The following is a 57671-nucleotide window of genomic DNA, read 5'->3' as shown; positions in this document are numbered from 1 at the left end:
ACCATCTCCGTCTCTGAAGGTTTTTATTCCGCTTTCGGCACTGATTCCTGCACCGGTTAATATGGTTAGTTTTTTCATTTGTTTTTTATTTTTTTTAACGCTAAGTCCGCAAAGTTTTTGTTTCAAAATGATCTCGCATATTTTCGTTCGCAAAGGCGTTTGACTCAGCAAATGAGCATTAATTTTATTCTTCTGATAATTTTCTGTAAATCTTTTCATTTTCATCATCAAAGCAGACGAAAATAACTTTTTCTATGATCTTCGATGTAAAGTTTTCCACCTCATCTATGGCAATTTTTGCAGCCAATTCTTTTGGGAACCGATAAATTCCTGTGCTGATGTTAGGAAAAGTAATGGTTTTAACATTCAGACTTTCTGCCAATTTCAATGAATTATAATAACAGTTTGCCAATAATTTAGATCCTTTTTCTTCATCTCCGTTCCAAACCGAACCAACCGTATGAATGACGTATTTTGCAGGGAGATTTCCGCCGGTTGTAACGACTGCTTCTCCTGTTTTGCATTTACCCTGTCGGTTTCTGATTTCTATACACTAATCAAGAATTTGTTTTCCTCCTGCTCTATGAATGGCACCGTCTACTCCGCCACCGCCTAATAAGGAAAAGTTGGCTGCGTTGACGATGGCATCTGCTTTAATTTGGGTGATATCGCCTTTTGTTAATTCAATTTCCATAAAATTTGCTTTTTTTCCAATCCTCAACATTGTTTGTCCAATCAGGAATTGACTCTTCATTGCAGCTTAAAATACTTATTCCTCCAACCATTGCACAAGTTGTATCTCTGTCACCTAACGCGGAAACCGTATTCCAAAGACACTCTTCAATATTGTTCCGGTATCTCGAAAGCATCCAGAGTACAATCGGAACGGTGTCCTGAGCGGTCATTTTTATTCCGTTTCCTAATGTTTTGACCAATAACTCGATGCTTGGATTTCCGTCTAAATATAAGACTTTGTTCAGTTTACTTTTCATATCAGAATCCTTCAATTCAGACTGAATTTTTTGAATAAATTCCTGCTGATTCAACTGTATCAATCCTAATTTTTCCTGAATGACAAAAGCTGCGGCTAATGCAATGGCTTTTGTACCTTCTATCGCTTCTTTGTTGGCATGGGTAACTTCACAGGACAGTTCTGCATTTGTTTTAAGCTGATCCAGATCATCATAAAGATAAGCTCCGATTACTGAGGCTCTCATTGCTCCTCCGTTTCCTATAGAACCTTGTCCTCCAAATTTTGAATAGGAAACTTCTTTCCATTTTTCACCATCCTTTACTGCTCTGAAATATTGATGCAATGAAGGTCCGTAACCTCGATTAATATCAAGATAATAATTTTGAGTAAACTCTTCCGCCAGAAAGTCCTGACTGATTTGTCCGAATTCTTCCAATGATCTGAAAACAGCAATTGCCATAATGGTATCATCCGTAAAATCCAGAGTGCTTTCAGGAATTATTCTTTGATGGATGTGCATTCTGATCATACTTTCTTCACCAAAGAAACTTTCACCAAAAGCATCACCAATGGAAATCCCCGTAAGTGATTTTGAAGCGAGTAAGAGTTTATCTTTCATTATTTTAATCTTAATTTCTTATTTAAATCTTCATCATCAAACAGCAACGGTTTTTCTTCAGGAAGAACTAAATGATCTAAATCGTCATTCAAAACAAACTGATGCTGTTCTTTAACAAAATCTGAAATATCTTCAATGAAAAGGAGGTCTTCTTTTGCAAAGGTTTTGATGAAATCATTTCTCAAACCAATCTGAATGGCTCTTCTTTCCAATTTGTTTCCGAAAGGATCGTGATCCGGATCCCACTGCAGTCTCACAGAAGATTCTTTCACCTGATTCTGCCATTCTTCTCTTGAAATTTCTAATTTTTCATTGTATGAAGAATAGACTGCATTTTTCAGATAATTTTTAAAAGCATCCATCTTCAAATGAATGGCGAGAACAGACTCCTGTCCTTCTTTTGTTCCCCAACCGTTTCGGAACATCATCCAAAGGAAGTTCGGTTTTATCCAGGTCATTCTTTCTAAACTGAATCCGCCTCCGAAATATTGATTTTTAACGGCAAAATTGCCTATTTCTTTCCGATACGACTGGTAGACAATAATTTTATCTTCATCATACTGAGCCATGATATGATAGCCTTTTTCCGGCCAATCCTGTAGCTGTTCTTTATATTTTTTTAAATTGATTTTCATGATATTTCTTCAAACGGCTTTATCATTTCCTCTTTTTTCGAGAGAATGGCAAAGACCACTCTTTTAAATTTATTTTTATACTTCCCAAGAAGATGCTTTTTGAATAATTCGGCAATTTCTTTCGGATCATTTTTGAAAACTCCGCATCCCCAAGCTCCTAAGATTAAGGTTTCATTTCCTTTATTTAAAGCTAAAGCGAGCATTTTATCGGTTCTTACATCCATCGCTCCGAAGATTTCGTGGGCTCTTTCCGGTTCCTGACGTTTTACAACGCCTGCGTTTACTGCGGGAGAGGTGATAAAATTGCAGAAAACGGGCTGATCCAGCAATTCTCCTTTATCCTTTCTGAAAACGGGAACTTTCGGGCTGTAAATCATCATATCTGTATAAAAGCATGATTCCATCGCACGGTGGGTTTCGTAATATTCCCAACCCTGAAGCAGACTGTCGTGAAGTCCGGAAGTTCTTGCCAGACTTTCTTCCTGCGCTTCGGCTCCGTTGATGAAACCACCACCCGGATTTTTTGCTGATGCAAAATTTAGGCACATGAGTTTCTCCTGATCTTCTTCCGCAGCTAACTGCAAAATGGCTTTCAGGGAACTGCATCTCCAGACTTCAAACTGAGTCTCAAATTGGGTTTCCGGAAGTTCGTTTTTTGTCATTTCCGACAGTTCTTCCGAGGAATACAAAACGGTTTCTTCAATACAGTTCTGCATTTCATTTTCTATGCTGATTTTTTCGTTGTTTTCGTTGATATAATATTTTTTAGCTAAGATTTCCAGTGTATCTTTCGCCATTCCTTTATTTGTCATTGTTAGTTTTTTAATGTTTGCCAATAGATTTTCCAGTTGTTCATTTGCTGCTTTTTTGAAGTCTTTTCCCATGAAAACTTTAGTCACTTCAATATTGCCGACAATTGCCTGATTAAATTCTTCGAGTTCTTCGGAAGGAATCCAGAGTTCGTTGTGATTTCTGGCTCCTACGTTTTGTGAGGGATATTTGCTGACTACTTCCTCAGAAACTTCAAACTTTGTAACAAAACCGAGATAATTTCCGGCTTCGTCTCGTGTGTTCCATTTTTCTGCGATTTCAGAAGCGTATTCTTCATTCAGAACGGGGTAGAAAATGGGTTGCCAGTTTAATCTTGGAGGGAATTTTTTATAATTGCTTTCGATGATTAAGAGCATTTCTTTTTCTCCGACGGGTCTGTATAAAGTTGTTGTTTTCATGCTTTTTAATTATTATTTTAAACGCAAAGTCCGTAGAGTTTTTTATTATTACTAACTGTTTCTAAGTTCGCAAAGGCGTTCTACTCAGCTAAGCTCTCAAAGATTTTTTCTACATAAGATTTCAAATTTCTGATAATACCTGATTTGTTGCGTTATCTTTATCTTTCAAATATATTATTGTTTTCATGGTTATTATTTATTTAAAACTAAAACTGCTTCATCATCAGAAAGCCGGATTTCTGCTGTTGCTCCACTGTTGAACTGTAGAAAATCCTGCTCAATTCCGTCGCTAAATATAAAACCATTATTCGGCATTAGAGATTCGATGATTAATTTGTTTCCTTTTTTCAGTTTTCCGCTGCAGATATCGGTTTGCGTCCGGATGCTTTTGAAAGGTTCTCTTACTGCAAAATACAAATCTTCTTCATTCAGCTGTGGATATTTTAATGCGGTTTCGCCTAAAATTCCGAATGCCATATTAAAAATGGAACTCAGCCAGCCTGTACTTCCTGTTTTTGTGGAAACTATGATTCCGCTGGAAGAGTGTGTTTCTTGTTTTCCGTTCAGCATGATTTTATATCGTGCGGAAGAATGTGAGGAAATTCCTACAAATAAATCATTCACTGCCCGTAATTTTTGTCCGTCATTCAGCACGGCTTCAGCAAACTTCATTTTTTTTGAACTAAAATTTCCGTTCATCACAGCTTGCACTCCTTTTAAAAAGTTTTTTGCTGTGAAGGGAAGCAAAACGCCGTCATATCTTTCGGGATCGGGATTCACCGCAATGATCGGAATATGTTTGGAATATTTGGCAACATTGGCTACCAAACCGTCCTGTCCTACCACCACAATCAGGTTATTTTCGGAGAAAATGTAGGAGGGAACAAACTCTCTTTCAATCACTTTATTTTTAATGATTTTGGAAAGCTGGGTCTGAACTTCCAGAAATGACTGACCGAATTTTTCGTGTTCATCCACATATTCCTGAAAATTTCCTCCGGAACTTTCAATATAAAACTTCGCCTGAGCCCGCGTGTTGAATCTTTCGACCAGAGACTCAAGACGGGTTTTATTTTTGATGATGATGGCGTATTCTACTTTCATTTTCTTTTTATTTAAATATTTTTTAAACCATTAAGGTTAGTTTAGAAATGAAGTTTAATTAAGAAAATCATTCTGATTTTAAGCTTAAAGCGAAGCTCAACTTAATAATTCTTAACAACTTAAATCCTCTTAATGTTTCAAAATAGTATCCAACAAATCCGGACTGATATTCAGGTTTCCAATTTTTCCGGCGTTTTCTGCCAATTCTCTAAACGCTAAAGCGATGTTATTTCTCGCATCCTGTCTTCCGCTCAAAGCAGTGAGGACTTTCCAGTCGATTTCTTTGTATGGTTTTAAGGAAGTTTCCAGAATATAACCTTGAGTTTCTGCTTCTTTCCTGTCGTTTTCCGTTTTTTGCTCGATCAGTTTTTTTCTCTGATTTTCTACAGAAATATCGGCGGCAATTTTCATTTCACGAAGGATTCTGTTGTTTTCTTCCTGCTGAACTTCGGTTTCCATCCTTTTTTCTTCAATCTGCTTTTGCTTTTCTTCAACCGCAATTTCCGTATTCAGTTCAGATTCCTTGATTTTTCTTTCCTGTTCCACCGCAAAATTTCTTCTTTCATAAATCGCTTCATCGGCTTGCTGCTGGAGTTTTTCTCTGGTTTCCGTTTCCAGGGCTCTTGCCATTTCAGGAGTGGTCTGAACGGCTAAAATATTGGCTCCCAGAATTTCAATTCCCATGCTTTTTATAGATTCGGAATCGATTAATCCTTTCAGAATATGATCTTCAATCTGTTTGGCAGAACGGATAGCATCTTTTAAATTAAGCTGATGAATGAATGATGAAGTCGCTGTCTGTGCGAGATTGATGATTCTCTGGTTCAGCTTTTCAATATCATTCTTTTTATAAACTCCTTCTCCGTCCACGGTAAAATCCAGTGTGTTGGAAAGTGCTTTCGGATCGGTCACTTTATAGCTGATCTGTCCCTGAATTTTCACGGTCTGATAATCGTTTGTGTTCTCATTAAAGATAAACGGCAGATCATTACTTCCCAAAGGAATCGCCACAATAGACGAATTGGGAGCGAAATAAAAGAACGATAAACCTCTTCCTTCTTTGGCAATCTTTCCATTTTTAAAATGAAGAACGTACGTCATAGAATCAAATTTGATGTGTGTAAATCCAAACATAGCTTTATGATTTTTAGTGAAACAATTTATTAATTTTCGTGTATTTTTTACGCAAATTATAGGTAAAATTTTTTACACTTTTATTTTATTCAGAGCAAAACACTTTTCGATATTTTTTAATGTTCCGCTTTTTCTTTTTTCATCGGTATTGAAATCAACCGCCAGAAAATGAGTGCATAGATCAATTCCAAACGTATCTCTTTCATAATTTGAAGTAAAACCTCCTATCACTTTCCATTTTTCAGCCTTTGTTTTAAAAGAATTGGCAAAATATCTCGGTCTTCTTCCAACATGAAGAATGGTTACGTTCTCTGTTTTATCTTTTAAAAATTCCATCATTAATGTATCGGTTCCCGAAAAATCTCCAATGATAAATTCACAATCATCAAGATTGAATTTCTTTAACGGTTCGATATAAAACTGCTGAAACTTTTCCCAGGATACATTTCCGTTTCCTGAAACATATATCTTTTTCATTTTAAGTCTTTAAATACATTACATCTGTTCTTAAAACATACTTTTGTCCGCAGATCAGTGTTTTCCCTTCGTGTCTCAAAGGATGATAGAAAACCAACGCAGAGCCTTTCTTCGGAGCTACAGTAAACAAGTGTTCAAATTCTGTTTCTCCGCCTTCAAAATCATCATTCAGATAGATTAAAAAGGTATAAAAGCTTTTCTCATTTTCATTTCTGATGTAGCTCCCATCATGATGCATTTTGAACTGCTGTCCCGGAGAATATTTATAAATCCTGAACATTTCATTAAATCCCGAAACTTCATCATTTTCATGAATCTGAGGAAGAAATTCAACTGCTCTTTGAAAAAGATTTTTAGCCAAATCTTCATCAAAAATCATCAATCTATCGTTGTTTCGGATTCCTTTGCTCATAACCTGTCGACCTCTCATATTAATTTTCGCTTCCTCAAAGACTTTATCCTTCGTCATTTCAATATAATGATCGCATTCTTGATCCGAAAGGAAATTTTCTATTAAAAATATCTGAGGATGGAGTTCTGTTTTTTTCATGTTCCTAATTGGTTTACGGTTATTGTGTTTTTACCCTCTTAATTCGTCTCTTACTTCCATTAAAGCAAATCCTAACAAATTTTCACCATTCCATTTTGAAGGATCTTTTGCTTTTGCATTGGTTTCCAGCATTCCGATTCCCCAGATTTTATCGTACGGACTTGCTTCTACTAAAATTGTATCGTCTGTTGAAAGCAGAAATTTTTTAAACTCTTCATTTTGAGAAAACTTTAATAGATTTCCCTGTTTCACGATTTCATATTTATGTTCGTTCCAGATTTCCGGATCAAAGTTTCTGACTTTTCTGCCTAAACTTTTTGCCTGATTCGGAGTTTCTGTTTTTAAAATCTGCTCTAAAATTTCATGATCATTAAATAATCTCGCTTTTCCGGCCATCATATAATGTTCTGCAGTTTTGTAAATGTTTCCGTTTTCTTCAAACTCAAAAGGAAACCACTGACTGAAGCATGCTTTTGTAATTTCATCTTTCACGGTATGTCCCCAAAAGAAAAGAAATTCCGGGTTTTCTTTTTGATGAAATTTTTCGATGGTATTATTTATTGTATATTTCATTATTGCGTTATTTTTACACAAATTTAAAGGAATATGATTTTATCTTCCAAATTTATTTGTGTTATTTTTACGCTAAATATTTTAATTGATTGATTTTCAGTGCTAAAAATTTATTTTATTGAAACACAAATGGCGCAAATTTTATTTATGCTTTAGATTTTGGCTAAAGCTGGTTTGGAATTTTTTTATTTAAACACAAGGGGCACAATGTTTTTCACAAAAGACACAAGTATTTATTGGTTTTTATTTTTAGGCTAAAGCCGGTTTGAAATTTTTTAATTGAAAGAACGGACTGAAGTCCGTTTCTATTAATGTTGAAATTGGGATCGTAATTGACTTGGTATGCTGATTTTATTTAAACACGGATGGCACAAATGTATTTCACAAATGGCGCAAATTTTTAATCAATTAATATAGAGGGTAAAATTTACACACATTGTATCATTCTGACACAGCTTTAAGGGATGCGAACGAAGTTCAAAGAATCTATTATTATGTTTAAAGTTTGAAGATTCTTCATTCTGCTTCGCTTCATTCTGAATGACAGCGAACGCAAAAAGAATCATTCGTTAAAATTCGTGTAAATATTTGTGCTATTGGTGTTTAAAAAAACTATTTGATTTCGAAATAAAATCCCTGCTCTTCCAGTTCCTTGTATTTTTCCTGATTAAAAGTAAAGAGTTTTCCGGGTCTTCCGCTGCCTTCTTTTTTAAGATTATTGGTTTCGTTAAGCAATCCGTAGCTCATGATTTTTTTGCGGAAATTACGGCGGTCTATTTCTTTTCCGATGATTGTTTTGTATAGGTTTTCAAGATCAGAAAAAGCAAATTCCTCATTTAAGAGATTAAAACCGATCGGCTGATACTGGATTTTCGTGCGAAGTCTTTTCAATGCAATATCAATAATTGATTGGTGATCAAAAGCTAGTTTTGGAAGCTGATTGACGCTGAACCATTGTGCATCTTCGGCATCAGAATCGGCAAACAACTCATGATACGATGGATTGACAAGTCCTAAATAAGCGATGGAAACAACGCGGTTTCGGGGATCGCGACCGACGTTTCCAAAAGTGTAAAGCTGCTCCAAAAAATCAGGCTTTATTCCTGCTTCTTCGTGGAGTTCGCGTTTTACGGCATCATCCAAGTTTTCATCATCCAAAACCAGACCTCCGGGAAGCGCCCAACCTCCTTTGAAAGGCTCGATGTTTCTTTTAATGAGAAGGATCTGAAGATCTTTTTTATCAAAATATCCGAAAATGACGGCATCTACAGCCACTTTTATATCCTGTAATTTTTTTGGAGACTTCATTGTTTTAATTTGCGTTATGAATACACAAAATTACAATTTTGAATCATCAATATCAACATAAAAATAATTATTCTTTGTAGACAATTTTTATTTAAATTTATAATCAACTTAAAACTAAACAATTATGAGAAATTTATTTTTTACAGCTTGTACCTTTTTTCTACTTTTCTCTTGTGATAAAGGCAAAACTGTGGCAAAAGCAGACTCAGATAAAACAGATTCTTTAACCAATGAAGAATGGAAACCAGTAGATTCTGCAACTGCAACAAAAGCCTGGATAGAATATGCAACTCCGGGAGAAATGCACAAAATGTTAGCAAAATCTGACGGAAATTGGTCTGGAGAAAATACCATGTGGATGGAAAACGGCGGAAAACCAATGATAAGCCAATCTGAAGTTACCAACAAAATGGTTTTGGATGGTCGTTATCAGGTAAGCAATCACAAAGGAAACTTCATGGGAATGCCATTTGAAGGAATGAGCATTCTGGCTTATGACAATTCTAAAAAGAAATTTGTAAGTACGTGGATCGACAATATGGGAACAGGAATTATGAATATGGAAGGCGATTGGAATCCGTCAACAAAATCTATTGAATTTAAAGGAAAAATGACAGATCCATCAAGACCCGGAAAAGACTGTGAGGTAAGAGAAGTTTTCACTTTCGTAGATGATAATACCCAAAAAATGGAAATGTACGGACCGGATTCTAAAACAGGAAAAGAATTTAAAACAATGGAAATCAAGTTCACGAAAAAATAAAAATATTAATCTCATAAAAAATCCGCAGAAAAATTTCTACGGATTTACTTTTATCTTTTGTCTTTTTACTTGGCTCTTTCACTAGTCATTCAGCTTCAAAACAGCCATAAATGCCGATTGCGGTACTTCTACCCTACCAATCTGCTTCATTTTCTTTTTACCTTCTTTCTGCTTTTCCAAAAGTTTACGTTTTCTGGAAATATCACCTCCATAACATTTTGCGGTTACGTCTTTTCTTAACGCTTTAATGGTTTCTCTTGCAATAACTTTCGTTCCTAATGCTGCCTGAACGGCAATATCAAACTGCTGTCTCGGGATCAGCTCACGAAGTTTTTCACACATTTTCTTACCAATGTGATAAGCGTTCGAATCGTGAATCAATGAAGATAAAGCATCTACCATATCTCCGTTGATCAGGATATCCATTTTTACAAGCTTGGAAGCTCTGAAACCAATCGGATGATAATCGAATGAAGCATACCCTTTAGAAATAGATTTCAGCCTGTCGTAGAAGTCGAAAACCACCTCAGCCAAAGGCATATTGAAGATTAATTCTACCCTGTCTGAAGTCAGGTAACTCTGGTTAACAATTTCTCCTCTTTTTTCGATACAAAGCGTCATTACAGACCCTACAAAATCTGATTTTGTAATGATAGAAGCTTTAATATAAGGTTCTTCTACTCTGTCCATCGTGGTAGGATCCATCATTTCCGATGGGTTATTAATCATAATCGGAACTTCAGGTTCTTTTTTGGTATATCCGAAGTAAGATACGTTGGGAACCGTTGTAATTACGTTCATGTTGAACTCTCTGTCCAGTCTTTCCTGAACGATTTCCATGTGAAGCATTCCTAAGAACCCGCAACGGAAACCGAAACCAAGCGCCGCAGAACTTTCAGGTTCGAAAACCAGAGAAGCATCATTCAGTCTTAATTTTTCAAGAGAGAATCTTAATTCTTCAAAATCCTCAGAGTCAATCGGATAAATTCCGGCAAAAACCATTGGTTTTACTTCCTCAAAACCTTCAATCGGCCCTGCTGCAGGTTTTTCAAAAGAAGTGATTGTATCTCCTACTTTTACTTCACGCGCGTCTTTAATTCCGGAAACCAGATATCCTACATCTCCACATTCTACCGATTTCTTCGGAACCTGCTTTAATTTCAGTGTTCCTACCTCATCGGCTCCGTATTCTTTTCCGGTTGCGAAGAATTTAATTTTTTCGTTTTTAGAAATACTTCCGTTTACCACTTTAAAGTAAGCCTCAATTCCTCTGAACGGGTTGTAAACCGAATCAAAGATCAAAGCCTGAAGCGGCGCATCCGGATCTCCTACCGGAGCCGGAATTCTTTCTACAATCTGCTCAAGCAAATGGTGAACTCCTTCTCCTGTCTTCCCGGAAACCCTTAAAACATCTTCATAGTCGCAACCGATCAGGTTCATGATTTCGTCGGTTACTTCTTCAGGATTTGCGGAAGGAAGGTCGATTTTATTCAGAATAGGAATGATGGTTAAATCGTTTTCCAGTGCTAAATATAAATTACTGATGGTCTGTGCCTGAATACTCTGTGCCGCATCTACAATTAGAAGCGCTCCTTCGCAGGCAGCAATGGAACGGGAAACTTCGTAAGAAAAATCTACGTGTCCCGGTGTATCAATAAGGTTTAAAATATATTTTTCTCCTTTGTATTCATAATCCATCTGGATGGCGTGGGATTTTATGGTAATTCCACGTTCTTTCTCCAAATCCATATCATCCAGTGTCTGAGACTGCAGTTCTCTCTGAGTCACCGTATTGGTATATTCCAAAAGACGATCCGCCAAAGTACTTTTACCGTGGTCGATGTGGGCGATTATGCAAAAATTTCGTATGTTTTTCATTTAAGAATCTTGTAATTTGCAAAGATAACAAAATGCAGGATAATTCCTTAGTGTTAATTTTGAAGAACAAAAATTTAATTTCAAGCCTTTATTAATTTCCAAAATTCACGAAATGCGGAATGTCTGTGGTAAAGCCGTTCATGGGCAAAAGGTTGTTCCGGTTGCTGTTGAAATCGAACAATGAATTATTGTCAAAAGGAACTTTTGGATAATAGGTGAAGGAAATCTGAATCCGGTTGAATACCAGAAAAGGATTATTAATGAGAACACCGATTCCTATTTTTGTATTGACGTTTGTTTTTAATAATTTTTCATCGGGCATTGCCAACCAGCCTGCTGCTGCTGTTAAGTAAGGACTGAAATGAAAGTTTTTCCAGGTTTTATTAACGAAAAGCTGAAGCTGATATCGCAGAACGAGTTTTTTTGTCCCGATATAATCTGCACTGTACACCGGAAACTCATCGCCCGCGGAGAGATTGATGCGGTCTCTGTAAGAATAGTTGTGCTGCGGATTTCCTAAGGCTAATGTGGGAGAAAAAAAGTGTCTTGCACTGGCAAACTTCCAGTCCATAAGATTCGTGAAATACGTCCCATCTAACCGGAAAGATTCGCGGTTTTGTCTGTCTTCGTTGAAGAATCTTCCGAATTGTGCTTTCACACTGAAATATCCGATGTCGGTAAAATCTCCGTATGCCACGGAAATTCCGGCATACGGAATGATTCTGTTGCTTCTTGATAAACCTCCCGCTGTAAGACTCGCCGAAGTTCCGTACGCAATATCTTCCGGAAGATCGTACTGAAAGATATTTTTCTGAACAGAGAATTTTCGCTGTATAAATCCTACAGATGCCAGAAAACTGCTGTAAGAGGTAAAGTAATCGTACTTGTCTATTGCCGGATTGTCTTTGTACTGATAATTCTGAAATCTTCCGATTAAAGCAATATTGCTGGAAACTTTTTCTGAAGTTTTTGAGGCAATGGGAATCTGGTAACCTCCCCATAAATCCTGACTGTACACTTTAATCTGAGCTTCGGGAAAAACAGTTTCGGATTCGATCGGCAGCAAAACCCGGCGCATAAAGTACTCAAAATTAAATCCTCCTGCCCATTTCGTTAAAGGAGAGAAAAAATCGCGCGTTGCACTGAGGCTGATTCTTTCATTTCTGGCAAAATCTCTTTCTCCCAAAATCTGTGCATTAATGTAGGAACCCCATAAATTGTATGCGGTGTAACTTCCGAGTAAATAATTCTGCTTTTCTTTGGAATCGTTACGGTACAGAAAACTTAAATCATGCCCCAGTCCGAGAAAATTTTCTTCGGTAACGCCTAACCCGATTTTACTTCCGGAATAGCTTGCTCTGGGTTTCAGACTCCATGAATCCAGCACTTTTACGATTACATCGATAGAATCTTTGGTGGAAGTACTGTCGGAAATACTGATGTTCACTCTGTTGATAAAAGGCATTGTTCTCAGCAAACGTTCAGACTCATAGATTTTCTGGGCATTGTATTCCTCTCCTTTTTGGAAAAGTAAATAATTATTAACGGTTGAAATTCTCGTATTGGAGTGAAGATGATTGGTAAACCAATCGTACCATCTGGATTTTTCTTTTTTGTCCTGAGAACCATAGCCAAAAGGATCTATGGTTTCGATTTTAATATTTCTGATGTATTTTCCGTCGTGCGTTTCCTGCACTACTTTTTCGGTGGTTGTTTTTACAGAAACGGAATCTGCTTCTCTACGAAATATAAAACGGTGAAGGAATTTGGTAAATTTTCTCTTATCTGAAAATTTTTCAATTTTATAATAGATCGAATCCTTTTTTTCCTGTGCGTGAAAAAAGAAGAAACAATTAAAAATAAGAGCTAAAATTACGATCGACTTGTTCATTTACCTTCTGAAATTCGGTAATTTTTTAGTATCAATTTACAAGCCATTAAAGTGCTGAATATTTTTTTTGCTGAGTAAAGAATCTTTTTAATTGGCAGAAAGTTTAAAAGAGAGACGCGCTGTCTCTCTTTTTTATGATAATTCATCAAAAATATCATTAAAATCGTACTCGCCTGTCATCGGATCGATGTAAATTTCCTGAGGATTATGACTCAGCTTATTCGGATTAAAAAGTAGTGCATCTGCAATTCCGCCGACTAATCCAAACATGATTCCTAATTTAACATCATATTGAGGCGGAAATAAACTTGAAGGTTTTGCGACGATGTAAAATCCTTTTTCGTTTTTTAACAGTTCCTGAAATCCTGAATAGGTATTTTTAAACGCTTTTCCGTTTTCTACATAGATAAACATTTTACGGGAAGGAATTTTCATTTTCTTTCCGTTTTCGGTTTTTACAGCCCTGTCTAATGTTCCATTTTCCCATCGCTCCAAAGTGTAGCCTTCTTCTGGAGTCTGCCTGAAAAACGAATTGTAATCCAGATAGATTCCTTCTTTCAGGCTTTCATTTTTAAAAGCAGGATAATTATTTACATAGCTTTGATAGTTGGAAATATCATCCAAGGTAAGATCATATTTTGAAGGTTTGGATTTGTATGTTTTTTCAAGATACAAAGAAAAAAAATGATGCATATTTCTCACCATCACATCGGCAACATCTCTGTGGCTGAACTTGAAAGTGGTGTCTTTTTTATACAGAAAATGATATTTACCCTCTTCTTTCACAAAGCTTTGAAGGGAAAATTTCATGGTTCCGATGTTTTTCCTTTCGTACGTTTCTTTTACAGATAATTTAAGATCATTGAGAACCAACACAAGATCCTGCTTCCCTCCTTTCAGATTGCTTTTACGGTACCATTCGGAAAAATCGTCTTCCGGACTGTTTTGAAACGAAACTTCTCTCATTTCTTTGCTGTCACCGAAAGGCAGAACTCCGATGGTTTTATCTTTTCTGTTATCAATAACAATTAATGTGTTGTAATCTCCTTTTCCATTATTGGGAATACTTCCTTTCAGTTTTATGATTTCTTTATTCTGTGCAAAAGAAACAATCAACAGACAAGTCATGGTAACTTGCAAAAACTTCTTCATCATTAAAATTTTAAATTAAAATTACTTCGTAAAAATATATTCTCCCGTAAGCGGATCGATGTAAATATTAGACAAATTTTCAGGTTTATCTCTTGCGGCTTTTCCGGAATCGAGTGCCGCACCTATCATTCCGCCGACAATTCCGCCCATCATTACACCAATCATGGCGCCGTTATTAACATTCTGAGGCGGAAACAGCTCAAGTCTTGAAGAAACTACATAATATCCTTTATCGTCTTTCTGCATTTCTAAGAAGCCAACAGGTGTAAGTCGGTATGCTTTTCCGTCTTCCACATATCCAAAAACATACTCGGCGGATAAAAGAAGATCTTCCCTGTTTTTAATCCCGATAACTTTTCCTTTTTTATTTTTATCTACATAATATCCTTCTTCCGGCTTTTGAAGAGAAAAAGATCTGAAATCTTTATACACTCCGTTTGTAAGTTCAGGAACTGTAAGATATTTGATATTTTTGCCTACGATTTCCTCATAATTATGAAGATCAGACTCAGCAATTGGAGTACTCAAAGCGATGTGCGAGTAAGAATCTTTAATTAAAGTGGAAAAAATAGTTTCTATGGCTACAGATATTACTCTTGGGATGTTGGGCGTTAATTTTGAATTGAAATCTACCGTACTGTTGTACCGGTTAATGAAATAATATTTGCCGTTCCTGTTGATAAAACTGCTGATTTTAACCTTTGCTTTTGCCAAGCCTGTGTTTTTAAAATCATCAATCCTGATTTCTTCCAACAACAAAACAATATCGTTATTATTTCCTTTGGTCTTATTATCGTTTGCAAACCAGTCTTCTACATATTTTTTGAGATCCTCATTTTCAAACTTCAACTGAACATTTTCTTTTTTGTAGGTTACAGTTCCTAAATCTTTTTCAGTTCTGTTATCAATCAGGGTTAAAGACTTTACCCGTGAGAATTTATCTTTAATACTTTGGTTGAGCTTTATATATTCAGTTTTCTGCGCTGTTAAAATACACGAAAACATTAAAAACAGAATTATCTTCTTCATCGTTAAAAATTTTCGCAAAAATATCGTTTTAATTTAAAATTAAACGACCCTCACAAATAAATTGCAAGGGTCGTCCAACATTAAAAAAATAAACTATTATGGGTTTTGTCTTGAAGCGTTATTACTGCCATTATTTCCGTGAGGTTTTCTTTCGTTCATTTTATCTCTCATCATTCCCTCAGACTGGAAAAGCTTCAAAACTTTTTGGCATGGTATTACTTTCTGCATTTTGTCTGCATATTTCTTCCTGTTATCGAGCAGCTTCTGCCCTACTTCAAAACTCTGCTGAAGCTTGGCTTTTGCCTCCTCATCCGATAAGTTTTCAGGATTAAAATCAGAATTAAACTGACTTTTTATCTGCTTCTGGCTTTCCAGATATTCATTATAAATATCGGTAAACTCTTCCTTATCACTGGGATCAATATCCAGATTATCCATCACCATATTATTCCTGAACTTCATCAGAAGATTTTTTCTTTCCTCAGGAGAAAGATTATTGATGATTTCCTTTCTCTGTTTAGGATCCATCTTCTTCCAGTCATAATCTGTCCTTTGGGCATTCAGACCAAAACTATAGATAATAAAAAGCGTAAATAATATCTTTTTCATTTTTCTTTTAATTATACAAGTCCAAATAAACGTCCTGTGTAGAATTGCTTGCCAGTTCCGAAATTTCGGAATTTGAGAAGGAATCCAGGTACTCGTTCATCTGAGCCTCATTTTGTTTCGAAACAGATGGTGAAGATTTTGGTCTTGCTTCATCTGTCGTCTTAGCCGGTTTTTCTTCTTTCGCTAAAGACTTATTGTTGTCCTGACTGCTACCTGTTTGATTGTTATTCTCAACAGAAGTTAAATCAGATTTTAAGGTTTCATAAGCAATCTGGCTTTCCGTTTTAGGCTCCTGATTGTTTGCTGCAACCTGTTGCTGTACCTGATCTGCAGAATCTCCGTTGTTGAAAACAAAAGTCGCTCCAAAAATCAAGGCAAGTGATGCCGCAGCTGCATAAGCCCAGTTAAGTCTGAAAACCGGTGCTTTTTTTACAGGCAGAACACGCTTTACAACATTATCCTGAACGGTTTCAAATAATTTTTCAGGAACGGTGTAAATATTCTTACGTTCCAATTGCTCCAGATCAAAATCATTCATTCCGCTCAATACCTTTCCCTGAATATTTTCAAACAAATTTTCGGGGACTTTGTATATGTTTTTGCGTTCTAATTTTTCCAGATCAAAATCTTTCATGCTGTTGTTTCTCAAAAATTATCTTTCGTAATTCTCTTTGATGTATTCTTCAATCTTCTGTTTGGCATAATGATAATTTGTTTTTAATGTTCCTACGGACATATCTACAATTTTAGATATCTCTTCGTAAGGCAAATCATCATAATACCGCATCATAAATACCAGTTTCTGCTTTTCCGGCAGACTTTGTATGGCGTTCTGCAGCAAAATCTGTATCTCTTCTGCATCTCCGTCTGTATTGTCTGCAATAAGATTCTGCATATGATATTCGGGATCTTCATCGGTTTTCTGCATTTTCTTCAGTTTGTTGATCTGCTGCAGCGCCTCATTGGTGGCGATTCTGTACAGCCATGTGTACAACTGGCTGTCATTTTTAAACTGATGAAAATTCTGATAAGCTTTAATAAAAGTCTCCTGCAAAGTGTCCTGAGCAAGATCTCCGTCCACAATAATTCTTCTTATGTGCCAATACAATCTACTCTGATAAGCATCCATCAGTGCACGAACTCCTTTTTCCTGAGTTCGCGGATCTTGCATCAACGAAATAATTTCCGTGTCTTTAATCTTCATAGGATGCTTTCATTGTTTTGGATTACAAAAATAACTGAAAGTTAAATTACTCCTTCAATTTTTAGTCCAAATATCAAAACTAAAAATAAGAATTATTTTAAACCTGTCGATCATCTTCTTTTTAAAGGATAACCTTATATTCTTCGAATTGCTTTATCACAGGACATTTATTATTGAAATATTGATGTGTATATTAAAAAGCAACTGTAAAATATTTATTTTTAAATCCTGTTTCAGAAAATTTAAAATTAATTAATTCTGATTATAACAACTAAGTTTCCTCTTCCAAATCATTGCAAAAACTTATATTTGTTTTATGCAAATTGTAATTATCGGTTCAGGAAATGTAGCCTATCATATGGCAAAAGCATTCGTTCAGAATAAGATTCCTTTGGCTCAGATTTTTGGAAGGAATGAGGAGGAATTAAAAAAAATCTCCGAAGAATTAGAAATCACTTATTCAACTAAAAATTTAGTCGATTCAGATTTATACATCATTGCCGTAAGTGATAACTCCGTTGAAGAGGTTTCAGAAATGATTCCCATAAAAGACTGTCTTGTTGTTCATACTTCCGGATCGTTACCCAAAGAAAGCTTAAAAGGAGATTATCGGAAGGCAAGTTTTTATCCTTTGCAGACCTTTTCAAAATCTAAGGAGCTTGATTATTCTAAAATTCCCTTTTTTATCGAAACAGAAAATGAGCAGGATAAAAAAACACTTTTTGAAATTGCTTCGAAGATTTCAGAAAACGTGATGGAAAGTACCCATGAAAAAAGAAAATATATCCATCTTACCGCAGTTTTTGCCTGCAATTTTGTCAATCATCTGTTTGCAAGGGCCAAAGAAATTTCAGATTCTCAGGAAATTCCTTTTGATTATTTTTTACCATTGATTGATGAGACTGTACAAAAAATTTACGAAATTGAGCCCCGATCTGCCCAGACCGGTCCCGCAGTAAGGAACGACAAAAGAATACTGGAGCTGCACGAACAATTACTGCATGGAGAAAGTCTGGAAATTTATAAGACAATGAATCACTCAATTCAGAAAATGTATGAGTTATAAAGAGAAATTAAAAAATATTAAAGCGTTTGTATTCGACGTAGATGGCGTTTTTACAGACGGAAGCGTGTATCTTATGCCCGGAGGAAATATGTGCAGGGTAATGAATGTTCTGGACGGATACGCCGTAGTTAAAGCATTAAAAAACAATTATTTAATCGGAGTGATCACCGGAGGAAATGATGAAATGGTAAAACACAGAATCAATTATCTGGGTATTGAAGATTATTATGCAAAATCCCACAATAAGATGGCAGATTTTGAGGATTTCAGAAGAAAAAATCATCTGAAGTACGATGAAATTTTAACAATGGGTGATGACCTTCCGGATCTTCAGATCATGAAAAGTTCTGCCATTTCTGCGTGTCCGGAAAATGCAGTTCCCGAAATAAAAGCCATTTCCGATTATATTTCGCCCATCAAAGGGGGAAGCGGAGCTGTAAGAGACGTCATCGAACAGGTGATGAAAGTTCAGGGAAACTGGTTCGACGACGATGACACACAATCTACTTAATTTACTGTAAATGAAATTATTACTAGCCTCACAATCTCCGAGAAGAAAAGAACTTTTAACCAGTTTAGGGTTTGAATTTGAAGTCGTAAAGATTGATTGTGAAGAAATTGTTCCAGAACACATCAAAGTAGGGGAGTCTGCTGCTTATTTATCTGAATTAAAAGCAGATGCATTCCGAAGTCTTGAAAAAGATGAAGTATTGTTAACCGCAGATACCGTTGTAGCCATTGATGATCAGTTTCTGGGAAAACCATCAGATGAAAAGGAAGCTAAACAGATGCTTCAGCTTCTTTCCGGAAAGACTCATCAGGTTTACACCGGAATTACCATAAAAACCTCAGATAAAACCATCACACAGACCGATGTTGCCGATGTGGAATTGGATGAAATTACAGACGATGAAACAGAATATTATATTAAAAATTACAGACCTTTCGACAAAGCCGGAAGCTACGGTATTCAGGAATGGCTCGGAATGGCAAAAATCAAAAAAATAACAGGAAGCTATTATACGATCATGGGACTTCCTACTCATTTGGTTTACAAAATTTTGAAAGAAATATAACGAGTTTCCCCATAAAATTTTATTATTTTTACAAAATCATCAATCCTACTGATAATAAAAAGTAGATTAGCGAGTTATATTTAATAATGAAAAAGAATATTTTATTCCTTTTGATACTCTGTATCGTTGCTTCATGCGCCACAAAGGTAAAAAAGCCTGAACAGCGGTCTAAGTTTATGAAAGGATTTACCACATATTACAACACGTTATTTAATGCAAAAGATGCTTTAAATAATGAGTTTGAGACCCGCGACAAAGGGCATAAAGACAATTTTTATGCGCCTTATATCCCGATTCTTACGTATGAAGATCAGCCTTTGGGAAGTGATCTGGGACAGTCTGCTGCATTTGCAGAAAACTCCATGAAAATGGGAGAGATCAACCGTCCTCAGCAAAACACGGATTCTCGTGGCGGCCGTCCTCCCGAAATGCCTTCAGGAATGCCCGGAAATCCGATGTCGGGTGCAACGGGAATGGCTACTGGAGAATCCGGTCAGCCGGAACAGAAAGGGGCTACCACACTGGAAATTGCAGAAGCAAAGGCTTTAAAAGCTATCAACAAATATTCTGTGATCCGACATGGTGAAGAGCAGAACAAGCAGATTTTCGATGCGTACATGATTCTTGCACAGGCGAGAATTTACAGAGGGAAATCTTTGGAAGCACTTGATGCGCTAAATTATGTTTTCACGCACATGAAGGATGATAAAAGACTTCCTCTGGCAAGAATTTATCAGGGTTTAGCGTATGATCAGATCAAAAACTATCATAAAGCTCATGAAACTTTTGCCAAACTGAAAGGTGACAAAATTTCCAAGCAATATGAGAAATTACTGAGTATTTACTATGCAGAATCTCTTTTGGATGCAGGAAAAAAAGAAGAAGCCATAAAAGAACTGGATAATGCTTTTGAACTGAACAGCAACAGAAAGCTGAAAAGCCGAATTGCTTATCTGAGAGGGCAGGTTCTAGAAGGTCTTAACCAGAATGAAAAGGCTCGCGAAAGCTTTATGGCTGCTTACAAATACGCCAATGATTTTGAATTTGAGGTAAAATCCCAGATCGAAATTGCCAAAACTTTCAACGGAAACGGAGATTACAGCGGAGCAAGAAAATACCTTGAAGACATCAGTAAAAAAGGAACTTACGGATCCAGAAAAAACGAATTTTACTATGCTTTGGGACTGATGGCAAACAAAGCCGGAAAAAAGGATGAAGCTCAGGAATTTTTCAGAAAATCTCTGAAGGAAAAAGTGTCTGACGGGCAAATTCGGGGTCTTGCTTACTATGAAATCGGGAAGGGCTATCTGGATAAAAATGATTACATCGGAGCCGGAGCGTATTATGATTCTGCTTTGGCGGTAATGACTTACGAACCTTCAAAAGTCCTTTTGGCAGATCAGTCTACGTACATCAAAAAGATTTCAAGAAACTATTATCTGATCAAAAAGAACGACAGTATCCTGAATCTTGCAAAAATGTCTATCGACCAGAAAACAGATTTTTTCAATAAATACATTGCTAAAATCAAGGCAAAAGAAGAAAGGGAAGAACTGGAAAGAAAACGTGCAGAAAGAAGCAAAGGTTTTGATACGGGAGATTATAATGCAACTTCCATATTTGCCAACAGCTCAAATTCTTTTGAAGATTTCGGAGTGGCAACCAAAGGTTTCTATTTCAGCAATACAGGGACGGTTTCCAAAGGAACCCAGACCTTTAAGCAAACCTGGGGAGACAGAGCTTTGGTAGACAACTGGCGTTTTTCCAAGAAAATGGCAACAATCGAAGATCTTAAAAATGATGCTTTAGGAACCACTGCCGCACCAAATCCGAGACGTTTTGAACCGGCTTTCTACATAGAGCAGATTCCGACAGATGTTGCAAAACTGGATCAGCTTAAAAAAGACAGAGATACCGCTTCTTTAGGTTTGGGAGTTATGTATCAGAACTATTTTACCAATACGCCTTTAGCTACAAAAACCCTGTATGATCTGGTGGATGTAAAACCTGAAGAAAAAGTAATGTTACAGGCTTTGTATGAGATTTTCGCCATGAATTATGAAAAAAATCCACAGGCAGCCGAAAGAGCAAAACAAATCCTCTTAAAAGACTATCCTTACACATCGTATGCAGAATTTGCAAGAAATCCTAAAAGCAGTTCTTTCGTAAAATCTTCCGCAGATGTGGAAAACCAGTACAAACAGGCTTTTGCGCTTTATGAATCTGAGAAGTTCGGGGAAAGTAAAGATCTCATTGAAAAAGCGATCCAGCAAAATCCGAAGGATGCCCTGGTTCCGAAATTATATTTGCTGAATGCATTTAACTCAGGAAAAGCAAGTGGGAAAGAGGTAATGATTCTTCAACTGGAACAGATTGCCCTGAATTACGGTAAAACACCTGAAGGCGAAAAAGCCAAAGAAATGCTTAATTATCTGAAAAGTGACCTGAGCTTCCAGGCTACCGATAATAAAGGAAATGCGGTGCCTCAAAATCCGGGAGATATGGTAAACAATGTTCCGCAACAACCGACACAGCAGAATAACGGAATCGGCAGTTCTCTACAAATGCAGGGAAATAATATGATGAATAATCCTCAGCAGAGCCAGCCGATGAACAACAGCGGAAACAAGCCGCCCAAAAAACAAAATAACAATCAGCAGCCTCCTGTGAATACAGTTCCGGCAAAACCACAATAAAAATAAAAGCGAAGAACTACTCTTCGCTTTTATTTTTTTTCTTTACTCCATGAAAATCTTTGAGATAGAAAGGCTCAAAATAAGCAATGTCCTCAAATTCTTTCTGCTCTATTTTTTCAAGTGCTTTTTTTACTAAATATTTTGCAGAAGGATAGGAATTTTCATCAAATACGGCATTAGGAAGCTGTAAAATCTCTTTTGCTTTCTTGGTTCCATCTCCTGCAAACAGTATTTTTTTGTCTTTGAATTCTTCAAAAGAAGTTTCGTCTAGAATTTTAGCCTCAGTTGCAGAAATTTCTTTGCCTGTTTTTCCGTCATAAACCGCCGTATAAACCTCCATTCGTCTCGCATCGATCATTGGTACTATCAAATCGTAGTTTTGGTCTAAAAAAGGCTCTATGATGCTTTCCATAGAATTTACCGCAATCAATGGAATTTTTAGTCCGTAGCAGAAACCTTTTGCAGAAGCTGCACCAATTCTCAATCCGGTATACGAACCGGGACCTTTCCCCAGACAAACTGCTTCAATTTCCTTCATGGAAATTCCGGCTCCTTCCAAAGCCCATTCTACGAATGTATGCAGACTTTCAGACTGTTTGTAGTTTTCAGAAACTTCTTCCGTTACACACAACAGTTTTTCATTATCGGAAATGGCTACGGAACAGTTTTTTGACGAGGTTTCGAGATATAGAATTTTCATTTTTTAAATTTAAAATCAACAACAAAATCCAAATTGATTGTTTCAGTGCAAATTTATGGCTTTATTTCCACACTTTGCCTGCTCCAGAGTTTCCAGACCGATTTCTCTTTTTTCCAGATTTCCAGCAATGCAAGAATCATTTCGAATTTCTGGCTTATGTAGGTTCCTGAAACTTTTATTTTTCTTCTCAGTGAGCAGATATTTTTATCTTTTTTAAGCTCTGAAATTTCAATCTGTTCGATCTTATCATAAATTACTTTTTTCGAGCCGAAATCTCTCTTAAAATCCGAATAGTTCTGAATCCATCCATTGGAGTGTCCGAAAGAAACATCGTCTTCGAACAAATCTAAAACTCCGGAATCGTTATTCTGTATGAGAGAATCCAGTTTTACCGTCTGAGAAAGCAGTTGTTTTTCGTCTTTAGAATACTTCTGGGCATATCCTAAAATACAACAGAAACACAGTAAGAAGAGTAAAAGTTTCATAGTTCAAAACTCAGATTATAGCTTTCTGTGGATGGTTCTTGGTTCCGCCTGAGCAGAAGGGTAGATCGTCATATCCGAAATACAGACGTGTTTCGGAGCATTGATGCAGTAAGCAATGGAATCTGCAATATCTTCGGCTTTCAGAGGTTCGTAACCGGCGTAAACCGTTGCAGCTCTTTCGCTGTCTCCTTTAAATCTTACCATCGAAAAATCTGTTTCTACCGCTCCCGGCTGAATATTTGTTACTTTGATTCCGAATTCCGTCAGTTCGATACGCATTCCTTCGGAAATAACATCTACTGCTTTTTTTGTGGCACAATAGACCACACCATTTGCGTATGTCTGTCTCGCTGCAACGGAACTGATGTTGACGATATGTCCTGAATTTCGTTCCTTCATTTCCGGAATAATCATTTTAGAAACATACAGAAGTCCTTTCACATTTCCATCGATCATAGAATCCCAATCATCCGTTTTTCCGGCAGACAAAGGATCTAATCCATGAGCATTTCCGGCGTTGTTAATTAAAACATCAATATTTTTCCATTCCGAAGGAAGAGAACCGATTGCAGTTTCCACTTCTTCAAGATTTCTGACATCGAATTTTAAACTAAATATTTCGGTAAATTCTGAAAGTTCATTTTTTACATTTTCCAGAACTTCAGACCTTCTTCCGCAGATAATTATTCTGTTTCCCTGTTTTGCCAGAAGTTCGGCGGTAGATTTTCCGATTCCGGAAGTTGCTCCGGTGATTAATATTGTTTTCATTTTTACTTTTTATTTTTGAATTGTATTATGTTTTTTTGATTATCCGTTATTAATCGTACAGCTTTTTAACGCAAAGGATCGCCAAGATTCTTTTTATATACCAACTGTTTTTAATTTCGCAAAGCTACTTCTACAAGCTCAGCATAAACTATTCACTCAGCAAAGAACTCAAAGGTTTTTCAATTATGTCAGATTACGGACAATCATTTATTAGTATAACAATTTATCATTAATACATTTAATTCAATCTTAAATTAATTTAGTTCGCGTCAAATGCTTCAAAAGCATCGATGATATGTTCTATCACCAGATTTTTATTTTCGTCGGGAAGAACGGAAATGATATCAAATCGTACTTCCTGATTTTTATTGTATTCTTCCATGAAATAATTGGCAGCCAAAACAATCAACTTAATCTTTCGTTTGTTTACGGCTTCCTGTGGAAGATTAAACACATCAGTAGAACGTGCCTTTACTTCAACGACTACAATTAAACTATCTTTTTCGGCAACCAAATCCAGTTATGCTTTTTGGTATCGAAAGTTTCTTACCAGAATTTTGTAGCCGTTTTTCTGTAAATATTCAGCGGCCAATTCTTCTGCTTTTTTACCAAAATCGTTGTGATCTTCCATTATATCGATAGATTATTTTTTATACAAAAAATCACTGTTGAAAAACTTACAATCAGTATAATTATCCAAAAAATTATTCCATACAAAGTCAGATGATATTCTTCCTTCTTATTCCAGATTTCTCTTAAACTTAATTTTTCCCCTTTCATCAAACATTTAAAGAAGACAATATACATTCCTAAAGTTCGGAGAAATAACAGATTCATATTAAAACTCAATCTTAACCTTATTCTTAACCTCCATTCTCACATTTCCACCAATAATCAACGGTCTGTTGTCTTTGATGTGTCCATTCGGGAAACCGAAAACTGTTGGGAAATCATACTTTGAAATTCTGTCGGCAATTAACTTGTAGGCAAATTCATCAAAGCTTTCTTCATATTGTTTATTTTCTTTTTCATCGCCCATATTGGTCATTCCGCCGATAATCAAACCTGAAATTTTATTAAAAACTCCGGCTAATTCAAGACTCATGATCATTCTGTCGAGAGCATAAAAGTTTTCGCCGATATCTTCAATGAAAAGAATTTTATCTTTAAAATCAAAGGAATATTTCGTTCCTAAAAGCGCATAAATCAAGGCTAAATTTCCACCGACCAACTGTCCTTCAACGTTTCCTTTTTTATTGAACTGATGAGAGGAAAGGGTATATTTAAGGTGTTTTCCTTTTAAAACATCAAAAATAAGATCGTAGCTTTCTTCGGTAACACCAAAGCTCGATGTTTTTACAGTCTGTCCGTGAATGGATGCAAAACCTTTTTTCAAGAGATAACTCTGGATTACGGTATTGTCTGAATATCCAATGTACCATTTTGGATTTTTGGCAAAGTTTTTAAGATTAAGCTGCTGAATGAGATGCTGAGAACCGTAACCGCCTCTTGAAGCCCAGACTGCGGAAATTTCGCTGTCATTGAGCGCCCAGTTCATGTCTTTTAATCTTTCCTGCTCCGTTCCTGCGTAATTGTATCCGTTTGCATATTTCGTGTAAAGATGTTCTCCCAAAATGGGTTCGAAACCTTTACTTTTAATCAGTTCGATTCCCTTTTCAAGCTGGGAAGATTCTACGGCCCCCGCAGGAGAAATGATGGCTATTTTATCACCTTTTTTCAGAGATTTTGGAAAGATTATTTTATTCATTTGTCTTTTTGTATTTTACTTCAGTTTTCTCTGCTTCTTCCAGTCTTTTATCGAACTGATTGAATTTTTTAAAGCTCTGTAAGAAGATAAAGAAACTGAATATGATGAGAATTCCGCCAACAATTCTTCTGATTCTGTTGGCTAATTTTTGGGTAAGTCTGTCATGAAACTGCTTTGCAAGGAATATTTTTACCAGATCGATAAAGAGATACGTTCCGATGACGATTCCGATGTATAAAATGAAATTACTGGTATCCGGATACTGATTTCTCACCGAAATAACGGTGACAAGCCAGAAAAGGATGACTCCGACATTCAGAAGATTAAAGAAAAAACCGTTGACGAATGTTTTAAAATAGTTCTGATTGATGAATTTTTCTTCTCCGGGAATATGCATCTTGGTTTTGGTAACCATCATCACAATTCCGTACACAAAGATCAGAATGGCGGTAATTCTGTAAAATCCGGGATGTTTATCGATGAGCGTTACAATATCTGCACTCGCATAATACGCAGCCAAAATGCACAGAAGATCTGCAGAAATAACGCCTAAATCCAGTGCTAAAGCATGTTTCGGACCTCTCGAAAAGCTGGTTTCAATTAAAAGGAAAAAAATAGGTCCTATAAAAACCAGACTCAGCATGAATCCTAAAACGATGGCAGATAATATAAGTTCAAACATTCAGTGGTGTTTTCAATGAAATAATTTCATCTATTTATACAAAGTTAGTTTTTATGTTGTAAAAAGCAAATATGAAAATGATTTGATGTTATTTACTGTAAAATATTATTATCTGTTCTAAAAATAAAAAAACTGCAATTTCTTGCAGTTAATTTTCCGGACAATTTTCATTGTAACTAAATTTAAAATCTTTTCGAATCTTCAGCCCAAAAATACCTTTTTCGAAGATATAAGTGATTTGATTGTTTCCCCACATTTTTTTATAATCAATAAAGAAACTTCTTGTCATGTAGGAGTATTCATAAGCATTATCACTTAAATAAATATAAGTTGTCTTTCCTTTTTGATGACTATATTTTCCTCCAACTTCAGCAATCATATTTTTAAAGCAATATGTTTCTTTCTGAGGATTCATTCCGGTTATATAATTAATCAGAAAAAAGGCATTTATGATCATTGGAAATGTAATTCCAAAGAAATAATTTTTACCTAAAACTCCTATTCTGATAATGTTTTTATTGATCAAAATATTACTTATAATAACCAGAAGAAGAATAATTCCTACAAACCAATAAAAATTAAATACCGTTTTAAATATTACAGTAAATACCAAAACTGCATTAAGAATACTAAAAACGATATATTTATCAATTTTAGTCATTAATCAACAATCTTGAAATCCAATTGTTTTTGAATAAGATTTGCTTTAACCACTTTGATCTGAACCTGATCTCCCAACTGATATTTTTTACCATGTCTGTTTCCGTACACGGCGTGGGTTTTTGCATCATAAGAGTAAGAATCGTCGGTTAAATCTCTTAATTTAATTAATCCTTCCGCACCGTTTTCCGGAATTTCTACCCAGAAACCGAATTCTGCAACACCTGAAATAACCCCGTTGAAAGTTTCTCCCAAATGTTTCTCCATAAATTTCACCTGCATGAATTTTATAGAATCTCTTTCCGCATCTGCCGCCAATCTTTCCATATAACTGCAGTGTTTTGCTTTTTCCTCAAGATCTGCCTTGTTCGGAGATTTTCCACCATCAAGATAATGCTGCAACAATCTGTGTGCAATTAAATCCGGATAACGACGGATAGGAGAGGTGAAGTGGCTGTAATAATCGAATCCCAATCCGTAGTGACCGATAGGTTCTGTAGAATAAACCGCCTTGCTCATGCTTCGCATCGCCAGAGTTTCGATCATATTTTCTTCGCCTTTACCTTTTACATCGTGCAATAATTTGTTTAAAGATTCCGCAACTTTTTTGGTATTCGCTAAATCCATTTTATATCCGAAAGTCGACACAAAATCTCTCAAAGATTCCAGTTTTGCCGGATCCGGATCGTCGTGAACCCTGTAAATAAAAGTATTTTGTGAAATTTCTCCTCTTTTGTTCAGAGAAACAAATTCCGATACTTTTTTATTCGCCAACAGCATAAATTCTTCAATTAAATGATTGGAATCTTTGCTTATTTTAAAGTAAACTCCAACAGGCTCGTTGTTTTCATCCAAGTTGAACCGTACTTCACTTCTGTCGAAAGTAATCGCCCCGTCTTTGATTCTTTTCTGACGCATGATTTTCGCCAATTGATCTAAAACCAGGATTTCTTCTTTAAAATCGCCGTCTTTTCCTTCAATTCTTTCTTGTGCTTCTTCGTACGTAAATCGTCTGTCTGAATGTATTACTGTTCTTCCGAACCACTGTTTTTTGATTTCAGCTTTGTCATTCAGCTCAAAAACGGCTGAAAAAGTAAATTTATCTTCGTGCGGACGCAGCGAACAGACATCATTACTTAAAACTTCGGGAAGCATCGGTACAACACGGTCTACCAGATATACTGAAGTGGCTCTCTGATAAGCTTCATCATCCAGAATTGTTCCCGGAACCACATAATGCGAAACATCCGCAATATGAACTCCGATTTCCCAGTTTCCGTTGTCTAATTTTCTGATGGATAAAGCATCATCAAAATCTTTTGCATCTTTCGGGTCGATGGTGAAGGTTGTAATTCCACGCATATCCCATCTTTTTGCAACTTCTTCTTCATTGATGCTTCTGTCTATTTTATCTGCATCTCTTTCCACTTCTTCAGGGAATTCGTACGGCAGTCCATATTCGGCAAGAATAGAGTGGATCTCCGTTTCATGTTCTCCGGGAGCTCCTAAAACCTGGATAATTTCTCCTTCCGGATTTTTATCTCCCGGTCTCCATTCCGTCATTTTTACGATCACTTTATTCCCGTCTTCCGCACCTCCAAATTTAGGTTTCGGAACAAAAATATCAGTATTAATGGTCTTTTTATCGCAAACCACAAAACCAAAATCTTTGTGAGGAACTATCTGTAAAGTTCCCACAAATTCTGTTCTCGTTCTTTCTAAGACTTCCAGAACAGAACCTTCCAGTTTTTTTCCTTTGTATGTATAGGTTACAATTAATACTTTATCGCCCTGCAAAGCATCTTTTACGTTTTTGGAGTGGATAAAAATATCATCTTCAAGACCTTCTACCTTTACATAAGCATTACCGGACTGGTTGAAATCGATAATTCCTGTTAACGTTCCTTTGATATTAAGGTTAACAATATATTTTCCTTTTTCTGTTTCTTTAATTCTTTCGGCAGCCTGCAATCTGTGCAGTGCCTGAATCACAAGTTCTCTCTGTCTCGGATTCTTATAATCTATTCCGTCTGCAATCTGCTTATAATTATAGACCTTAGTGGAATTTTCATTCATAAATCTAAGGATCAGTCTTCCGATTTCCTTTAGTTTATGTTCATTTTTCTGACTTATATATTTTCTTTTTTTTGCCATTTTAATTTGTAATTCGTTAAATTTTCAATTCTGATATCTCAATCAGAGAGATTTAAAAATACCGAATAATCATGAGATTTTTAAATCTTAAAGTTTAGTTCACTGGTAAAAACCCATCAATTTTCCTTCCATTTATTCTACAACGGAAGTTTTAGTTTTGTATAAATTTAATACAAATATGGAGAAGAGTGGAGAAAAACCTTTTAATAATGTGTTTTTAAATTTTCTACAGGCTTGTATGGAAATAATAGATTGTAATTTCTATTGGACGCTGCAAATATACAAAATAAAAAATAAATAAGGCTTGCAAATTGATTTACAAGCCTTTATACTTTTAGCAGAATGCAATTTTGTCTACTCTGTTCTGATGTCTACCTCCTTCAAAGTCTGTAGAAAGGAATTTTTCAGCAATTTCAATAGCCAATTCCTTTGATATGAATCTTGCAGGGATCGAAATCATATTGGCATCGTTGTGCTGTCTTGCCAATGAAGCAATCTCCGGCATCCAGCAAAGCGCACAGCGAATCTTCTGATGTTTGTTGGCAGTGATCTGAACGCCATTGCCGCTTCCGCACAGCAAAATTCCCAGTTCATTTTCACCGTTTTCAACAGATGTAGCAGCGGGGTGTACAAAGTCCGGATAATCCACACTGTCTGTGGAAAACGTGCCAAAATCCTGAATTTCAAAACGTTCTGAAAGATAGTTCTTAACAATCTCCTTGTATTCATAGCCTGCGTGGTCTGCAGCAATTGCTATTTTTCTTTTCATAATACTTGTATTAAGCCTTTAATAGATTTATTCCACACAAAGTTAAGTATAATGTGGATAAGTCTTAAATTTTTGCGAGTTAATTGTGAAAACGCTTGTGGGTAACTGTTGAAAAAAGTTCTAAAACTAAAGTTTCGTAACATTGAAAAATTTTGTAATGGAATTTTGCTTTCATAGATCCTGCATTTTTTTACACAAAGTTATTGGGGAGAATTCTTGGTCTTTTCCATAAAATATTTATTAATAATAGTAAATTCTGAAAGTTACCCACAATTGTTAATAACGATGTGAAATACTATAATATCAATGCGTTACAATGTATATAAGTTGTGAATTGGCTTAAAATTAAATGTGGTAAAGTATTTCATTAAAATTTATCCCCTAAACTAACAATACTCAACAACAGTATCATTTTTCTTTTTTTAAGAGAAAAGAAATTATGTTGATTGATGAATGATGAGTCTGCGGGAAACTTTTTGAAAACTTTTCAAAGCTTGAATCGTTCTGAAAATTTTAAAATCTTACATTTGTGAAACAAAATTAGAACGAAATGAATGAACCCGACCTGCCGGAAAAAATGAAGCCAATGGATTCTCAAAGTCGGTTCACTTTACCCGAAAAAATATAAAATGTACATATGAAAACAATCAATGATTTCAATTTCAATGAAAAGAAGGCGCTTGTAAGAGTGGATTTCAATGTTCCGCAGGACGACCAACTTAAAGTAACAGACAATACGAGAATTGTTGCGGTAAAACCAACCGTGGATAAAATCCTTAAAGATGGCGGTTCTGTAATTTTAATGGCTCACTTAGGGAGACCAAAAGGAGAGGTTAAAGACGAGTTTTCGCTGAAACATATCGTAGACGAGGTTTCTGAGGTTTTAGGACAGGAAGTTAAGTTTGTGGACGAATGTGTTGGAGAAAGGGCTGAAAAGGCTGCTTCTGAGCTTAAACCGGGAGAAATTCTTTTGTTGGAGAATCTGCGTTTTCATAACGAAGAGGAAAAAGGCGATGAAGCTTTTGCAGAACAGCTTTCTAAATTAGCAGATGCATATGTGAATGATGCTTTCGGGACAGCTCACAGAGCACATGCCTCAACGGCGGTTATTGCTAAATTTTTCCCATCAACTAAATTTTTCGGTTTATTGATGGCTAAAGAGCTTGAGGCGATTGATAAAGTATTAAAAAGCGGTGAAAGACCTGTTACAGCTATTCTTGGTGGTTCTAAAGTTTCAACTAAAATTACCATTATAGAAAATATTTTACCGGCAGTTGATAATTTAATCATTGGAGGCGGAATGGCGTTTACTTTCATTAAGGCTTTAGGCGGAAAGATCGGAACTTCATTAGTGGAAGAAGATAAGTTACCTTTAGCACTGGAGATTTTAGAAAAAGCGAAGGAACATAAAGTAAAAGTTTATCTTCCGTCTGATACAGTAATTGCTGAAAGTTTCAGTAATGATGCCGACAGAAAAGAAGTAGATATTTACGAAATTCCTGAAGGATGGATGGGACTGGATGCAGGTCCGAAGTCGAGAGATCAGTTCAATGATGTATTGTTAAATTCCAGAACGATTCTTTGGAACGGACCGATCGGAGTTTTCGAAATGTCGAACTTTGCGGCAGGAACAGTTGCTCTTGGAGACAGTATTGCCGAAGCTACAAAATTGGGAGCTTTCTCTTTAGTTGGAGGAGGAGACAGTGTTGCGTTTGTGAAGCAATTCGGTTACGGAGAAAAAGTAAGTTATGTTTCTACCGGAGGAGGAGCGATGTTGGAAAGTCTGGAAGGTTTGGAACTTCCGGGTGTTGCTGCCATTAACAATTAAGAGAATTAATTTATATACTTTAAGTCCGCTTATTTTTCGGCGGACTTTTTATTTTAAGCTTGCTCAAAGTCATTTTAATTTTAACCGCAAAAGATACAAAAGACTTTATTGAATTTATTTAAAGTATTACAAAAGTCTGCAAAGAGAAAAATCTTTGATTTTTTTACTTATGTATTCTTTTTCAGTTTAAGTATTAAATTTAAGAAACTAAAGTGTTTAAATCTTTTGTTATATAAAAGTTTATTATGAAGCTTTAAAATTTTTATAAATTATTTTTAAAGTTTAAATATTGTTCTTAAAAAACGATCAGTATTTTTAATTTTCAAATACGAAGAACAAATTAACAATTTTCATTTTTGATTTACCAAAGAATAATTTGTCAATTTTTGAAAATTACCAGTGAATTGAAATTTCTACAACTAACCAAAATTTTTACTGATTCATTTTTTACTTAGTTGCTCATATTTGAGCCAATTTCAAAAATTGCCCAAAAATCAAAAAATATGATGATGATATAATGATTAAAATTTTCAAAATTCTAAAAGGATAAAAATTGAAGTTTTTAAAAACTATTGTTACTTTTCTAATTTTCAAAAAATAGAGTCAAATTTTGAGTTACTAACTTTTTACTAACAAATTTTAAAATTCTAATCTGATTTTTTCAACCTTGTGTAAAAAATATTCTGAAAATTTGAATCGAGTAGGGGAGTTGATAAAAAATAAAATCCCGGAGAATTTCCCGGGATTTTGATTTTCAAGGCTCAAATTCTGAAAAATTGATCTTCAGAAATGGCTTAAATTTCGATTTTCTACTTTTTTTCGATAATGTATATCAAACTTGAAAATTCGTTCGAAAAAAGGGCTTTTACGTTAGAAATCGTTCCGAAGATCGTTGCTTTTAGCCAAAATAGGGATGATTTTTTATATTTTTCGCTTAGCATAGAGATGTAATAAGAATCCAAAACCAAAGGTTTGATTTTTCTCATTTTCCAGTTGGGTTTTTTAGCAATCAGATTTTCCATACCGTTTTTTGAAAAATGATAGATGTGTCTCGGAACATCATACGCTGCCCAATATTCTTTATAATGTTTCGCATCGTATGAAGTAGGATTGGGAACGGCAATAATCAACAGTCCTTTGTCTTTCAGTTTACGATTGAAAATTTCGAGCATCTCGTCCTGATTTTCGATATGTTCAAAAACATGCCATAAAGTAATTGCGTCCAGACTTTTATCTTCAATGGAATGAATATTATCTAAAATAGTAGCTTTTGAAATTTTATTCTGGGCTGCTTTTCTTGCATCTGCATCCGGTTCAAAACCGAAAGTTTCGAAATCATTTTCTATAAACTTTACAAATTCTCCGGCTCCGCAACCGTAATCCAATACTTTTGATCCTTTGCTGATTCGATATAAAAGTATATTTTTTTTGTACTGCAAATTAAAGGATTGTAAAAATTTATACAATTTTTCTTTAAGACTTCCGGAATCCTGATGGTGGGAAATATAATCTTCACTTTCATAATATTTTGAAATATTGGATGGAATAGGGGAGGTCTTGAAAACTCCTTTTGTATCTGTTTCAATAATTTCAAAAATTTCCTGAGATAGAAAATGATCTTTTATTTTCATTTGATTTTTCTTTAAAATTAAAAATTAAGATATTCAGACCTTTGTATAAGCTCATAAATACCTTAATTTTTGATTGTATTTTTATGAATGTTTCACGTGAAACATTTTCGTTTTAGCGTCCTAAATAAACCAATAAAACGTTAATATCTGCAGGCGAAACTCCGCTGATTCTTCCAGCCTGTGCAATTGTTTTTGGTTTTACATTCGTCATTTTCTGCTTGGCTTCTGCGGAGAGACTCGAGATTTTAGTGTAATCGAAATCTTCCGGAATTTTAATGTTTTCCAGACGGTTCAGTTTAGCAACATTTTCTTTTTCTTTCTCAATATATCCTCTATATTTGATATTCACTTCTGCCTGTTCTCTTACTTCATCATCAAATTTAGAAGAAACTTCGTTGATAAAGTCGATTTGATCCAGTTTTTCCAACGTCATATTCGGTCTTGTAAGAATCTGAGCTGCTCTGTAAGCCTGATCAACAGGACTGCTTTCGATCGTTTCCAGAATAGGATTAATTACTCCCGGCTTTAAAGAAGTTTCCCGAAGAAAGTTCTCAAGTTCCTCACTCTGAGCGACTTTCTCATTTACTCTTTTTAGTCGTTCTTCTTTGGCTAAACCTAAATCAAAAGCTTTTTGCGTTAATCTGATGTCTGCGTTATCCTGTCTTAAAAGAAGTCTGTATTCTGCTCTTGAGGTAAACATTCTGTACGGTTCTTCTGTTCCTTTTGTGATAAGATCATCAATTAAAACTCCGATGTAAGCTTCATCTCTGTTAAGGATAAATTCATCCTGTTCCTTTACTTTGTTGTGAGCGTTAATTCCGGCAATAAGACCTTGTCCGGCTGCTTCTTCGTATCCCGTTGTCCCGTTGATCTGTCCCGCGAAGTACAAATTATCAATTAATTTTGTCTCCAAGGTATGCTTCAATTGGGTAGGAGGGAAGTAGTCATATTCAATAGCATAACCCGGACGGAATACTTTTACGTTTTCGAATCCCGGAATATGTTTCATTGCTTTAATCTGCACATCTTCCGGAAGGGAAGAACTGAATCCGTTTACATAGATCTCTACCGTTTTCCAGCCTTCAGGTTCTACAAATAACTGGTGTCTGTTTCTCTCTGCAAAACGGTTGATTTTGTCTTCAATACTCGGACAATATCTTGGTCCTAAACTTTGAATCGTACCATTGAACATTGGGCTTCTGTCGAAACCTTCACGTAAAATATCATGTACAATTTCGTTGGTATAAACAATGTGACAGCTTAATTGTTTGGTTAATTTAGGGGTATCTAAATAGCTGAATTTTTGAGGATTTTCATCTCCTTTCTGTTCTTCCATTTTAGAATAATCCAGACTTCTTCCGTCTACGCGGGGTGGGGTACCAGTCTTCATTCTTCCTGCTTCAAAGCCTAAAGAAACGAGTTGTTCTGTAATTCCAAAAGCTCTTGGTTCGCCCATTCTTCCGCCTCCTAATTGTTTGTCTCCAACGTGGATCAAACCATTAAGGAAAGTTCCGTTGGTAAGAACTACAGAACGTCCTTTGATCTCTATTCCTAATGAAGTAACCACTCCGGCAACTTTATTATTTTCGATAATAAGCTGCTTTACCATGTCCTGAAAGAAATCAAGATTGGGTGTATTTTCTAAAGCCAAACGCCATTCTTCCGCGAAAAGCATTCTGTCGTTCTGCGTTCTCGGCGACCACATGGCAGGACCTTTGGAAAGATTTAGCATCTTGAACTGGATCGCAGATTTGTCTGCTACAATTCCGGAATATCCTCCCATCGCATCGATCTCTCTTACGATCTGTCCTTTTGCAATTCCTCCCATTGCAGGGTTGCAGCTCATCTGTCCGATGGTCTGCATATTCATTGTAATAAGCAGCGTCTTTGAACCTAAATTGGCTGCTGCAGCTGCTGCTTCACATCCTGCGTGACCGGCACCCACTACGATTACATCATATATTTCTGAAATCATTTTTTTTTGCTTGTTTTAAGCCTTAATTTTTACTCTTTTTTACAAATGTTTCACGTGAAACATTTGTAAATTTTATTGTCTTAAATCTGTTCTGTTGCGCTTTATTTAGCCCCGATCACAGCATTTGTCTGAGCTCATTTTCTTTTGAAAAAAGAAAATAGCGAGTGCGGAGAGCGGGATTAAGCTCTAAAAAAAACTTAATGGTATTTTGCTAAATAATGATCTTCTTTTCCTCGCATCTGCAGTTCTTCTTCTTCTGTTTTATCTTTATATCCGCAAAGGTGCAGAATGCCGTGAGCCAAAACTCTACGTAATTCTTCTTCGTAATTTCTGGATAGGGTAGAAGCGTTGTCTGAAATGCGCTGCAAAGATACAAAAATCTCGCCGCTTATGGTCTTCCCTTTTACATAGTCAAATGTAATGATATCAGTATAGTAGTCGTGCTGTAAATAATCCTGATTTACCTTGAGTAAATATTCGTCGTCACAGAAAATATAATTGATCTCGCCCAACTTTTTTTCTTCTGAAAGAATAAGATCTTCCAGCCATTTTTTGTATTCTGTGTTTACCGATTCGGGTAAGTTTTCGTAAAAAAATTGTATCATTTCGTAATTAAAACCAGTGTCCTAAAATAACACTGAATATGCCTTTTTGATTGTTTTTAAGTGAATGGCTGAAGTTGATTTTGATCTGCCCGAAAGGAGATTTGTATCCAGCCGTTAATCCTACTGAACTGAAGTTTAATTTTACCGCATCCTCAAAAGTTATATCATTGGAAAGATTGGCAAATGAAAAGTTTCCGCTCAGGAAATAGTTTTTATTGAATTTAAACTGAAGGTCGTTTGAAATTAAAACCACATTATTGCTGTTCAGCTGAGCAAAATAAAATCCTGAAAAGCTTCTGTAGTTTACAATATTCTGTTCAAAGATTCCGCCCAGTCTGTATTTGTAGAAGTCGGGAAGGTTTTCGCCGATGGTGATTCCTCCGTAAAGATTGAGTCTGTAGGAAAACTGTTTTGAAAGAGGAAGATTTATTCTGATGTCTGCTTTTACCTGAACGAGTCTTTTTTCTACTTCAGATTTTAAAAGATCAATTACTTTTCCTTCTGCATTAATGTAAATTCCGCGGGTAGGGAAGTCTCTGTCGTTTTGCGTATCGCTTTTCAGAAATACGTACGGATTGAGAAATCTGCTGTATCTTTTATTGTCTCCGTTGAATTCTGCTTCGAAATAATCGTGACTGATTCCGCCGCCAATGGCAAATTTATCTTTCCAGATCGACTGGAGGTAGGCTTCATTTCTCAGCCAGAACCATTTGTCGATTTCGTTGTTATTGTTGCCTCTTAAACTGAAGCTCATTCCCGAAGAATAAATTCCGAAGCCCGGAATATATCCGTTATCAATAAAATAGTTTAAATAATATCGGGGTTTGTCTCCCACAACAACATCAAGGGAAAGATTTGAATTTCGGAATAAAAGTCGTTTTGCTGAATAATTTAAAAGAAGTCCGGTTTTGAAAATTTCGTCGTAATGTAAACCGAATTTTAGAAAGTGTCTTGTATCGTCTTCGGTAACGTAGAGCTTAAGGTAATTTGAATTGTTTCCGGAAATAATATCGTAATTGATGAATTTGTAATTGTTGGTGGCGACTAATTTATCAATCTGTTTATTGATGCTTCCGTAGGTTTGCAGAGAAGGAAGCCGCAGTCCCATTTTCCCTAAAACATAATTTTTACCGTAAATTCTGCTTCCTTCTATTTCGAGACTGTCGATTTTATAGACATTGGAGTAAATAGGGCTCATTTGCTGTCTGATTCTGTCGAAAGGTCTCTTGGGTAGCTGATTGAAAATATCGACGTATTTTAAGCCTTCTACGTAGCCGCTGTCGAGAATTTTTTTCTTATCATCATAACTTGTAGCCGTCATGCCTGTTAAATTAGGCTTGATGTTGATGTCGGTATATTGATATTGTCTTTTGGTATCTTTTTTAATTCCGAAATCAATGACCTGATTTAAGATGGCAATAATGCTGTTCAGATCTTCACGTTTTGAAAGATCCTGATTGAGATCTACTCCGATAACGATATCAATTCCTTTATCTTTTAAAGGTTTGGAAGGGTAGTTCACCGTCATCGCTCCGTCAATATAAATACTGTCGTTAATTTTTACAGGATCCATGAGTGAAGGAAATGCAGAACTTGCCATAATCGACTGTACCAGATCTCCTTTTTCAAAAATCTGCATATTGCCGCTTTCCAGGTTGGTCGCGACGCACATAAAAGGAATAGGAAGTTTGGAGAAATCGTCAATATTGGAAACATTTTTGAAAAGTTCCTTCAGCAGATATACATTTTTCTGTCCGGAACTGATGGAAGAGGGCAGGGTAATTTTTCCGTTTTTAAGAGGAATAGACAAAAGATATTTGTCAACGGATTTATTAAAGAAAGTTGTTTCCTGTCGTTTTGCTTTGGGATCAGTGATTAAAGAATAGAAATCGGTATCCATTACAATCTTTTCTATCTCTTTTCCGGAATATCCTGAAGCGTACAGTCCGCCGACAATGGCTCCCATACTTGTTCCTGCAATATAATCTACTTTTACGCCCAGAGAATCCAACACTTTAAGTACGCCTACATGAGAAAATCCTTTAGCTCCGCCACCTGCAAGAGAAAGTCCTATTTTGGGATTTTTCGGTATAACGAGATCTTTCTTTACCTGAGACTGAATCAGAAGCAATTGAAAGGCAAATAAAATAATCAGGAGCTTTCTCATAGGCTAATCTTTAATATAAATCCGTTTCACGCGTGGCGAAATGGAGGTTAAAACTTCATAGGTTATTGTTTTGCAGTAGTCTGCGAATTCTTTTAAACTTGGTTTTGCATTAAAGACGGTTACAGTATCGCCTTCTTTTACATTGGGGATATGATCTACGTTAATCATCATCATATCCATACAAATGCTTCCTACAATCGGAGCAAGGGTTTTGTGGATTCCTACATTACCGACCTGGTTTCCGATTAATCTTGGGATTCCATCGGCATATCCTACAGGAATAGTGGCTATTTTCGTCTGATGATCTGTTTTAAATCGACGGCTGTAACCTACTGATTCTCCGTTTTCTACCGTAGAAATTTGAGAGATTACCGTTTTAAAACTTACCACAGATCTTAACTGTTTCTGTATTTCACTATTCGGTGATTCTCCTAGCATTCCGATACCGATTCTTACCATGTCGTACTGATGATTGGTGTAATTTGTAATTCCTGAAGAATTTAAAATATGTCGGATAGGAGTGTACCCTAATTTTTCTATCAGATAGCTGGAATTTTTCTCAAAGGTTTCTAGCTGATGTAAGGTAAATTCTTTTTCATCCGGCAAATCTGAAGAAGAAAGATGGCTGAAAATACTCTGAACTTTTACATTCATTGAATTTAAAGTCTCACTTAACTGATCCAGTTCATTACCTTTAAAACCAAGACGATGCATTCCTGTTTCCAGTTTGAGGTGGATCGGATATTTTTTATCGTATCCGGATTTCTGAACGGCTTCATAGAATAATTCCAGAACTCTGAAACTGTAAATTTCCGGTTCCAGATTATAGGCGATCACGGTTTCATAACTATGCTGTTCAGGATTCATGACCACAATAGGAACCGTAATTCCTTTTTTCCTGAGTTCTACACCTTCATCAACGAAAGCGACTCCAAGATAATCTATGTGATGATGCTGTAAAAATTCCGAAATCTCATAACTTCCTAAACCATAAGAGTTTGCTTTTACCATCGCCATCATTTTTGTGGATGGCTTTAGTAAAGATTTATGGTAATTGATGTTATGAAGAATAGCATTCAAATTAATTTCTAAAACCGTATCGTGTTTTCTGAGTTCAAGCAGATCTTTAAGTCTTTCGATCTCAAATTTTCTTGCCCCTTTTAATAGAATGATCTGGTTTTCAATTTCTGTAAGGTGTTTACTTTCAATTAATTCCTGAGTATTGATGAAAGTAAAAGTTTTAGCTTTAAATAATTCACTAAATTTTGATATTTTATCACCGATCAGGAAAACAGAATCGAATTTCTGCTCGTTTACAAGCTCGGAGACTTCTTCATAGAGTTCTTTCGAATTAGAATTTACCCCTACAATATCTGTAAGAACCAGAGATTTTTTCGGTTTGTTGTATTCATTGAGAAATTGAAGAGCGGTTTTCAGAGAATCAAGATCAAGGTTAAAAGAATCATTGATGATAATATTGTTCTTAATCCCTTCAATTGCTTCAAGCCTCATTTCAACGGCTTTTAAAGCGTTGATTTTTTCGACGATCTTTTCGTTTTCAATACCAAGATCCTTTAAAACCGTTACAAGCGCCAAAGCATTCGTTAAAGTCGCTTCATCTCTCTGATGAACCGGAAAAGAAATTTCTTCGTCGAAATAATGTACCGTTACCTCTTCGTTTTTCGAAATATTGTTTTTGAAATAGACCTGATTGTATTCTTTAAAGCCGTAAGAAATTAATTTTTTACCTGAATATAATTCTTTTATCTTTTTGTCAACCAAAGGATTATCTCCGTTATAAATAACCGTTTCAGAATGTTTGAATAATTTGATCTTTTCATCAATCAGCTCCTCCTCCGATTGGAAGTTGGCAAGATGAGCAGTTCCGATATGGGTAAGCAAACCAATCTGCGGATGGAAAATATTTTCGAGCTTTTCCATTTCGTTCGGCTTGGAAATTCCTACTTCAAAAATTCCTAACTGATGAGAATTATTAATCTGAAGCAGAGAAAGCGGAAGTCCGATCTGAGAATTGAAACTCTTTGGGCTTTTTACCGTTGGAAATTCATTCCACAGACATTGATACAGCCACTCTTTTAAAATTGTTTTTCCGTTACTTCCTGTAATTCCGACGGATTTTAAATGAGCATTTTCAAAATGAAATTTAGCTAATTTTTGAAGAAATTCCACAGAATTCTCAACAATGATCCACGTAATATTTTCAAACTGCGGATGATGATGTTCGGAAATGATGACGTTTATTCCACGGTCTACCGCAGATTCAATGAACTTTTCCCCGGAATTTTTTGAAGTATTGATCGCTATAAACGCAGTATTTTTAGTAGAATAAATAATTCTGCTGTCGAAAGCTATATTCCTGATCAATGTATTTTTGTCTCCAATAATCTTCGCATTGGTGATTTCTGCGATATCCTCTGCTGTAAAGTTCATTATAAATCGTCTATGATGAATTTTTTATCTTCGTCCTGAAAATTATTATATAAACGTAATATTTTCAGATAATTTGTTTCTAATCTGTAGATAAGTGTTGTCTGCTCTGTGATTAGAATTTTATTATAATCCGGAAATTTTTCCAGTTTTTGAAATACTACTTTTCTGTCAAGAATTAAACTAATTCTGTGGTTAAGAATATGTATAAAATTCTGATATTCTTTATAGGTAAATCGAGTTCCAATATAATCTTCTATCTGCTCGAGATTCTGAAGAGCGAATTTAGACCACCTTATTTCCATACTTTTTCAGAAAACGTTCTTCAGAAACTTTCATTACTTCGTCATGTGTATGATAAATTCCGTTTTCAAAATCATTTTCAGCTTCTTTTAAAGAATTCAGGAAAGACTGTTCCGGTTCTATAATTTCCGCAATCTTCAGCAATTCCTCAGGAAGAAATTTTTTTTCTTTCATTTTTCTGAAAAACGTAGGCTCGGAAATTCCGCTTTTTTCAATGATGTATTTCATTTTGAAAGGCGAATTTTTCAGAATCTCGTCAATAGAATTGCTGATCTTTATGTAATTTTTAATTTCTAATATCATTTTCTGATAGTTTTCACTATTAAATTTTAAACAAAATTAATAATAAATTTGATATTAAATCTCTTTTTTATTCAAAACTTCATCCACAAAAACTCTTCTGCTTACCGCATCGTAAGATTCTGTTTCTCCGAGTTCTACAAGATCTTTTCCTGCGGAAGTTCTCATAGAATAATTGGCAAGATTTCCTGTTCTTCTGCAGATCGCGTGTACTTTTGTTACATATTCTGCAGTTGCCATCAGATTAGGCATTGGTCCGAAAGGTCTTCCGAGAAAATCCATATCCAGACCTGCAATAACCACTCTTATTCCGCCGTTTGCCAGTTGATTGGCTATATCCACAATGCTTTCATCAAAAAACTGCGCTTCATCAATTCCCACTACATGACAGTTGGAAGCCAGCAAAAGAATTTCGCTGGGATTTTCTACCGCCGTGCTTCGGATTTTATTCTGATTGTGCGAAACCACATCTTCATCCGAATATCGGGTATCCAGTTTTGGTTTAAAAATCTCTACATTTTGCCCTGCCATTTCAGCTCTTCTCAGCCTTCGGATCAACTCTTCGGTTTTTCCGGAAAACATTGAGCCACAAATAACTTCCATCCAACCACTTTGTTTGGAATGATTAATTGTATTTTCTAAAAACATTTGTTAAATTAGCCGTATATTTTTAACTTCAAAAGTAAGCAATTTTAACAAGATTCTTCTATGCAGAACATCCAAGATTTAAAGGAAAAGATTTTTTTTGAATCCAAGAATATCATTGGTATTTTGGATAAAATAAGCAACGTAGACGAACTTTCGTCAAAGCAGGATCTTGTGGAAGAGCTTGCCAACAGAATTTCGTTTCTGCGTCTGCTGGAAAAAAATTTAGAGTATTTCGGAAGTGAAAATTCTTCGCTGATTTCAGAAAATAAAGAAAAATTTTCTTCACCCGCTCCTTTGCAGGAACCCCATGATTTCAGCAGTGAAGTAACGGAAGAAGAAGCTATTTTCAATAATGAGCTTAATGAAATTGACGGAAGCGAATCCGGAAATTATTCAACTGAAGTCACTGAAGAAGAGGCAATTTTTAACAATCAATTAAATGAGATTGTAGAAGGTGAACTTCACGAAACTTTAGTTAATTTTGCAGAGGAAAATTCGCAGGATGAAATTCAGAATGATCTGAAAGAGAATGAAGATGTTTTCAATGCTCAGTTAAATGAACTGGATGAATATGAAACTTCTGAAAACAGTGGATCGGATCTGAATTTTGTGGATGAAGAAAGAATTCTGGCAAATTCTGAACCCGAAAATGATGAAGAAATCTCGGAAGAAATGTTTAATGACAGCAAAACGGAAGAAGAAGTTATTTTTAATCATCAGTTAAATGAAATTGATGAATTTGAAAACGAAATTTCGGACAATCGTGGAGATATTCTGAATTTTGATGAAGAAGAGAAAATTCAGAACAATTATCAGTATAAAAATGAAGAAGAATCTGAAAAAATCCCGAGTATTTTTGATGGAGAAGTTTTAGATGAAAATGAAGAAATTTTAGTGGAAGAAAATGATGATCAGTATTCTTCCCGCACAATGATGGAACAGGGCGAATTGGCGACCGATACTTCAAATGCTGAAAACATTGTTAACGAAATTAAAAATGAAGCAGTTGTTGAAGAAAAGCAAGAGCAGCCTATTTTAGCAGAAATTAATGACAGAAGAAAAATTGTTGAGATTAATAAACCTGTTTCTGAAGAGAAAGAACATTTAAAATCTGATGAAAGCTTTGAAAATCTCGAAGCCTATCATCATGATAAAAAGATAAAACTGGCAAATATCAAAGGTCTGAAAGCGGTACAGTCGCTTTTTGATGATGATCATCTTGAAAGAGATATGCCGGAAAAAGCAATTCCTGTTGAGAAAAAAGAAGAGACAGGAAGTATTTTAAAGACCAATATTCCAACCGAGTTTATGGAAGCGGAAAAGAAAAAGCCTGAGTTTAAACTCGATCTGAACGACAGGATTGCTTTCACAAAAACATTATTCGGAGGAAGCCAGACGGAGCTGAATGAAGTGGTAAATAACCTGAATAGTTTCAGAACACTGGAGGAGGCAAAAGAATACCTGAGTGATCTTTATTATGCCAAAAAATGGAGCAAAGTGGACGAATATGCACAGAGACTGTGGATATTGGTGGAAAATAAATTTTTATAAACTAAATTTTGAGCGGAATCTTATATTTTGTTCCTACACCGATCGGGAACCTCGAAGATATGACCTACAGAGCGGTAAATGTACTGAAAGAGGTTGATTATATTTTATGCGAAGACACAAGAACTTCCGGAATTCTTTTAAAGCATTTCGAGATTTCCAAGCCTTTAAAATCCTATCATTTACACAACGAGCATCAGACAACGGAAAAAGTAATTACAGATCTTAAAAGCGGTCAGAATATTGCGATTATTACCGATGCAGGAACTCCCGGAATCTCAGATCCGGGTTATTTGTTGGCAAAAGCAGGTTCCGATCATCATATTGAAATGATCTGTTTACCGGGAGCAACCGCTTTTGTTCCGGCTTTGGTGGTTTCAGGATTACCGAATAACGAATTTCTTTTTGCCGGATTTCTTCCTCAGAAGAAAGGCAGACAAACGAAGCTGAAACAACTCGCAGAAGAGAAAAAAACAATCGTTTTATACGAAAGTCCCCATAAAATCAATACTACACTGGAGCAGATAAAAGAATTTTTCGGCGAAGAAACCAAGGTTAGCTTAAGCCGTGAGATTTCCAAAAAGTTCGAAGAAACCAAACGCGGAACAATTCTTGAACTCATTGAGTTTTCCAAAAGCAAAACGTTAAAAGGTGAGATTGTTCTCATCGTAAATAATTCCATTTAATTGAAAAATTTAATTTTCGTGCTGCTTTCGTCGGTCTGTTTCGGGCAGACGGATCAGTACAAACAGATACTTTTAACAAAAAAAATTGGCAAAGAAGTCCGTTTCTATTCCAAAGGATACGGAATGATTTCTGATGCCAAAACCGGAAAATCCGGAATTGTAGATTCTCTGGGCAATATCACTTTTGAGTATCCTTCAAAAAGTGAAATTTCGCATTTATGGAAAAACAGGTTTGTTTTGAGGGTAAAGGCGGGAAATTCCAATGGAAAGACGGCGATTATTGATGCGAACGGAAAGGAAGTTATTCCGATGGATCTTTTCAAATTCAGAACCTGGGAAAATAAAGACAGGCTTATTTATTCAAAAAAAGGAAAAGACTGTGTGTACGATTTTAACGGGAAAGAAATTATCCCTTTTTCTGAAAGAATAGTTTTTGGAAGCGAAAACAGATTCTTTGTTAAAAATAACGGAGTATGGCTGATTTATGATTTTGACGGAAAACAGATTTCAGACCGTCCTTTTACCGATGATCTTCGTTTCTACAAAGGCAGGGCTTATCTTTCGAAAGGTGAAAAATCCGGAGAAGTTATTGATAATAATGGTAAAACCTTAAGCACCATTTCGGGACATAACGTAGACAATATTAATGCGTTTCCTTATTTGGTAACTTTAGATACTTCTAAAAATAAATACGGAATTATTGATGAAAAAGAAAACATCATTGCCGATGAAATGTATGAACAGGCTTTCGTGGGAAGAGAATACATTTACCTTACCAGAGAAGATAAAGTAAGTATTTTTTCTAAGAAGGAAGGGAAGGTGTATGATCTTGATTATCATTATGTAAACCCTCTTTTTAATGGGTTGTTTAAAACCTCTCAGGATCAGAAAAATCCAAAAACTGCCGTTGTCCGTTTAAACGGAGCAGTGGTTTTTCCGAAGGAATATGACAGGGTAGAAGGTCTGAACATTGCCGGAGAAAAATATCTCTATCTGAGAAAAGATGACGAAGAAAAAATTCTGGATAAAAATTTAAAAAATATCCTGAATGACGATTACCAAATCGAAAAAATATTCCCCAATACACTGATTGTCAATAAAAACGAAACCTTTTACACATTTTCTCCTAAAACTGGAAATTATAAAGAGCTGAAAGGATTTAAAGAAGTAAAGCCTTTTGAACTTTATCCTACTTTAGTCGGGAAAAACATAGACAATTTTTACGGCATGATGGATGAAAGCGGTAATGAAATTGTACCTTTTGTCTATGATGACATCACAACATTTTTGGGAGTTAACGAATTTGTGGTGAAAAAAGATAATAAATTCGGCGTTACCAACGACAAAAATGAACCTTTAACGGAAATTGTCTACGATAAGTTTTTTTCGGATAAAAAAGGCATCAGACTTACCAAAGGAAAAGAAACAGAATTCATCTACTTTACAGAACAAAAAGACAGAAGTTTTATTGATTAATTGCATAATTGGAAAATATTTGAGGTCTCTGCTGAGTGAATAGTTTATGCTGAGCTTGTCGAAGTAGCTTTGCGAACACAAGAACAGTTGGTATATAAAAGAATCTTAGCGACCCTTTGCGTTAAAAAGCAGTATGATTAATAACGAATATCAAAAAACAGGCATAAATTTTCGCTAAAAAAGTGATTTAAAATGCATTGAATAACATTTTGTAATATCTTTGCGCACTGTTTTATTTCTGTAAAATTAAATACTGTATATTAGCCAACTTTCAAAAGGCGAATACGTTATAAAGAAAAATAATTGTCATATATGAAACTATTAGAAGGAAAAGTAGCGCTAATTACGGGAGCTACACGAGGAATCGGAAAAGGAATTGCCGAAATGTACGCCGAACAGGGTGCAAAAGTAGCATTTACTTACGCCGGATCTGTAGAAAAAGCGAAGGAATTGGAAGCAACTTTAAGTTCTGTAACTCAAATTAAAGGGTATCAGTCTGATGCATCAGATTTTGATGCGGCTCAGACTTTAGTAGATGAAGTAATCGCTGAGTTTGGGAAAATTGATATTTTGGTAAATAACGCAGGAATTACAAAAGATAATCTGCTTTTGAGAATGTCGAAAGATGACTGGGATAAAGTAATGAAAGTAAATCTGGATTCTGTATTCAATCTTACCAAAGCGGTAATTAAGCCCATGATGAAGGCAAAAGCAGGATCGATCATCAACATGACTTCTGTAGTAGGAATCAGCGGAAATGCAGGACAGGCAAACTATGCAGCTTCTAAAGCGGGAGTTATTGGTTTTACAAAATCTGTGGCGCTGGAATTGGGTTCCAGAAACATCCGTTGCAACGCAATTGCTCCGGGATTCATACAAACTGAAATGACGGATGCTTTAGATGATAAAGCAAAAGAAAAATGGAACGAAGCCATCCCGATGAAAAAACTGGGACAGACCAGAGATATCGCAAATGCGTGTGTATTCTTAGGAAGCGAAATGTCTTCTTACGTTACAGGACAGACGTTAAACGTTGACGGAGGTCTGTTGACATAAAATATGAAAACGGTACAGAATATTACCTTATTCTTGTCGGTTTTACTACTAATCGGTCTGGTTTACATTTCCTTTTTTAATGTGTATCAGACCGATGATTATATCTATTCCTACGGAACAATGAAGTTGGGATTTCTGGGGAATGTCTGCGATTTTTATATGCATTGGGGAGGAAGATATTTTGGCTATACCATTAATATGCTAAATCCTGTTTCTAAAGATCCGTTCAATATAATCCCGAAAATCTATCCTGTATTTTTACTCACTTCTTTTCTTGCAGTCATTATTTTAAATTTCAGACTGTATTTTAATTATACCTTTACAGAAGCACTAAAAAAGAGCCTGTTATTTTTCTTTATTTATACGGTTGGATTAATCAGTTTACCGGAACATTATTTTTGGATCACAGGATCTAATGTCTACTTTTTACCGGTTATTTTATCAGGTCTTTTATTCTTTTTTTATGGAAAGTTTCAGCAATCACACAAAAAATGGTGGTTCTTTTTAAGCGCTGTTATCATTTTTATTCTGATGGGGGCAAATGAAATCATCGCGCTGCTTTTGTTAGGAGCACTGAGCTTTATATGTTTTGAGAAACCATCAAAGGAAAATAAAATTCTTTTAGCCATCGGAATTATCGGATTTCTTATCAGCTTTTTAGCTCCCGGAAACTTCAACAGAATGGTAAAATCTAATGATGCTTTTTATTGGATATGGACCAAAAGAGCGGCTTTTTTCACTTTTAATTTTGGCTACATTTTTATAAAAATAGTATTTCTTATTCCTTTATTTACTTCTTTGTTTTTTGAAGAACTTTCTGCCTTAAAAAGCAAAATTAACTTTATCAAAGCCTGTATAATTTGCATGATTTCATTGTTACCTTTAATGTTTTTGGGCTATCTGATCAATATTGTAGGAAGACAAAACGATAATATTGTCATCTTCTTTTTAAGCACGTTTTCTTTCATTTTACTATACAAAAAAGAGAATATAAAAAGATTTTGGTGGATCAGTTTTTTAGTCATCTTTCTGCCGGAAACAGATTTTTTCAGTCAGAGTTATTCAGGGTTTAATATAGATTATAACATGAATAATTTCGTTCAGGAAATCGCTGTAACAGATCTGAAAGCGTATGATGAAGAAATAAAAAGCAGAATTTCTTTAATTCAAAATTCAAAAGAAGACTCTTTAAAGATTGATAAAATAAGAGAAGTGCCGAAAATACTGTATTTTGATGAATTGTCTTCCGCAAAAGAAGAGAAAAAATACGTTAATGATCAGTTGGAAAAATATTTCAACAAGAAAAGCATTGTTGTAAAATAAGTGCTATTTTTCTTGAAAAACTTTGTCATAAATAAGCTTCACCTGCAAATCTCCGAATCCGAAAATTCCCAGCTCATCACGGAACTTTTCAAACACCTCACTAAAATCTGTTATGCCGTTCTGTATTAAATTTTGAATAAATACTTCAGGATTAATGTTTTGATAAGCGGTAATTAATTCAGGTAAAAAACGAAAGCAATCAGATTGAATTTCAGAAAGTTGTTTTAATTTATTTTGACGATTACTTTGATAAGCTTCCCATAAATTCTGCCCCAATTCAAGATCCTTTTGTTTAAATAAAACTCTTGAGGTTAATGTTTTTTCCAAATCAAAACGGTCAGAATCCGAAAATCCCTTCCATTGGTTTTCTTTCGATGCTTTTGGGAAAATCCTGTAGATGTTGATATTTTTATCCTTCGGAATCAGCGTTAAGCAAAACCACATATTAACCTGACAAAAAAGATCATCTTCAAACCAAAGATGTACCTCAGAATCTTCCGGAATCTGCATTATTTTATTGCATTCTGAAACCACTTTACGGTAATAATTTTCTTTTGTATCACCATAATTTTCAGCAATAAATTCTGATCTTACTTTCCAGAAAACATCCAGATTTTCAGCCTGTAAAGAACCTGTAACTAAAGCTTCTCTACAGATAATCATCTCGCCGGAAATAGTTGTTTCCTTCAATTGCTCAGCGAGACAATCACCATTTGTAATATTAAATATTTTGTTCAATTGTTACTCTTTAAATACCTGATTTTCCTGCTCCTGAACTCTGATGAAAGTCGTTCTTTTCGACAGCTCTTTCAGTTTTGAAGCTCCCACATAAGTACAGGTAGAACGAACGCCGCCTAAGATATCTTTTACCGTATCCAGAACCGGACCTTTGTAAGCTACTTTTACGGTTTTTCCCTCCGAAGCACGGTATTCTGCAACACCTCCCGAGTGTTTATCCATGGCCGTTTTTGAACTCATTCCGTAAAAAAGTCTGTATTTTTTACCGTTTTCTTCCACTATTTCACCACCGCTTTCATCGTGTCCTGCAAACATTCCGCCCAACATTACAAAATCTGCACCGCCGCCAAAAGCTTTCGCCACATCTCCCGGAACTTTACAGCCGCCATCCGCAATAATATGACCTCCTAAACCATGTGCCGCATCGGAACATTCTATAATTGCCGAAAGTTGAGGATATCCCACTCCGGTTTTCACTCTCGTTGTACAAACCGAACCGGGACCAATCCCGACTTTAATGATGTCTGCGCCGACTAACAGAAGTTCTTCAACCATTTCTCCGGTTACAACATTTCCGGCAATGATGATCTTATCTGGGAAATTTGCCCTTGCCTTTTTCACAAATTCCACAAAATGCTCAGAATAACCATTGGCTACATCAATGCAGAGAAACTCGATTTTTGGATGTCTTTCGAGGATGGTTTTTATTTTTTCTTCATCGGCTTTTCCGGTTCCTGTGCTTAATGCGATATACTGATAAATGTTTTCAGGCTGAGAATCTAAAAATTCTGACCATTCTTCCACAGAATAATGCTTATGAACTGCTGTGATGATTTTTTCTTTTGCCAGTTCTACCGCCATTTCAAATGTTCCCACCGTATCCATATTCGCAGCAATCACGGGAACGCCCTGCCATTTTTTTCGGGTATGTTTAAAGGTAAATTCTCTTTCAAGATCAACTTCAGAACGGGATTTCAGGGTAGAACGTTTCGGACGGAACATTACATCCTTAAAACCCAGTTTAATATCATATTCTATTCTCATAATTCGGATAATTATTTTAATTAAAATTATGAAAAAGATTGATTCTAATCTTTATTTAAAAGGATTTTATAAATTATTTATGATTGTCTGTTATTTGTTATAATTGGAAAAAGCTTTGAGTTCTTTGCTGAGTGAAACGCCCTTGCGAACTTAAAAACAGTTAGTATATAAAGAATCTTTGCGAGTCCTTTGAGTTAGAAAAAAAGTATGATTAGCGGATAATCAAAAATTATTTAATACAATTTAAATCTTGATTCAGAAGCTTACTAAATCATAAATACGATCACAAAAATCGACATATGAAGCTGAAGCATTAAGAAAATTACAATTTATTCCGTTAAAAAATTCCCACTGTTTGAAGCGCGAGGCAAATTTTTAATCAAAAGACCCCAATTGAATTCGCGCAAGTTTTGGGAATTTTAGGAATGAATTTTAATTTTTAGCATTCAGATTCAAAGTCTTGAACTTTTCGTTCTTTTGTTTCAAGACAAAAGAACCACATATAAATTTAAAGAAAAGCGAATAAGTTTTAATTAAAAACAATACTTTTGAAACCATGGAATTTCCTGTGACACTTCATATTTTAGGCAAAGAAGTTTTACTGCATCCCGTTACGGAATCTTTAGGGATTTTTATAGGAATGCGGTATTATACTTTTGCCAAAAGAAAAGATAAAGAGAAATTCAGCAGTGTCAATTCATTGCTGATTCTTATTGCTGCCACTCTGGGCGCGCTGCTCGGTTCCCATATCATTGGTTCGCTGGAAAGACCTTACGATTTGATGAAAGCTGAAAATGTTTGGATGTACATCTGGCTGAATAATACCATTGTGGGAGGTTTGGCAGGTGGTCTCATTGGAGTGGAGCTTATGAAGAAAATTATAGGCAAAAAAGAAAGTACGGGTGACAAAATGGTTTATCCTTTAATTACCGCTATGTTTATAGGAAGGATCGGATGTTTTTGTACAGGGATTTACGAGGAAACTTACGGATTACCAACACGTTCAATGTTCGGAATGGATTTAGGAGATCATATCAGCAGACATCCCGTCGCTTTATACGAAATGTTCTTTTTATTGATTTTTTTTATCGCACTGAAATATTTTCAAAAGAATTATACATACAGATCCGGAGTTTTATTCCAGCTTTTTATGCTTTCTTATTTCTCATTCAGATTCATACTGGATTTTATTAAGCCTAAATTTAATATCATTTTGAATCTGAGCACAATACAAATCGTATGTTTATTAGTGATCATTTACTATATTTATCTATTGAAAAAAAATAATCATGAAATTATTAGAAGTCGGTAATTTTGGAAATAGCGAGCTTAACGGATTGGGAATCTTATTTCTTTGTCTGGGACTTATCATCTTTGCAATTTCCATTTTAATTGCCATCATCATCGGAATTATGTCTGCGGCAAGTTCTGAAAAAAAGTACAGTTTTAAAGTTCCTTTGATCGGAATTCTTATCGGAATTCTTACGTTTATTGCGGGAGGATGCATCTGTGGTTTTAGCCTGTAAAAACGAAATTATGCCAGTAAGAAATTATACGTATTACGATTATACCATAAGTCTTTGTCCGGAATGTCTGAAAAGAGTCGGAGCAAAAATTATCATCGAAGACGAAGCGGTTTTCATGACGAAAAGATGTCCGGATCACGGATTTTTCAAAACTAAAATTGCTTCTGATGTTCAGTATTATAAAAATATCAGAAACTACAATAAAGCGTCAGAAATTCCGGTACATTTTGGAACCGATGTAGAATATGGCTGTCCTTATGATTGTGGTTTATGTGTTGATCATGAACAACATAGCTGCCTTTCTATTGTGGAAGTAACAGATCGGTGCAATCTTACCTGTCCTACCTGCTATGCGATGTCTTCGCCACATTACGGAAGCCACAGAAGTCTGGAAGAGATCGAAGCCATGTTTGATGTTATTGTTAAAAATGAAGGCGAACCGGATGTTGTTCAGATCAGTGGGGGAGAGCCGACAATTCATCCGGAATTTTTCAAAATCATGGATATTGCGAAGTCGAAACCCATCAAACATTTAATGTTAAATACCAACGGGGTAAGAATTGCCAATGATCCCGGTTTTGCCGAAAAACTGGCAACGTACGCTCCTGAATTTGAAATTTATCTTCAGTTTGATTCCTTTAAACCGGAAGTTCTGGAAGATTTCAGAGGAAAAGATTTAACAGACGTACGAATGAAAGCATTAGAGAAATTGAATTCTTTAAATCTTTCGACTACCCTCGTTATTGTTCTTCAGAAAGATAAAAATATTGATGAAATCGGAAAAATTATTGATTTTGCCCTTAAACAGAAATGTGTCCGCGGAATTACCTTTCAGCCTGTAGAAATTGCAGGAAGAAACCGCGAAGATTCTGCTCATGAAAAAATTACTTTAACAGAAGTAAGACAGGAAATTCTCAATCAGTTTCCTTTGCTGAATTCGGATGATATCATTCCGGTTCCGTGTAATCCCGATGCTTTGGCGATGGGATATATTCTGAAACTGGAAGGCGAAACGATTCCTTTAACACGATACATCAATCCTGCTGATTTACTGAACAATGAAACCCGGAATACCATTGTTTACGAACAGGATACCGGATTACAGATGCAGCTTCTGGATATTTTCAGCACCGGAATTTCTGTAGATAAAGTAAAACCTAAAGTTAATCAGTTATTGTGCTGTCTTCCTGACGTTTCCGCACCCAATCTGGATTATGATAACCTGTTCAGAATTATCATCATGAACTTTATGGATGCGCATGATTTTGATGTCCGCGCTGTGAAAAAATCCTGTGTTCACATTGTAAATAAAGACCTGAAAATGATTCCTTTCGAAACCATGAATTTATTTTACCGTGATGATAAAAGCAAATATCTGGAGGAATTGAGGAAAGAGGATAGAGTTTTGTTTTAATTTCTTTCAACAAATTTCACCGCTATTTATGAATTTTTTGTATTAATAATGATATAGGGAAATGGAGCGTTAAAAAAATTACTTCTGTGAACGTTAAAAAAATTCTACTGTTTGAGCGCGAGAGGACTGTTTGAACCGAAGAACAAATCTTGAATTCGCGCGAGTTTTAGAATTTTTAGAGAACAGAATTAATTTTTAGCGAAAGTTCCCAAGTCTTGAATTTTTCGTTCTTTTGTTTGACGACGTCGAATCTTCGATTTCAAGACAAAAGGATAATAATAAGGCGTAAATTTTTTTACGCCTCAATATTTATGTTTAATCAAAATTCATCACCTCATTCAGCGTATTCATATACTCGTAAGCTGTAAGATCGAATTTCACCGGAACAATAGAAATATATCCATTTGCTAAAGCGGTTTCATCGGCATCTTCAGATTCGTCCATATTGTTGAAATAGCCGGTAAGCCAGTAATATTTTTTTCCGTGAGGATTTACTCTTTCATCAAAGCTTTCTTCCCATTTTGCGTGTGCCTGTTTGCATACTTTTACGCCTTTTATTTCCTCTTTCGGAAGTTTCGGAATATTCACATTTAAAACAATTCCTTTCGGCATTGGGTTTTCCAGAGTTTTTCTTACAATATTCTGAATATATTCTTTCGCCTGTGTAAAATCTGCTTCCCAGCTGAAATCCAGCAAAGAAAATCCGATGGCGGGAAGACTTTCTACCCCCGCTTCAACAGCAGCAGACATCGTTCCCGAATAAATAACATTGATGGAAGAATTTGCTCCGTGATTAATTCCTGAAACCACAATATCCGGTCTTCTCGGAAGAATTTTGTCAAGAGCCATCTTTACACAGTCAACAGGAGTTCCGCTGCACGAAAAATCCTTTTGCGGACCGTCGAGATGTACTTCTTCGTAACTTAAAGTAGAATTTATGGTAATCGCATGACCTTTACCACTTTGTGGAGAGTTGGGCGCTACAACAACTACTTCTCCGATTTCGTTCATAAAACTGATAAGATTTCTGATTCCCGGTGCTGTAATTCCGTCGTCATTCGTAACCAGAATAAGTGGTCTTTCCATATTAAATTTTTAATTGTAACAAATATAGCATAAAGAGTTTCTTCGGAAAAACTTTGCGTTTAATTATTGTATGAAATGTTTATGCCTTTTTATTCATTTTTGCGAAAACTAAATTTAAAAACTAACAATTCTCTTTTTTAAAAAACAATTTTAACAGAGAAAATGTATTGGAAAACGGATTTTGATAAAATTCCTTAAAAGTAACAGATATTTAGAAATAAGGTATTAAATTTGATAGTTTGTAACGGAGAATAAAAAATAACTACTTATTACAATACTTTTTTAAAATTAATAAAAATACATTACAGATTTATGTGGAAAAATTTTAAGCTAAATAAATTTTTACTCCTAATTCCATTAACAAGTCTAATGTTTTGTTTCAACTCGCCAAAGAATGATGACGAAAAGATGCAGACGATAATGGTGAGCGTTAAAAATACACTTTCTTATTTGCATTACAGCCCAAAACCCATTAATGATGCCTATTCTAAGGATGTTTATAAGCATTATTTTGAAATGGTAGATCCGGGAAAAAGATATTTCATTCAGTCCGATATGGATGAGTTCGGCAAACACGAAACGAAACTGGATGATTACATCAACCAGGGAGATCTTACTTTCTACAAACTTACCATCGACAGATTATACCAGAGAGTAGACGAAATCGATAAAATTACGCAGGATATCTTCAGCAAGCCGATTAATCTGGAAGAAGATGAAACGCTTATTTTAGAACCGAAAATGAAAAAAGTTCCGGCAAACAAGCAGGAGCAGTATAACGAGTGGAAGAAATTCATCAAATACAATATCCTTCAGGAAATTGAATCGATGAACAGCAAAGAAGAAGCTCAGAAAGAGAAAAAAGATTCTGTACAGAAATATAATCTGAAAGATACCATAAAATATCAGCCTCTTGCGCCGGATCAGAAGCTTAAAAAAGCAACCGATGAGGTGAAAGATCTTGTAAAAGAAACCTTTACGAGATTCAAAAAGAGAAAGAAAATGGATTGGTTTACAGTGTATATGAATGCCTATACAGAAGTTTTCGATCCGCACACCAACTATTATTCTCCAAAGGATAAAGAAGATTTCGATACCAATTTCACAGGAAAAGTAATCGGAATCGGAGCCATTATTCAGGAGAAAAAAGGAAATCTTTATCTCGGAGCTTTAACGATAGGCGCTCCGGCGTGGAAATCCAAGCAGCTTTCCGAAGGAGATAAAATTTTAAAAGTAAAATCTAAACCGAAAGAAGATGCCGTAAATGTTGTGGGAATGCTTTCTGATGAAGCGGTAAGACTCATCAGAGGAGAAAAAGGAACTCCGGTTACTTTAACCGTTCAGAAAAAAGACGGAACAATAAAAGAGGTTACCATGATTCGTGAAGAAGTGGCAATTGAAGATACTTTCGCAAGAAGTATTATTATCAACTCTCCGAATGGTAAAAAATACGGATTCATCAATTTACCAAGCTTCAACGCAGATTTTGAAAATCCCAACGGAAGAAATGCTTCTGATGATATTAAAAACGAAATCATCAAGCTTAAAGCTCAGGGAATAGAAGGAATTGTTCTGGATCTTAGAAACAACGGAGGAGGTTCTTTAACGGAAGTGGGAGACATCATGGGACTTTTCATGCAGGCAGGACCTTATGTTCAGGTAAAAGACGGAAACGGGAAAATTCAGACCTTAAAAAATAAAAATGAAACTCCGATCTGGACAGGACCACTGGTGATTATGCAGAACGAACTTTCCGCTTCAGCTTCAGAAATTTTAGCAGGTGTGATGCAGGATTACGGAAGAGCGATGATTATCGGTTCGCCTCAATCATTCGGAAAAGGAACCGTGCAGACTTTTGTGGATCTAAACAGATTCTTAAACACAGAAGACGATTTCGGATCTTTAAAACTTACCATCCAGAAATTCTACAAAATTACAGGAGAATCTACCCAGAGAAAAGGAATTGTTTCAGATATTCAGATGAAAGATCTTTTCACATATGCTGAAGTAGGAGAAAGATATGATGATTATGCTCTGGCTTGGGATAAAATTCCTTCTACAAGCTTCCAGAAGCTTAATTATTTCAACATTCAGGCGTTGGAAAAAGCAAGCAACGACAGAATGGCTAAAAATGCAAAATATCAGTTGCTGTTAGAATCCGCTCAGTGGAGAGAACAGCTGGATAAAGAAGAGACCATTACTTTGAATATCAATAAATTCAATGAATTGATGAAGCAGAGAAAAGCACAGATCGAGAAGTTCAAGTCTCTTACGAAATTTGAAAACGGCCTTCAGTTTACTTTGTATCAGAATGAAATTGAAAGAGAGAAAAAAGATGAAGCCTTCAAGAAAAAATCTGAAATCTGGATCAAAAATCTTAAGAAAGATCTTTACCTTCAGGAAGCAATGAACATCATTACAGACATGAGTGTAAAATCTTAATATTCAGATCGAAATATAAAAATACCGCTAACAAAAAGTAGCGGTATTTTTTATTTAATTTGCTGTATATTTTTTCACTCAAAATTTTATTTATATAATTAACTTCTTATATTTGAGAATATGTTAACTATAAATTCGATTCTCTTTGTTGCTTTGCTAAATACTTTTTCGATTCAACAAATAGGTATTAATGCTTAGGAAAAGCTTCTATGAAATGGAAATGTTATCATATTAATAATTAAAAACAAAGGATGAAAAATAATTTAGACAATCTTTCAAACTTTATATTTTATCAGACAGATGATGGTAAAATTAGTGTACAGGTATTTGTTGATAATGAGAGCGAAACTATTTGGGCTTCTCAAAAAGCAATGTCGGAAATTTTTGATATTAACGTAAGTGGAATTACAAAGCATCTTAAAAATATTTTTGAAGAAAATGAGCTGTCTGAAACAGGCAATGTGCAAAAATTGCACATTGCTAACTCTACAAAACCAGTAAATTTTTATAGTTTAGATGTGATAATATCTGTAGGATACAGAATAAACTCATATAAAGCAACTCAATTTAGGAGATGGGCAACATCAATTTTAAAAGAGTATTTAATAAAAGGATTTGTTTTAGATGAGGAAAGACTAAAACAAGGAAATCAATTATTTGGTAAAGATTATTTTGCTGAATTACTTGAAAGAATAAGGGAAATTCGTGCGAGCGAAAGACTTTTTTATCAAAAGATTACAGATATTTATGCAACATCTGTTGATTATGATCTTCAATCTCCCATTACGAAAGAATTTTACGCGACAGTTCAGAATAAACTTCACTGGGCAATTCATAATCATACAGCTGCAGAACTGATTAAATTGAGAGCTAGTGCAAATAAACCGAATATGGGATTAACATCCTGGAAAAATGAGAAAAAGGGAGGTAAAATATTAAAGACGGATGTTTCTGTTGCTAAAAACTATTTGAATGAAGAAGAATTGGGAGAATTAAACAGGGTTGTCACAATGTATTTGGATTTTGCGGAAAATATGGCTAAAAGGCAAAAAGAAATGAAGATGGTAGATTGGATAGCTAGATTGGACAGTTTTCTTTCATTTAATGAATACGATGTTTTAAAAAATTCAGGAAAAGTTTCTGCAACTATAGCCAAAAGGTTAGCAGAAAATGAATACGAAAAGTTTAGAATAATACAGGATAAAGAATATAAGTCTGATTTTGATAAAGTTATAGAAGAAATAAGAGTAACAGGAAATGTTTCTGAAAAAGCAGAGCCTAATAAGCAAAGTTTGGAGAATTTGGAAAAAAATGATGATTCAAATTAAAAAAAAGAACTAGTATTTAATCAGCACAAAGAATAAAACAAGGCTGTCTAAAAGTCAAATTATTTTATTTTGACACTATCCCGTAAAGTGTGTAAGTAGAAAAGTTAGGCTTGGATTTTATAATCTGAGCCTTTTTTCAAAAATAAG

At 35.4% G+C, this 57671-nt stretch carries 52 protein-coding genes and 2 pseudogenes (1 of these 54 running past the window's edge); 16 read left to right on the top strand and 38 right to left on the bottom strand.

All coding sequences use genetic code 11. From position 1 onward, the window contains the following. From H6W52_RS13035 to H6W52_RS12985, 11 genes and pseudogenes are all read right to left on the bottom strand, one after another. On the bottom strand, positions 1–78 hold the beginning of the coding sequence (locus H6W52_RS13035; protein WP_185216742.1) for an SIR2 family NAD-dependent protein deacylase. 609 nt of this gene lie to the left of the window's left edge; only the first 78 of its 687 coding nucleotides appear in the window; its start codon is at positions 76–78; its stop codon lies off the left edge, out of view. Between the two features lie 106 nt (positions 79–184). Further along, positions 185–694 (bottom strand): annotated as a pseudogene (locus H6W52_RS13030) (O-acetyl-ADP-ribose deacetylase). Beyond that, positions 684–1592 carry an ADP-ribosylglycohydrolase family protein gene (locus H6W52_RS13025; RefSeq protein ID WP_116098729.1) on the bottom strand — a complete coding sequence of 303 codons (909 nt, stop codon included), beginning with the start codon at positions 1590–1592 and terminating at the stop codon, positions 684–686. The pseudogene H6W52_RS13030 and the gene H6W52_RS13025 overlap by 11 nt, the downstream one beginning before the upstream one ends. Then, positions 1592–2227: a DUF4291 domain-containing protein gene (locus H6W52_RS13020; protein ID WP_116098728.1), complete on the bottom strand. Its 636-nt coding sequence runs from the start codon at positions 2225–2227 to the stop codon at positions 1592–1594. The genes H6W52_RS13025 and H6W52_RS13020 overlap by 1 nt, the downstream gene beginning before the upstream one ends. Then, on the bottom strand, positions 2224–3456 hold the full coding sequence (locus tag H6W52_RS13015; protein WP_228457575.1) for a TIGR02452 family protein: 1233 nt from the start codon (positions 3454–3456) through the stop codon (positions 2224–2226). Before H6W52_RS13015 ends, H6W52_RS13020 begins: the two co-directional genes overlap by 4 nt. 192 nt (positions 3457–3648) lie before the next feature. Further along, positions 3649–4560: an NAD(+)/NADH kinase gene (locus H6W52_RS13010; RefSeq protein ID WP_116098727.1), complete on the bottom strand. Its 912-nt coding sequence runs from the start codon at positions 4558–4560 to the stop codon at positions 3649–3651. Between the two features lie 129 nt (positions 4561–4689). Next, a complete protein-coding gene (locus H6W52_RS13005; protein ID WP_116098726.1) occupies positions 4690–5694 on the bottom strand; it encodes an SPFH domain-containing protein in 1005 nt (334 codons plus the stop codon). Positions 5695–5766: 72 nt separating this feature from the next. Next, positions 5767–6171 carry a hypothetical protein gene (locus tag H6W52_RS13000; RefSeq protein WP_116098725.1) on the bottom strand — a complete coding sequence of 135 codons (405 nt, stop codon included), beginning with the start codon at positions 6169–6171 and terminating at the stop codon, positions 5767–5769. Position 6172: 1 nt separating this feature from the next. Further along, positions 6173–6721 (bottom strand): prolyl hydroxylase family protein, encoded by a 549-nt coding sequence (locus tag H6W52_RS12995; protein WP_116098724.1) that lies wholly within the window; start codon positions 6719–6721, stop codon positions 6173–6175. 30 nt (positions 6722–6751) lie between these two features. Further along, complete coding sequence (locus tag H6W52_RS12990; protein ID WP_116098723.1) at positions 6752–7294, bottom strand: NADAR family protein; 543 nt, start codon at positions 7292–7294, stop codon at positions 6752–6754. A 612-nt stretch (positions 7295–7906) separates the two neighbouring features. Beyond that, on the bottom strand, positions 7907–8602 hold the full coding sequence (locus H6W52_RS12985) for an NUDIX hydrolase (protein WP_116098722.1): 696 nt from the start codon (positions 8600–8602) through the stop codon (positions 7907–7909). Positions 8603–8726: 124 nt separating this feature from the next. Between H6W52_RS12985 and H6W52_RS12980 the strand changes: the two genes are divergently transcribed. Continuing rightward, complete coding sequence (locus tag H6W52_RS12980) at positions 8727–9365, top strand: DUF1579 domain-containing protein (protein ID WP_116098721.1); 639 nt, start codon at positions 8727–8729, stop codon at positions 9363–9365. Positions 9366–9446: 81 nt separating this feature from the next. On the opposite strand, the gene lepA is transcribed toward H6W52_RS12980, so the two are convergent. From lepA to H6W52_RS12945, 7 genes are all read right to left on the bottom strand, one after another. Next, the gene (lepA, locus tag H6W52_RS12975) at positions 9447–11243 is read right to left on the bottom strand and encodes a translation elongation factor 4 (protein WP_087706645.1); all 1797 of its coding nucleotides are present in this window, start codon (positions 11241–11243) and stop codon (positions 9447–9449) included. Between the two features lie 91 nt (positions 11244–11334). After that, positions 11335–13134: a hypothetical protein gene (locus H6W52_RS12970; RefSeq protein WP_116098720.1), complete on the bottom strand. Its 1800-nt coding sequence runs from the start codon at positions 13132–13134 to the stop codon at positions 11335–11337. 132 nt (positions 13135–13266) lie between these two features. Then, on the bottom strand, positions 13267–14286 hold the full coding sequence (locus tag H6W52_RS12965; protein WP_185216740.1) for a hypothetical protein: 1020 nt from the start codon (positions 14284–14286) through the stop codon (positions 13267–13269). Positions 14287–14307: 21 nt separating this feature from the next. Then, positions 14308–15315: a hypothetical protein gene (locus H6W52_RS12960; protein ID WP_116098718.1), complete on the bottom strand. Its 1008-nt coding sequence runs from the start codon at positions 15313–15315 to the stop codon at positions 14308–14310. Between the two features lie 96 nt (positions 15316–15411). Then, positions 15412–15924, bottom strand: a complete 513-nt coding sequence (locus tag H6W52_RS12955; protein WP_076391070.1) for a hypothetical protein — start codon at positions 15922–15924, stop codon at positions 15412–15414. A gap of 7 nt (positions 15925–15931) precedes the next feature. Then, complete coding sequence (locus H6W52_RS12950) at positions 15932–16558, bottom strand: hypothetical protein (protein ID WP_228457576.1); 627 nt, start codon at positions 16556–16558, stop codon at positions 15932–15934. 18 nt (positions 16559–16576) lie between these two features. After that, on the bottom strand, positions 16577–17128 hold the full coding sequence (locus H6W52_RS12945) for an RNA polymerase sigma factor (RefSeq protein WP_076391069.1): 552 nt from the start codon (positions 17126–17128) through the stop codon (positions 16577–16579). Positions 17129–17444: 316 nt separating this feature from the next. On the opposite strand from H6W52_RS12945, the gene H6W52_RS12940 reads away from it, so the two are divergent. The 4 genes from H6W52_RS12940 (at position 17445) to H6W52_RS12925 (ending at position 21966) form a co-directional block, all read left to right on the top strand. After that, positions 17445–18194 carry a Rossmann-like and DUF2520 domain-containing protein gene (locus tag H6W52_RS12940; RefSeq protein WP_116098717.1) on the top strand — a complete coding sequence of 250 codons (750 nt, stop codon included), beginning with the start codon at positions 17445–17447 and terminating at the stop codon, positions 18192–18194. Further along, a complete protein-coding gene (locus H6W52_RS12935; RefSeq protein WP_076391067.1) occupies positions 18184–18705 on the top strand; it encodes a KdsC family phosphatase in 522 nt (173 codons plus the stop codon). Before H6W52_RS12940 ends, H6W52_RS12935 begins: the two co-directional genes overlap by 11 nt. 10 nt (positions 18706–18715) lie before the next feature. Then, a complete protein-coding gene (locus H6W52_RS12930) occupies positions 18716–19270 on the top strand; it encodes a Maf family protein (protein WP_076391066.1) in 555 nt (184 codons plus the stop codon). Positions 19271–19356: 86 nt separating this feature from the next. After that, complete coding sequence (locus tag H6W52_RS12925; protein WP_116098716.1) at positions 19357–21966, top strand: tetratricopeptide repeat protein; 2610 nt, start codon at positions 19357–19359, stop codon at positions 21964–21966. Between the two features lie 16 nt (positions 21967–21982). On the opposite strand, the gene tsaB is transcribed toward H6W52_RS12925, so the two are convergent. From tsaB to rpiB, 9 genes and pseudogenes are all read right to left on the bottom strand, one after another. Continuing rightward, positions 21983–22666, bottom strand: a complete 684-nt coding sequence (gene tsaB, locus H6W52_RS12920; RefSeq protein ID WP_116098715.1) for a tRNA (adenosine(37)-N6)-threonylcarbamoyltransferase complex dimerization subunit type 1 TsaB — start codon at positions 22664–22666, stop codon at positions 21983–21985. Positions 22667–22719: 53 nt separating this feature from the next. Continuing rightward, positions 22720–23151: a nuclear transport factor 2 family protein gene (locus H6W52_RS12915; protein ID WP_116098714.1), complete on the bottom strand. Its 432-nt coding sequence runs from the start codon at positions 23149–23151 to the stop codon at positions 22720–22722. A gap of 15 nt (positions 23152–23166) precedes the next feature. Beyond that, the gene (locus H6W52_RS12910; RefSeq protein ID WP_116098713.1) at positions 23167–23919 is read right to left on the bottom strand and encodes an SDR family NAD(P)-dependent oxidoreductase; all 753 of its coding nucleotides are present in this window, start codon (positions 23917–23919) and stop codon (positions 23167–23169) included. A 259-nt stretch (positions 23920–24178) separates the two neighbouring features. Then, positions 24179–24550: pseudogene (locus H6W52_RS12905) on the bottom strand (YraN family protein). A gap of 207 nt (positions 24551–24757) precedes the next feature. After that, positions 24758–25687 carry an LD-carboxypeptidase gene (locus H6W52_RS12900; RefSeq protein ID WP_185216738.1) on the bottom strand — a complete coding sequence of 310 codons (930 nt, stop codon included), beginning with the start codon at positions 25685–25687 and terminating at the stop codon, positions 24758–24760. Beyond that, positions 25680–26369 carry a LysE family translocator gene (locus H6W52_RS12895; RefSeq protein WP_076391058.1) on the bottom strand — a complete coding sequence of 230 codons (690 nt, stop codon included), beginning with the start codon at positions 26367–26369 and terminating at the stop codon, positions 25680–25682. Before H6W52_RS12895 ends, H6W52_RS12900 begins: the two co-directional genes overlap by 8 nt. A 148-nt stretch (positions 26370–26517) precedes the next feature. Further along, positions 26518–27030: a hypothetical protein gene (locus H6W52_RS12890; RefSeq protein ID WP_116098710.1), complete on the bottom strand. Its 513-nt coding sequence runs from the start codon at positions 27028–27030 to the stop codon at positions 26518–26520. Further along, positions 27030–29183, bottom strand: a complete 2154-nt coding sequence (gene rnr, locus H6W52_RS12885) for a ribonuclease R (RefSeq protein WP_116098709.1) — start codon at positions 29181–29183, stop codon at positions 27030–27032. Before rnr ends, H6W52_RS12890 begins: the two co-directional genes overlap by 1 nt. Before the next feature lie 334 nt (positions 29184–29517). After that, the gene (rpiB, locus tag H6W52_RS12880; protein WP_116098708.1) at positions 29518–29952 is read right to left on the bottom strand and encodes a ribose 5-phosphate isomerase B; all 435 of its coding nucleotides are present in this window, start codon (positions 29950–29952) and stop codon (positions 29518–29520) included. 637 nt (positions 29953–30589) lie between these two features. Here rpiB and H6W52_RS12875 point away from each other — a divergent pair. After that, the gene (locus H6W52_RS12875; protein WP_116098707.1) at positions 30590–31780 is read left to right on the top strand and encodes a phosphoglycerate kinase; all 1191 of its coding nucleotides are present in this window, start codon (positions 30590–30592) and stop codon (positions 31778–31780) included. A gap of 809 nt (positions 31781–32589) precedes the next feature. Here H6W52_RS12875 and H6W52_RS12870 read toward each other — a convergent pair. The 8 genes from H6W52_RS12870 to H6W52_RS12835 form a co-directional block, all read right to left on the bottom strand. Next, positions 32590–33411, bottom strand: coding sequence for a class I SAM-dependent methyltransferase (locus H6W52_RS12870; RefSeq protein ID WP_087706679.1), 822 nt, complete (start codon positions 33409–33411; stop codon positions 32590–32592). A gap of 112 nt (positions 33412–33523) precedes the next feature. Further along, positions 33524–35386, bottom strand: a complete 1863-nt coding sequence (gene mnmG, locus H6W52_RS12865; RefSeq protein WP_116098706.1) for a tRNA uridine-5-carboxymethylaminomethyl(34) synthesis enzyme MnmG — start codon at positions 35384–35386, stop codon at positions 33524–33526. 197 nt (positions 35387–35583) lie between these two features. Then, on the bottom strand, positions 35584–35991 hold the full coding sequence (gene ybeY, locus H6W52_RS12860) for an rRNA maturation RNase YbeY (RefSeq protein ID WP_076391051.1): 408 nt from the start codon (positions 35989–35991) through the stop codon (positions 35584–35586). A 7-nt stretch (positions 35992–35998) separates the two neighbouring features. After that, entirely contained in the window at positions 35999–38158 is a 2160-nt protein-coding gene (locus tag H6W52_RS12855) for a patatin-like phospholipase family protein (protein ID WP_116098705.1), read from the bottom strand. 3 nt (positions 38159–38161) lie between these two features. Continuing rightward, complete coding sequence (locus H6W52_RS12850) at positions 38162–40609, bottom strand: bifunctional UDP-N-acetylmuramoyl-tripeptide:D-alanyl-D-alanine ligase/alanine racemase (protein ID WP_116098704.1); 2448 nt, start codon at positions 40607–40609, stop codon at positions 38162–38164. Continuing rightward, positions 40609–40911, bottom strand: coding sequence for a hypothetical protein (locus H6W52_RS12845; RefSeq protein WP_116098703.1), 303 nt, complete (start codon positions 40909–40911; stop codon positions 40609–40611). The genes H6W52_RS12850 and H6W52_RS12845 overlap by 1 nt, the downstream gene beginning before the upstream one ends. Then, the gene (locus H6W52_RS12840; protein WP_087706688.1) at positions 40892–41212 is read right to left on the bottom strand and encodes a hypothetical protein; all 321 of its coding nucleotides are present in this window, start codon (positions 41210–41212) and stop codon (positions 40892–40894) included. The genes H6W52_RS12845 and H6W52_RS12840 overlap by 20 nt, the downstream gene beginning before the upstream one ends. A 54-nt stretch (positions 41213–41266) precedes the next feature. Continuing rightward, positions 41267–41857: a thymidine kinase gene (locus H6W52_RS12835; RefSeq protein ID WP_076391046.1), complete on the bottom strand. Its 591-nt coding sequence runs from the start codon at positions 41855–41857 to the stop codon at positions 41267–41269. Positions 41858–41917: 60 nt separating this feature from the next. On the opposite strand from H6W52_RS12835, the gene H6W52_RS12830 reads away from it, so the two are divergent. The 5 genes from H6W52_RS12830 to H6W52_RS12810 all read left to right on the top strand — a co-directional run bounded on the left by H6W52_RS12830 (position 41918) and on the right by H6W52_RS12810 (position 47946). Beyond that, positions 41918–43408: a hypothetical protein gene (locus H6W52_RS12830; protein ID WP_116098702.1), complete on the top strand. Its 1491-nt coding sequence runs from the start codon at positions 41918–41920 to the stop codon at positions 43406–43408. A gap of 8 nt (positions 43409–43416) precedes the next feature. Next, positions 43417–44091, top strand: a complete 675-nt coding sequence (rsmI, locus tag H6W52_RS12825) for a 16S rRNA (cytidine(1402)-2'-O)-methyltransferase (RefSeq protein ID WP_076391044.1) — start codon at positions 43417–43419, stop codon at positions 44089–44091. After that, positions 44092–45567 (top strand): WG repeat-containing protein, encoded by a 1476-nt coding sequence (locus tag H6W52_RS12820; protein ID WP_116098701.1) that lies wholly within the window; start codon positions 44092–44094, stop codon positions 45565–45567. It begins immediately after the preceding gene. Positions 45568–45879: 312 nt separating this feature from the next. After that, positions 45880–46623: a 3-oxoacyl-[acyl-carrier-protein] reductase gene (gene fabG / locus H6W52_RS12815; RefSeq protein WP_087706694.1), complete on the top strand. Its 744-nt coding sequence runs from the start codon at positions 45880–45882 to the stop codon at positions 46621–46623. A 3-nt stretch (positions 46624–46626) separates the two neighbouring features. Beyond that, the gene (locus tag H6W52_RS12810; protein ID WP_116098700.1) at positions 46627–47946 is read left to right on the top strand and encodes a DUF6056 family protein; all 1320 of its coding nucleotides are present in this window, start codon (positions 46627–46629) and stop codon (positions 47944–47946) included. A 3-nt stretch (positions 47947–47949) separates the two neighbouring features. Here the strand turns inward: H6W52_RS12810 and H6W52_RS12805 are convergent, their stop codons facing one another. Together H6W52_RS12805 and H6W52_RS12800 are read right to left on the bottom strand one after the other, a co-directional pair. After that, positions 47950–48684 carry a DUF1835 domain-containing protein gene (locus H6W52_RS12805; RefSeq protein WP_185216736.1) on the bottom strand — a complete coding sequence of 245 codons (735 nt, stop codon included), beginning with the start codon at positions 48682–48684 and terminating at the stop codon, positions 47950–47952. A gap of 3 nt (positions 48685–48687) precedes the next feature. Beyond that, complete coding sequence (locus H6W52_RS12800; RefSeq protein ID WP_116098698.1) at positions 48688–49728, bottom strand: GMP reductase; 1041 nt, start codon at positions 49726–49728, stop codon at positions 48688–48690. Between the two features lie 556 nt (positions 49729–50284). On the opposite strand from H6W52_RS12800, the gene H6W52_RS12795 reads away from it, so the two are divergent. The 3 genes from H6W52_RS12795 to H6W52_RS12785 are packed head-to-tail and all read left to right on the top strand — an operon-like array spanning position 50285 to position 52668. Beyond that, positions 50285–51040: a prolipoprotein diacylglyceryl transferase gene (locus H6W52_RS12795; protein WP_116098697.1), complete on the top strand. Its 756-nt coding sequence runs from the start codon at positions 50285–50287 to the stop codon at positions 51038–51040. Next, complete coding sequence (locus H6W52_RS12790; RefSeq protein WP_116098696.1) at positions 51018–51254, top strand: hypothetical protein; 237 nt, start codon at positions 51018–51020, stop codon at positions 51252–51254. Before H6W52_RS12795 ends, H6W52_RS12790 begins: the two co-directional genes overlap by 23 nt. Positions 51255–51264: 10 nt before the next feature. Then, positions 51265–52668 carry a radical SAM protein gene (locus tag H6W52_RS12785; RefSeq protein WP_116098695.1) on the top strand — a complete coding sequence of 468 codons (1404 nt, stop codon included), beginning with the start codon at positions 51265–51267 and terminating at the stop codon, positions 52666–52668. Positions 52669–52983: 315 nt separating this feature from the next. Here H6W52_RS12785 and surE read toward each other — a convergent pair whose 3' ends face one another. After that, entirely contained in the window at positions 52984–53754 is a 771-nt protein-coding gene (gene surE, locus H6W52_RS12780) for a 5'/3'-nucleotidase SurE (protein WP_116098694.1), read from the bottom strand. Positions 53755–54066: 312 nt separating this feature from the next. Here surE and H6W52_RS12775 point away from each other — a divergent pair, with 312 nt between their 5' ends. Further along, positions 54067–56196 carry a carboxy terminal-processing peptidase gene (locus H6W52_RS12775; RefSeq protein WP_116098693.1) on the top strand — a complete coding sequence of 710 codons (2130 nt, stop codon included), beginning with the start codon at positions 54067–54069 and terminating at the stop codon, positions 56194–56196. A 251-nt stretch (positions 56197–56447) separates the two neighbouring features. After that, positions 56448–57524, top strand: a complete 1077-nt coding sequence (locus H6W52_RS12770) for a virulence RhuM family protein (protein WP_116098692.1) — start codon at positions 56448–56450, stop codon at positions 57522–57524. The last annotated feature ends 147 nt before the right edge of the window (positions 57525–57671 follow it).

Origin of the sequence: Chryseobacterium sp. C2(2020) (assembly GCF_014218915.1) — a bacterium.
Classification (GTDB): domain Bacteria; phylum Bacteroidota; class Bacteroidia; order Flavobacteriales; family Weeksellaceae; genus Chryseobacterium; species Chryseobacterium mucoviscidosis.
Note: the sequence above shows the minus strand (reverse complement) of the source record. Positions and strands in the feature narration are given on the sequence as shown.

Excerpts from the sequence above, each read along its gene's own strand:
- H6W52_RS13025 (WP_116098729.1), bottom strand. The coding sequence starts at position 1,592 with ATGAAAGATAAACTCTTACTCGCTTCAAAATCACTTACGGGGATTTCC.
- H6W52_RS13020 (WP_116098728.1), bottom strand. The coding sequence starts at position 2,227 with ATGAAAATCAATTTAAAAAAATATAAAGAACAGCTACAGGATTGGCCG.
- H6W52_RS13015 (WP_228457575.1), bottom strand. The coding sequence starts at position 3,456 with ATGAAAACAACAACTTTATACAGACCCGTCGGAGAAAAAGAAATGCTC.
- H6W52_RS13010 (WP_116098727.1), bottom strand. The coding sequence starts at position 4,560 with ATGAAAGTAGAATACGCCATCATCATCAAAAATAAAACCCGTCTTGAG.
- H6W52_RS13005 (WP_116098726.1), bottom strand. The coding sequence starts at position 5,694 with ATGTTTGGATTTACACACATCAAATTTGATTCTATGACGTACGTTCTT.
- H6W52_RS13000 (WP_116098725.1), bottom strand. The coding sequence starts at position 6,171 with ATGAAAAAGATATATGTTTCAGGAAACGGAAATGTATCCTGGGAAAAG.
- H6W52_RS12995 (WP_116098724.1), bottom strand. The coding sequence starts at position 6,721 with ATGAAAAAAACAGAACTCCATCCTCAGATATTTTTAATAGAAAATTTC.
- H6W52_RS12990 (WP_116098723.1), bottom strand. The coding sequence starts at position 7,294 with ATGAAATATACAATAAATAATACCATCGAAAAATTTCATCAAAAAGAA.
- H6W52_RS12985 (WP_116098722.1), bottom strand. The coding sequence starts at position 8,602 with ATGAAGTCTCCAAAAAAATTACAGGATATAAAAGTGGCTGTAGATGCC.
- H6W52_RS12980 (WP_116098721.1), top strand. The coding sequence starts at position 8,727 with ATGAGAAATTTATTTTTTACAGCTTGTACCTTTTTTCTACTTTTCTCT.
- lepA (WP_087706645.1), bottom strand. The coding sequence starts at position 11,243 with ATGAAAAACATACGAAATTTTTGCATAATCGCCCACATCGACCACGGT.
- H6W52_RS12970 (WP_116098720.1), bottom strand. The coding sequence starts at position 13,134 with ATGAACAAGTCGATCGTAATTTTAGCTCTTATTTTTAATTGTTTCTTC.
- H6W52_RS12965 (WP_185216740.1), bottom strand. The coding sequence starts at position 14,286 with ATGAAGAAGTTTTTGCAAGTTACCATGACTTGTCTGTTGATTGTTTCT.
- H6W52_RS12960 (WP_116098718.1), bottom strand. The coding sequence starts at position 15,315 with ATGAAGAAGATAATTCTGTTTTTAATGTTTTCGTGTATTTTAACAGCG.
- H6W52_RS12955 (WP_076391070.1), bottom strand. The coding sequence starts at position 15,924 with ATGAAAAAGATATTATTTACGCTTTTTATTATCTATAGTTTTGGTCTG.
- H6W52_RS12950 (WP_228457576.1), bottom strand. The coding sequence starts at position 16,558 with ATGAAAGATTTTGATCTGGAAAAATTAGAACGCAAAAACATATACAAA.
- H6W52_RS12945 (WP_076391069.1), bottom strand. The coding sequence starts at position 17,128 with ATGAAGATTAAAGACACGGAAATTATTTCGTTGATGCAAGATCCGCGA.
- H6W52_RS12940 (WP_116098717.1), top strand. The coding sequence starts at position 17,445 with ATGCAAATTGTAATTATCGGTTCAGGAAATGTAGCCTATCATATGGCA.
- H6W52_RS12935 (WP_076391067.1), top strand. The coding sequence starts at position 18,184 with ATGAGTTATAAAGAGAAATTAAAAAATATTAAAGCGTTTGTATTCGAC.
- H6W52_RS12930 (WP_076391066.1), top strand. The coding sequence starts at position 18,716 with ATGAAATTATTACTAGCCTCACAATCTCCGAGAAGAAAAGAACTTTTA.
- H6W52_RS12925 (WP_116098716.1), top strand. The coding sequence starts at position 19,357 with ATGAAAAAGAATATTTTATTCCTTTTGATACTCTGTATCGTTGCTTCA.
- tsaB (WP_116098715.1), bottom strand. The coding sequence starts at position 22,666 with ATGAAAATTCTATATCTCGAAACCTCGTCAAAAAACTGTTCCGTAGCC.
- H6W52_RS12915 (WP_116098714.1), bottom strand. The coding sequence starts at position 23,151 with ATGAAACTTTTACTCTTCTTACTGTGTTTCTGTTGTATTTTAGGATAT.
- H6W52_RS12910 (WP_116098713.1), bottom strand. The coding sequence starts at position 23,919 with ATGAAAACAATATTAATCACCGGAGCAACTTCCGGAATCGGAAAATCT.
- H6W52_RS12900 (WP_185216738.1), bottom strand. The coding sequence starts at position 25,687 with ATGAATAAAATAATCTTTCCAAAATCTCTGAAAAAAGGTGATAAAATA.
- H6W52_RS12895 (WP_076391058.1), bottom strand. The coding sequence starts at position 26,369 with ATGTTTGAACTTATATTATCTGCCATCGTTTTAGGATTCATGCTGAGT.
- H6W52_RS12890 (WP_116098710.1), bottom strand. The coding sequence starts at position 27,030 with ATGACTAAAATTGATAAATATATCGTTTTTAGTATTCTTAATGCAGTT.
- rnr (WP_116098709.1), bottom strand. The coding sequence starts at position 29,183 with ATGGCAAAAAAAAGAAAATATATAAGTCAGAAAAATGAACATAAACTA.
- rpiB (WP_116098708.1), bottom strand. The coding sequence starts at position 29,952 with ATGAAAAGAAAAATAGCAATTGCTGCAGACCACGCAGGCTATGAATAC.
- H6W52_RS12875 (WP_116098707.1), top strand. The coding sequence starts at position 30,590 with ATGAAAACAATCAATGATTTCAATTTCAATGAAAAGAAGGCGCTTGTA.
- H6W52_RS12870 (WP_087706679.1), bottom strand. The coding sequence starts at position 33,411 with ATGAAAATAAAAGATCATTTTCTATCTCAGGAAATTTTTGAAATTATT.
- mnmG (WP_116098706.1), bottom strand. The coding sequence starts at position 35,386 with ATGATTTCAGAAATATATGATGTAATCGTAGTGGGTGCCGGTCACGCA.
- ybeY (WP_076391051.1), bottom strand. The coding sequence starts at position 35,991 with ATGATACAATTTTTTTACGAAAACTTACCCGAATCGGTAAACACAGAA.
- H6W52_RS12855 (WP_116098705.1), bottom strand. The coding sequence starts at position 38,158 with ATGAGAAAGCTCCTGATTATTTTATTTGCCTTTCAATTGCTTCTGATT.
- H6W52_RS12850 (WP_116098704.1), bottom strand. The coding sequence starts at position 40,609 with ATGAACTTTACAGCAGAGGATATCGCAGAAATCACCAATGCGAAGATT.
- H6W52_RS12845 (WP_116098703.1), bottom strand. The coding sequence starts at position 40,911 with ATGGAAATAAGGTGGTCTAAATTCGCTCTTCAGAATCTCGAGCAGATA.
- H6W52_RS12840 (WP_087706688.1), bottom strand. The coding sequence starts at position 41,212 with ATGATATTAGAAATTAAAAATTACATAAAGATCAGCAATTCTATTGAC.
- H6W52_RS12835 (WP_076391046.1), bottom strand. The coding sequence starts at position 41,857 with ATGTTTTTAGAAAATACAATTAATCATTCCAAACAAAGTGGTTGGATG.
- H6W52_RS12830 (WP_116098702.1), top strand. The coding sequence starts at position 41,918 with ATGCAGAACATCCAAGATTTAAAGGAAAAGATTTTTTTTGAATCCAAG.
- fabG (WP_087706694.1), top strand. The coding sequence starts at position 45,880 with ATGAAACTATTAGAAGGAAAAGTAGCGCTAATTACGGGAGCTACACGA.
- H6W52_RS12810 (WP_116098700.1), top strand. The coding sequence starts at position 46,627 with ATGAAAACGGTACAGAATATTACCTTATTCTTGTCGGTTTTACTACTA.
- H6W52_RS12800 (WP_116098698.1), bottom strand. The coding sequence starts at position 49,728 with ATGAGAATAGAATATGATATTAAACTGGGTTTTAAGGATGTAATGTTC.
- H6W52_RS12795 (WP_116098697.1), top strand. The coding sequence starts at position 50,285 with ATGGAATTTCCTGTGACACTTCATATTTTAGGCAAAGAAGTTTTACTG.
- H6W52_RS12790 (WP_116098696.1), top strand. The coding sequence starts at position 51,018 with ATGAAATTATTAGAAGTCGGTAATTTTGGAAATAGCGAGCTTAACGGA.
- H6W52_RS12785 (WP_116098695.1), top strand. The coding sequence starts at position 51,265 with ATGCCAGTAAGAAATTATACGTATTACGATTATACCATAAGTCTTTGT.
- surE (WP_116098694.1), bottom strand. The coding sequence starts at position 53,754 with ATGGAAAGACCACTTATTCTGGTTACGAATGACGACGGAATTACAGCA.
- H6W52_RS12775 (WP_116098693.1), top strand. The coding sequence starts at position 54,067 with ATGTGGAAAAATTTTAAGCTAAATAAATTTTTACTCCTAATTCCATTA.
- H6W52_RS12770 (WP_116098692.1), top strand. The coding sequence starts at position 56,448 with ATGAAAAATAATTTAGACAATCTTTCAAACTTTATATTTTATCAGACA.